Source organism: Pseudomonas sp. Leaf59 (assembly GCF_920984685.1).
Taxonomy (GTDB): Bacteria; Pseudomonadota; Gammaproteobacteria; order Pseudomonadales; family Pseudomonadaceae; genus Aquipseudomonas.
In genome coordinates, this window is the sequence record NZ_CAKLBR010000012.1 from 1 (window position 1) to 56,402 (window position 56,402).

Consider the following 56,402-nt stretch of genomic DNA (forward strand, 5'->3'; position numbering starts at 1 on the left):
ACTTGGTCTACGACCGACAATTTAAAAGCTAGCGTGTAATCGCGTTGGCTGCGCCTTTTTCCCGTATCCATTGAGTCCTCCTGAAGAAAGGTCAGAAGGTGTAAACCTTATTCAGGACGGGACAGCGTCCATAAAAAAGCCCCTGATGTCATATCAGGGGCTTTTTGTTGCAGGCGCGATCAGCCTTCTGCTTGTACTTCGTCAGCCTGCATGCCTTTCTGGCCTTGCACAGCAACGAAAGTTACTTTCTGGCCTTCTTTCAGGCTTTTGAAGCCGTTGCCCTGGATGGCGCGGAAGTGCACGAACAGATCCGGACCGCTTTCTGGCGTGATAAAACCAAACCCTTTTTCGTCATTGAACCACTTGACGGTACCGCTCTGACGTGTGGACATTTCTTCTTTCCTTTGACGCTAAAAATTAATGACAGCCCCTTTCACATGAAAGAGCACTGGGCTGGGTTGCAGGAAAGTAAGAGACGTCGAACGGGTTGTAGCAAACTACAGCAGCTACTGCCCAGGTCCAGGTTCCAAGCGACCCATGCAAACACAGTGGACAAACTCTACGCCAACTAACGCAGAAAAAACAAGCCCTGCCAAACCCCCAGTATTTACTAGGCCACGTGGCACTTTGATCAACAAACCAGCGCTACCTTATTCGATAGAGAAGTTCACTTGTTATAGGGGGTTGCCTATAAGAAAGTCTATCGACGATGCACTGTTTTATGGCGGTTGCGTGACAGTTTAGTGCGCATTAACGCAACCGCGTTACTTATAGAAACGGTCCATCAGCCACGGTAGTAACGTTGCGGCACAAATGGCATTTTACTTACACGTAATGGCACCTTTTTCCCACGCACCAATGCTGATACCTCGGTATCCAGCGCAGTGAAGGCGCTGTCCAGATAACCCATTGCCAACGGACCCCCCAGGCTCGGGCCAAAACCGCCGCTGCAGACGCTGCCGATAACGGTGCCCTGTGCGTCGACGATTTCTGCGCCTTCACGCACAGGTGTCCGTTCCTGGGGCAGCAGGCCTACGCGCTTGCGGTTTACGCCGGCCTGTTGCTGGCTGAAGATGTGTTCGGTGCCCGGGAAGCCGCCGGCGCGAGCGCCGTCGCTACGACGTGCCTTGGAGATCGCCCACAGCAGGCTCGCTTCAATCGGCGTGGTGTCGGTGTTCATGTCATGGCCGTACAGGCACAAGCCGGCTTCCAGGCGCAGGGAGTCGCGGGCGCCGAGGCCGATGGGCTGCACTTCGGTTTCGGCCAGCAGGCTGCGCGCGAGGCTTTCGGCATTGGCGGCGGGTACGGAGATTTCAAATCCATCTTCACCGGTGTAGCCCGAACGGCTCACGTAGCAATCAACCCCCAGCAGGCGAACGCTGGCGAACTGCATGAACGTCATGCGGGTGACTTCCGGCGCCAGGCGCGCCAGTACCTTTACCGCCTCCGGGCCCTGCAGGGCCAGCAGCGCGCGCGCTTCGAACAGCGGTTCGATGCTGCATTGATCACCGATGTGTTTGCGCAAGTGCGCCAGGTCCTGATCCTTGCAGGCGGCGTTGACCACCAGGAACAGTTCGTCGTTACCGAGGTTGGCCACCATGAGGTCGTCGAGAATGCCGCCCTGCTCGTTGGTGAACATCGCGTAGCGCTGCATGCCCACCGGCAGGTCGATAATGTCGACCGGCACCAGGGTTTCCAGGGCCTTGGCAGCATTGGCGCCGCTGAGGCGGATCTGGCCCATGTGGGACACGTCGAACAACCCGGCGTGCTCACGGGTGTGCAGGTGTTCCTTCATCACGCCCAGCGGGTATTGCACCGGCATGTCGTAGCCGGCGAAGGGCACCATGCGTGCGCCGAGTTCGAGGTGCAGGGCGTGCAAGGGCGTTTTCAATAGAGTGTCGGTGGACATGTTCAGCTCCTGAAAAAGTGCGAAGTGTGAGAGGGAGCAAACTCCCTCCCAGCTCAGGCGTAGCTTTCGATGGACGGGCAGGCGCAGACAAGGTTGCGATCGCCGAACACGTTGTCCACGCGCCCAACCGGCGGCCAATACTTGCCGTCGACCAGCGACGCAACCGGGTATACCGCCTGTTCACGGCTGTACGGGTGGCTCCACTCGCCAACCAGCTCCGCCGCGGTGTGCGGGGCGTTTTTCAGGGGGTTGTCATCCTTGTCCAGCGTGCCGTTTTCCACTGCGCGGATCTCTTCACGGATGGCAATCATGGCCTCGCAAAAGCGGTCCAGTTCTTCCCGTGATTCGCTTTCGGTCGGCTCGATCATCAACGTGCCCGCTACCGGGAACGACATGGTCGGCGCATGGAAGCCGAAGTCGATCAGGCGCTTGGCCACGTCATCCACGCTGATGCCACTGCTGTCCTTGAGCGGACGCAGGTCGAGGATGCATTCGTGGGCCACCAGGCCGTTGCTGCCGGTATAGAGCACCGGGTAGTGTTCTTCGAGGCGACGGGAAATGTAGTTGGCATTCAGGATCGCCAACTGCGAAGCGCGCTTGAGGCCTGCGCCGCCCATCATGCTGATGTACATCCAGGTGATCGGCAAAATGCTTGCACTGCCGAATGGCGCCGCGCACACCGCGCCTTCCTTGCGTGCCATGGCCGCGTGGCCCGGCAGAAACGGCGCCAGGTGCGACTTGACGCCAATCGGGCCAACGCCCGGGCCGCCGCCGCCGTGGGGGATGCAGAAGGTCTTGTGCAGGTTCAGGTGGGACACGTCGCCGCCGAACTTGCCCGGTGCGCAGAGGCCGACCATCGCGTTCATGTTGGCGCCGTCGATGTACACCTGGCCGCCGTTGTCGTGAATGATCCCGCAGATTTCGCGGATACCTTCTTCGAACACACCGTGGGTGGACGGGTAGGTGATCATCAGCGCGGCGAGGTGATCGCGGTGCTCAATGGCCTTGGCACGCAGGTCGTCGATATCGACGTTGCCGCGAGCGTCGCAGGCGGTAACCACCACGCGCATGCCGGCCATGTTGGCGGTAGCAGGGTTGGTGCCGTGGGCCGACGAGGGGATCAGGCAGATGTCGCGACGTTCATCGCCACGGCTCTGGTGATAGGCACGAATGGCCAGCAGGCCTGCGTATTCGCCCTGGGAACCGGCGTTCGGTTGCAGCGAAATCGCATCGTAGCCGGTGGCCGCGCAGAGCATGGCTTCCAGGTCGGTGGTCAGCTCCAGATAGCCGGCGCTTTGCTCGGCCGGGGCGAATGGGTGCAGGGCACCGAATTCGGCCCAGGTCACCGGGATCATTTCGCTGGCGGCGTTGAGCTTCATGGTGCACGAGCCCAGCGGGATCATGGTGCGGTCCAGCGCCAGGTCCTTGTCGGCCAGCTTGCGCAGGTAGCGCATCAGCTCGGTTTCGGAATGGTAACGGTTGAACACCGGGTGGCTGAGGATCGCTGAGGTGCGCAGCAGCGCGGCAGGCAGACGGCCTGTAATCTCGCTGTCGAAGGCCGGCACAGGTTTGCCATCGGCGAAGATCGACCACAGGGTTTCGATATCGGCCTGGGTGGTGGTTTCATCGACCGACAGGCCCACGCGCTCGGCATCCACCACGCGCAGGTTGATGCGCTGGGCGCGCGCCTTGTCGTGCAGGGCGGTGGTGTTGGCGCCGGTGTGGAGGCTGAGGGTATCGAAGAAGTGTTGCTGCTCCACCTTCAGGCCCAGAGCAGTGAGGCCTTTGGCGAGGATCGCAGTGAGGTGATGAATGCGCTGGGCGATTTGGGTCAGGCCCTTGGGCCCGTGGTACACGGCGTACATGCTGGCGATGTTGGCCAGCAGCACCTGGGCAGTGCAGATGTTGCTGGTGGCTTTCTCGCGGCGAATATGTTGCTCGCGGGTCTGCATGGCCAGGCGCAGGGCCGGCTTGCCGAAACGGTCGACGGAAACGCCGACCAGACGGCCCGGCATGTCGCGCTTGAACGCATCCTTGGTGGAGAAGTAAGCCGCGTGCGGGCCACCGAAGCCCAGCGGTACGCCAAAGCGTTGCGCGCTGCCGATGGCCACGTCGGCGCCGAACTCGCCCGGCGGGGTCAGCAGGGTCAGTGCCAGCAGGTCGGCGGCTACGGCCACCAGCGCATTGGCGGCGTGGAAGCGTTCGGTCAGCTCACGGTAGTCGAACACATCGCCGTTGCTGGCCGGGTATTGCAGCAGCGCGCCGAAAAAGGCACTCACGTCGTTCAGCTCGCGCTCATCGCCCACCACCACGTCGATGCCCAGTGGCTCGGCTCGGGTACGCAGTACGTCAAGGGTTTGCGGGTGGCTGTGGATCGACGCGAAGAAGGCATTGCTGCCCTTGTTCTTGCTCAGGCGTTTGCAGAACGTCATGGCCTCGGCGGCAGCGGTGGCTTCGTCGAGCAGGGAGGCGTTGGCGATCGGCAGGCCGGTGAGGTCGCTGATCAGGGTCTGGAAGTTCAGCAGCGCTTCCAGACGGCCCTGGGAAATTTCCGGCTGGTAAGGGGTGTAGGCGGTGTACCAGGCCGGGTTTTCCAGCAGGTTGCGCAGGATCGGCGACGGCGTATGGCAGTTGTAGTAGCCCTGGCCGATGTAGGTCTTGAACAGTTGGTTCTTGCCGGCGATGGCCTTGATCCTGGCCAGGGCCTCGGCTTCGCTCAGGCCGTCTTCCAGGCCGAGCACGCTGGTGCCCTTGATGCTTTCCGGGATCACGCTGGCGCTGAGGGCTTCGAGGGAGTCAAAACCCAGGCTGGCGAGCATGTGCTGCTCGTCCTGCGGGCGCGGGCCGATATGGCGGGCGATGAATTCGTTGGCAGTGCCGAGAGTGATGGTCATGGTGGGCTCCTCAAGCTTCAGCGTTGGCTTTGATCAGGCGATCGTACGCGTCCTGATCGAGCAATTTGGCGACCGCTTCGGCATCGGCCGGTTTGAAGCGGAAGAACCAACCTTCGCCCATCGGGTCTTCGTTGACCAGCTCCGGGCTGCCATCGAGCTTGTCGTTCACTTCCAGCACTTCGCCGTCCAGCGGCATGTACACGCCGCTGGCCGCTTTCACCGACTCTACGGTGGAGGCTTCAGCGCCTTTGGTGTAGGCCTGCAACTCCGGCAGTTGCACGAAAACCACATCACCCAGCGCGTTCTGCGCGAAAGCGGTGATACCCACGGTGACGCTGCCGTCGGCTTCGGCGCGCAGCCATTCGTGATCTTCAGTGAAACGCAACTCGCTCATGGAAACTCCTGGGGCCAGAATCGGAATGATGGGAGTTGGTTAGCAATATTGCGGCCAATATGAATAATTCCATATAAATCAATGAGTTGATAAATATGAATATAACGTTAGAGGCGTTGTGTGTAGCGATATCGTTACGGGTGGGGCTGTGAAAAAAAGCCTATGTGGATCAAAGCCTTGCAGGGCGCGTCAAAACAGCGGGTGTATCGATATCGTTCCGCTGTAGCGCTTTCAGTACACTGGATGTCGTTCCTGGACCAAAACTCAAGGCCGAAGTGCACTCCCACATTTTGATCGGTGCACAGCTTCAGGGTTTGTTGGGAATGCCGTACTTGCGCAGGCGATGGGCGATAGCCGTGTGGGAGGTCTGCAACCGGCTCGCCAGTTGGCGGGTCGAGGGGTAGCGGCTGTAAAGCTTGTCCAGCAGGTCGCGCTCGAAGTCTTCCACTGCCTGTTCCAGGCTCTCGACCTCGCCGTCGCTCTGGCGCGCCACGGACGTGCCGGCGATATCTAGGTCGCCAATGTCCACCAGGCTGCTTTCGCAGATGGCGGCGGCGCGAAAGATCACGTTCTGCAACTGGCGCACATTACCCGGCCAGCGGTTGTCCAGCAGGGCCGGGTAGGTGCCGGGTGCCAGGCGGCATACCGGGCGCTGGATCTGCGCGCAGGCCTGCTGCATGAAATAGCGCGCCAGCAGCAGAATGTCCTGGCCGCGCTCACGCAGCGGCGGCACTTCGACATTGAGCACATTGAGGCGGTAGAACAGGTCTTCGCGAAAGGTGCCCTCGCTGACCATTTTTTCCAGATCGCGGTGGGTGGCGCTGAGGATGCGCACATTGACCTTCACCTCGCGATCTCCGCCCACTCGACGAAAGCTGCCGTCGTTGAGAAAGCGCAGCAACTTGGCCTGCAGGTATGGCGACATTTCGCCGATCTCATCGAGAAACACCGTGCCCTGGTTCGCCAGCTCCATAAGCCCCGGCTTGCCACCGCGCTGGGCGCCGGTGAACGCGCCGGGGGCGTAGCCGAACAGCTCGCTTTCGGCGAGGTTCTCCGGCAGCGCCGCGCAGTTGAGCGCCAGGAACGGCGCACTGTGCCGCGCGCTGATCGCATGGCAGGCACGGGCCACCAGCTCCTTGCCGGTGCCGGTTTCACCCTGGATCAGCAGCGGTGCATCCAGCGCCGCCACCCGCTGCGCACGCGCTTTCAAGGTGCGGATCACCGCGGATTCCCCCAGCAGCGCATCAAACCCTTCGGCATGGTCATGGTGCAGCGCCGACAATTGCTCGCCGATGCGGTTGGGCTGGTAAAGGGTCAGCAGTGCGCCGGCATCGGTGATCGGCGTGGCGTCCAGCAACAGGGTCTGGCCGTTGACGCTGATCTCGCGCAAGGGCAGGCGAAAGCCGTGTTCGAGCAAGGCGTCGAGCAGCGCCGGGTCACTGAACAGCTCACTGATGCTTTCGCCGGCAGGTTCGCGTCCGTACAGCGCGATCAACGCCGGGTTGGCCAGCAGGATCTTGCCCGCGCTGTCCAGGGCCAGCACCGGGTCGGTCATGGCGGCCAGCAGCGCATCGAGTTGCAGGTGCCGGCGCTGGCCGGGGAGGATGTCGACCACCGTCACCGACTGCACGCCCTGCACGCTGAACAGCGCGTCGCGCAGCTCTTCCAGCACCGCAGCGCTGAGGGTCGGCGCGTCGATATACACGTTGGGCGGCACCATCTCCACCGCATCCAGGTTGAGATTGCGCCCACCGAGCAGCGCCAGGACTTCCTGGGTGATGCCGACGCGGTCGATAAAGCTGACGTGGATACGCATGGGGCGCTAGTCATTCTGGGGAGCGGGAGGCGGCAAGTATGCCTTGCAGATGACGGGGATCAAAATGTGGGAGCGAGCAAGCCCGCTCCCACAGGGGAGTGGCGGTGTTCCTACTCCAGGTGCTCGGGTTTGACCGGGTCACCGGACTTCACGTCCAGTTGATGGCGCACATCCTCGAACATCTGGTCGTATTGCTTGTGCATCGTGCCATTCAAGACCGCGGTTTTCGGCATGCCGTACCTGTAGGCGATGTGCATGGCGTGCCGGGCAAAATCGAAGGCCTGGTCCTTGGGCAGGAAGAACGCCTCGTTGAGGTCCTTGCCCTGTACCGAGCCGTGCAGCTTGAACAGCATGCCCGCGCCTTCCTTGGGGTCCTGGCTGACTTCGTAATCGATGTGCAGGTTGTAGCTGTAGTCGTCCTGGTTGAGCGCATGGCGCTCGACATGCAGGTGTCCAGGTTCAAAGGTGGCCATCGGCATCTCTCCTCTATGTCACAGATAGGTGAACCGCTCCCACAGCTCTGACCGCGTACAGCCGTTGAAATGCGATCCGACGGTGGGAGTCTCCGCTAAATTTGGACTCAACGCTGTCGCGCGGCAAACGGGAGACTCTGTGGCGAGCGGGCTTGCCCTAATGCTGTTCAGTTAAGCGCAGATTCCCTGTGGCGAGCAGGCTTGTCCTGCGTTGGGCTGCGCAGCAGCCCCAAAACCAGACGCTGAGCCGTATCAGGTACACCGCGTTTTGCTTGATTGGGGGCTGCTGCGCAGCCCAACGCGGGGCAAGCCCGCTCGCCACAAAGAGGGGGGTTGCCTGAAATAACGCATGCGCAATCGGTATTTGATAGGCGCAGATACAGGTTTACCACTGCGCCCGGTGCGAGCCCAATGCCTGCGCCGGCAAATCCCATTGCAACGGCGTGCCGCTGATGTTGAGCGGTGCCAGCAGCCGATGCGCCGGGCCCCAGGCGGTCTGCTCCACCACCAGGCCTTGATCGTCGGGCTCTTCGGCGCGCAATGCCGGTTGCTCCGGTACGTGTCCCGCCTCCAGCAAACACTTCGCCGTTCGCGCCAGGGACACGCGCGCCGAACCGCCACGCCCTGATCGCAGGCGCTCGCTCAAGGCCTGAAGGGCGCTGGCCGCCATCAGATAACCGGTCGCGTGATCCAATGCCTGCACCGGCAGCGGCACCGGTGTGTCGGCCTGTTTCCAGGCCATGCCCGCCTGGGCAATTCCGCAGCTCATCTGCACCAGGCTGTCGAACCCGCGACGATTGCGCCACGGGCCGCTCCAGCCGAAGGCATTGAGGCCGACGTCGATCAGTCCGGGGGCCAGCGCCTGCCACTCAGCCGCCGTGTAGCCCAGGTGTTCCAGGGCATCGGCGCGGTAGCCGTGGATCAGCATGTCGGCGTCCTTGAGCAAGCCCTCGAACACCTGGCGATCGTCGCTGCGCTTGAGGTCCAGACGGGCGCAGCGTTTGCCCAGGGTCATGTCCGGCACCACTCCCGGCTCGTTCCACGTCGGTGAGTCGATGCGCAACACGTCCGCGCCCAATCCTGCGAGAAAGCGGCTGGCCACGGGACCGGCCAATACGCGGGTCAGGTCCAGCACCTTGACGCCGGCCAGCGGCCGCGCAATGGATCCGAGCCAGGGCGTTTCGCGGGCAGCGGCAAAGGTCTCGCGCTGCACCAGTGGTTCGCTGTTCACCGCCAGCCCCTGGGGGTGACGTTGCCAGTCCTGCGCGGAACGCATCTGCGCGGCGCAACCGTTGGCCTGCACAATCGCCTCTTCCAGTTCGGCGGCATTCCAGCGGGCGACTTTCCCGGCCATGTCGGCACGGTCGGCCACCTTGCCGAGTACCCGTTCGGCCGCGGCGCGATGATGGGGCGCGTTGGTGTGCAGGCGAATCCAGCCATCGGCGCTGGCGTAGTCGCCGGCGACGGCGTCCCACAGCGGCGGCACCTGCCAGCCCTGCGGGCGGATCGAGGAGGCGAACCAGAAAGACGCTAGACGTCGATCGACACTCACTTCGGGCAGGCGCCCGGTCTGTTGTTCGATCAACCGGGCCACGGCCTGGCCGGCGGCGGCGATGCTGGCGCTGGCCAGGTCAGTGACGGCGAAGGCCGAGGGCAGGGCGCCGGCCCCGTTGAAGGTCGGCGCGGTGGCGGGCAGTGCGAGTGCGGCTTGGATGGTGTTGAGCAGGTCAGTCATCTAGGGCCCTCCGTAAGAGAAGGGCCACTATAGAAGATCATCACACCGCTGTGACAACCCCGGGCACCAAGGGCAGGTCGATGCTCGCTATAAACCCGCCGTCGGCATGGTTGGCCAGGATCAGGCTGCCGCCATGGCGCTCGGCGGCACGGCGCGCAATCGCCAGGCCCAGGCCATGGCCCTGGGCGGTCTGGCCGGGCGCGCGGTAGAACGGCTCGCCGAGCTGGCTCAGGTGCGCGGCCTCGACGCCCTGGCCATGGTCGCGCACGCTGATCAGGATGCGCTCGCCCTGAAGCTGCGCCTGCAACTCGATGGGTTGTCCGGGCGGGTTGAAGCGCTGGGCGTTGCGCAGCAGGTTATCCACCGCGCGCTCGATCATGGTCGGCCAGCCCTTGAGGTGCAGGTCGGCGGCGGCGGTGAGCTGCACCGTCTGTTCCGGCGCGCTGAGCTGGGCGTCTTTTTGCAGGGTCTTGAGCAGCAGGTTGAGGTCGATGTCCTCGACGCTGGCGTTGTCGGCATCCACCCGCGCCAGCACCAGGATCTCGCTGATCAGTGCTTCCAGGCGGTCGCATTCGCGGGTCAGGCGCGGCCAGAGTTTTTCCCGTTCTTCGCTGCCGGCGCGTTCGGCCAGGGCCAGGGCGATACGCAGGCGCGCCAGCGGCGAGCGCAGTTCATGGGACACATCGCGCAGCAGTTGGCGCTGGCTGCCGATCAGGCTTTGCAGGCGGGCGCCCATGCGGTTGAAGTCGGTGGCGAGTACGCCGAACTCATCGCGCCGGTTGGCCAGGCGCGCCAGGCTGTTTTGCTGATAGGTGGCCTGGCCCAGGTCATGCACCGCGCCGCGCAGGCGGCTTAGTGGGCGCGTGATGGACAGCGTCACGAACAGGCTGAACAGGGTCAGCACCACCAGGGCAATCGCCAGGGCGCTCAATGGCCATGCCAGGCTGCTGCGGTGCCATTGGTCGAGTTCCGGGTGCGGAATACGGTAGATGAACAGGTAGGTGTCGCCGGTTTTTTCGCTGGTGTACTCGGCAGTCAGGCGCCGCCAGGGCAGAGGACCGTCCTGCCCGTCGGTCTGGCGTGCTTCAAACGCAGCGGCCCGTTTTGGAAAGGTGCCACGCACCACCGCTTCGCCGCTTTCGTTGAGCACCTGCACGTCGATGTGGTATTGGCGCTTGCGCTGTTGCAGCAGTTCCTGCGCCGCATCCTCGCCCAGGGCCTCGTACAGCTGGGTCCACTCTTCGGCCAGGTTGCTGACGCCGGGATGGCGGCTGAGAATCCAGGCGTCCTGATTGAGCATATGCCCAAGCAGTAGCGACAACCCGGCAACCAACGCGATGGCCAGCCAGAAACTGGCCAGGATGCGCCAGAACAATGAACGCACAGGAAACCCTCAAACAGGAAAAGCCCAGCGGCGCAGGGCCGCTGGGCTGGGGGAGTAACACTAGGGCATTATTGCGCTTTTTGCGGCTGTTGCGCTTTCCAGGCTTTGAATTCTCGCCATTCGGCACGACGCTGGTCCTGCTTCTTGACGATCTCGTCGAACTGCTTCTGCTGCTCGGGCGTCAGCACGGCGCGAATGCTGCTTTGGGTTTTCTTGCGGCTGGCGTCCTTCTCATCCTGCATGGCTTTCTGGTCGGCAGCCGGCATTTTGTCGAGGTACTTTTTGACCAGCTCGCGACGGCCTTCCATCTGTTCGCGCATCAGGCGGCCGATCTGTTGATGCTGTTCAGGGGTCAGGTCCAGGTCGCGCAACGGACCACCCCGGCCACGTGGGCCATGATCAGCGCCAGGGCCTGGGCCACCCATCATGTGACCTTCAGGGCCGCCCATCGGGCCAGCGCCTGGGCCTGGACCTTCCGGCATGGCGGCCATGGCAACAGCGGGCAGGGCAGTGGCGAACATCAGAGCGATAAGGGTCTTGCGCATGGTGATTCTCCTGTCTCTATTCCGGTGAGTCCGGATGTGAGTAGAGTACGGCGATCAAGGTCAACCGCTGTCAGCACAGGGTAAAGCTTCGGTAAAGACGATTTGGCGGGCGCCTGACAAAGTTGCCACGGCGAATGGCGCTACAGATAGTTCTGTGGCGAGCAGGCTTGTCTGTGGCGAGCAGGCTTGTCCTGCGTCAGGCTGCGCAGCAGCCCCAAAACGCGAGGCACAGAGGTATTCGCTGACTCACAGAGACCGGCGCGGCATTTAGAGGCTGTAGTAGTAGCCACGGCTGCGCAGCGCCACGATCCGTGGCCGACCATCCGGGTGCGGGCCGATTTTTTTGCGCAGGTTGCTGACGTGCATGTCCAGGCTGCGATCGTACAGCGTCAGCTTGCGGCCCAGGGCGATCTGCGCCAGTTCCTGTTTGTCCAGCGGCTCGCCTGGCTGGCGCAGCAAGGCTTCGAGCAAGCGGCTTTCGGAGACGGTGAGGGCAAATTCCTGCTCGTCGATGCTGACCACGCCACGCACCGGGCTGAAGCACAGGTCGCCGAGTTCGAGCTGGGTGGACACGGCGGCCGGGTGACTGCGGCGCAGCACCGCGCGCAGGCGGGCGGTAAGTTCGCGGGGGTCGCAGGGCTTGGCCAGGTAATCGTCGGCGCCCAGTTCCAGGCCGAGAATGCGGTCCAGCGGTTCGCCGCGGGCCGAGAGCATCAGCACCGGCAGATCCGGGTGGTCGTTGCGCAGTTGCTTGAGCAGTTCCAGGCCACTGCCGTCGGGCAGCATCACGTCAAGCACCACGGCGGCGGGCGCGCTGTCGGCCAGGGCTTTACGGGCGCTCAAGCCATCGTGGCAGGCCCGCACCTGGAAACCTTCCTGGCCCAACCAACTGGTCAGCAGCTCGCAGAGCTCCTGGTCATCGTCTATCAGTAACAGCTCGCTCATGACTCACTCAATTTAGCCATTGTCGACGGCGACGGTGCCCACCGCTGGCGAAGATCCCGCACAGCAGGGCGATCAGGGCGACGGCGGCGCCAGTGACAAACCACTGCTGCTGCTCGGTCAGCCAGCGGCTCAAGGCCCTGCCCTGGGTTTCTTTAAGCTGCTGGGCCAGGCGTTGGTTCTCCTGGCGCAAACGGCTCAGTTGAGCGCTTTCACGGCTGGTGTCCGCGGTTTGCAGTTGCCTGCTCAGTTCTTCACGCAGCCGTTCACTTTCTTTCAAGCGTTGCTGCAACTCGTTCATCTGGCTGCCCGCACTCAGGGACAACGACGTGGAGCTGCCGTTGTTCGAGGTTTCTTCAGCGTGGGCCGTGGCCCCGGCCATGATGACTGCCAACAGACACAACTGAGGTAAGCGCATCGGAACTCCTGATTCCACACGAATATTCAGAATGTTGTCGGCAGGTTACCGGGAATAATGAACAATTAGGAGCGCGCCGAACCGATAAGGTTCGGCGCCGCCTGAATCAAGGCAGGACTTGCTTGAACGGTTTGACGGTGACGTTCGCATACACGCCCGCCGTGACATACGGATCGGCGTCGGCCCAGGCCCTGGCATCGGCCAGGGACGCGAATTCGGCGACGATCAGGCTGCCGGTGAAACCGGCGTCGCCCGGGTCATTGCTGTCCACCGCCGGGTGTGGGCCGGCCAGTACGATCCGGCCTTCGGCTTGCAGCACTTTCAGGCGCTCGACATGGGCCGGGCGCACGGACAGGCGTTTTTCCAGCGAGTGGGCAACGTCGGTGGCAATGATGGCGTAGAGCATGTCAGTCCTCGGTTTTCGGCGTGGTGGGGTCGGTGTCATGCAGGTGGCGCGACAGGTAGATACCCTGGGCGACTAGGAATAGCACGGTCATGCCCAGGCTGCCGAAGACTTTGAAGTCGACCCAGTAGTCCTGGAACGTGAAGGCGACGAACAGGTTGGCGGCGCCGCAGAACAGGAAAAACACGATCCAGGCTATGTTCAAGCGGGTCCACACGGGCTCCGGCAGCGTCAGTGCGTGACCCATGATCCGCTTGATCAGCAGGCGGTCACCGATGAAGTGGCTGCCGATAAACGCCAGCGCGAACAGCCAGTTCACCACCGGGGCTTTCCATTTAAGGAAGGTTTCGCTGTGAAAGGCCAGGGTCAGGCTGCCGAAGACGAGGCAGGCGATCAGGGTCAGCCATTGGCTTTTTTCGAGTTTGCGCTGGGAGATAAAGATGGCGCCGTAGACCACGACAGAGCTGATGATCAGCACGGCGGTGGCGCTGTAGATGCCGCCGAAGGTGAGTTCGTGGCCGGCCAGATCGATGACCCGAGGGTCGAGTTTGTAAACGATGAAAAACAGCAACAGCGGGATGAAGTCGATGAATTGTTTCACAGTAAGAGCCAGAAGCTGGATGTGGCGGCATAATAACAAACATCCTTGGTTGCGATAGCGCCAGCTGACTTGAGGTTACAGACCCCCGTGAATGTTGATTTGCACTGCCACAGCACGGCCTCCGACGGCGCCCTGGCGCCTGCGGTACTGGTTGCGCGTGCGTTTGAAAAAGGCGTGCGAGTCCTGGCATTGACCGACCACGATACCGTCGAAGGCCTCGACGAGGCCCGCGCGACAGCCCAGAGCCTGGGCATGCAACTGGTCAATGGCGTGGAGTTGTCGTGTACCTGGGGCGGCGCAACCATTCATGTGCTGGGCTATGGTTTTGACCAGAACGCGCCGGCGTTGGTCGCCGCCATCGCCCAGTTGCACGATGGTCGCTGGCTGCGGTCCGAAGAAATAAGCCGCAAGTTGAGCCTCAAAGGCATGCCCGGTGCGCTCGATGGCGCGCGCGCCATCCAGCAGGAGCTGGGCGACAGCGGCAATGCGCCGGCCCGGCCGCACTTCGCCGACTGGATGGTGCGCGAGGGTTTCGTGAAGGACCGCGCCGAAGCGTTCCGCAAATGGCTGGGCGCCGGCAAACTGGGCGATGTGAAGCAACATTGGCCGACCCTGGAAGACACCGTGCAGACCCTGCGTGCTGCCGGGGCCTGGGTCAGCCTGGCGCATCCCTGGCATTACGATTTCACCCGCAGCAAGCGTCGCAAGCTGATTGGCGACTATATGGGGGCCGGCGGCCACGCGATTGAAGTGGTCAACGGGCATCAACCCGCCGATCAGGTGGGCAGCCTGGCGATCCTTGCCCGCGAATTTGGTCTGCTGGTCAGTGCCGGCAGTGATTTCCATGGCCCAGGCGGCTGGTCCGAGATCGGCGAGTACCGCGCCATCCCGGAAGATTTGCCGCTGTTGTGGGGGCGATTCAAGCATGACCCCATTATTGCCACCGTCTGAACAGGTAGAGCACGTGAGTCAATTCTTCCAGATTCATCCGGAAAACCCCCAGGCGCGCCTGATCAAACAGGCGGTCGAGATCATCCGCGCCGGCGGTGTGGTGATCTATCCCACGGATTCGTCCTACGCTATCGGTTGTCAGATCGGCGACAAGAGTGCGGTCGAGCGTGTAAGACGCCTGCGTGACCTGGACAAGAACCACAACTTTGCGCTGATCTGCAGCGACCTGTCCCAACTGGGCCTGTTCGCCAAGGTCGACACCGGCACCTTCCGCCTGCTCAAGGCCCATCTACCCGGGCCCTACACCTTTATTCTCAACGCCACCCGCGAAGTACCGCGCCTGTTGCTGCACCCGAAGAAACGCACCATCGGCCTGCGCGTGCCCGAGCACCCGATTGCCCTGGCGCTGCTGGCCGAGTTGGGCGAGCCGCTGATGAGCGTGTCGTTGATCATGCCCGGCGACACCGAACCGCTGGAAGACCCCTACGAAATGCGTCAGCTCCTGGAAAAACAGGTGGATCTGATCATCGACGGCGGCTTCGGCGGCGGCAAGGCGTCCACCGTGATCAACCTGGCTGAAGGCGAGCCGCAAGTGGTGCGGGTCGGTTGCGGCGACCCGACGCCCTTCATGGTCGAGGCCTGAATGTCGGCCGTGGAAACCGCCGATCCCCAGGCGGGCGCCCAGCAGGAACTGCCATTTGCCATGGTCTACGGCCAGGCCGTGATGGAAATGCCGCTGGACCTGTACATCCCGCCGGACGCCCTGGAAGTGTTCCTTGACGCTTTCGAAGGCCCGCTGGACTTGCTGCTGTACCTGATCCGCAAGCAGAACATCAACATCCTCGACATCCCGGTGGCGGAAATTACCCGCCAGTACATGGGCTATGTCGAGTTGATGCAATCGGTTCGCCTGGAGCTGGCCGCCGAGTACCTGGTGATGGCCGCCATGCTTGCCGAGATCAAGTCGCGCATGCTGCTGCCACGTTCCGAAACCGTCGAGGCCGAGGAAGACGATCCGCGCGCCGAGCTGATCCGCCGCCTGCAGGAATACGAACGCTTCAAGGCCGCCGCCGAAGGCATCGATGGCCTCAGCCGCGTGGGCCGTGACGTGGTGGTACCCAAGCTGGACGCGCCCGAGGCCCGCGCGCGCAAGCTGCTGCCGGACGTGAGCCTGGAGGAATTGCTGATGTCCATGGCCGAAGTGCTGCGCCGTGGCGACATGTTTGAAAGCCACCAGGTCAGCCGCGAGGCACTGTCGACCCGCGAGCGCATGAGCGACGTGCTCGAGCGCCTCAAGGGCGGCGGGTTTGTGCCGTTTGTCGAGCTGTTCACCGCCGAGGAGGGGCGCTTGGGTGTAGTGGTTACGTTCATGGCGATCCTCGAGCTGGTCAAGGAATCCCTGGTCGAGCTGGTGCAGAATGAGCCTTTTGCGGCTATCCACGTGCGGGCGCGAGCCGAATAAAGAGCTGAATCGATGAATCTGACTGAACCCCGTGAACTGGCGCCGCTGCTGGAAGCCTTCCTCCTGGCCTCGGGCAAGCCGCAATCTCTTGAGCGCCTGTTCGAACTCTTTGAAGAGGCCGAACGTCCCGAGCCGCCAGTGTTCAAGAAGGCATTGGAAATCCTGCGCAAGTCCTGCGAAGGCCGCGCCTTTGAACTGCGCGAAGTGGCGTCGGGTTATCGACTGCAGATCCGTGAGAAATTTTCCCCGTGGGTCGGCCGCCTGTGGGAAGAGCGCCCGCAGCGCTATTCACGGGCGATGCTGGAAACCATGGCGCTGATCGCCTATCGCCAGCCGATCACCCGAGGCGAGATCGAGGATGTGCGTGGCGTGGCGGTGAACAGCCATATCGTCAAAACATTGCTGGAGCGCGAATGGATCCGCATCGTCGGCTACCGCGACGTGCCCGGCAAACCGGCGATGTTCGCCACCACCAAGGTGTTCCTCGACCATTTCAACCTGAAGAACCTCGACGACTTGCCGCCCCTCGCCGAGTTGCGCGAAATGGAAGCCGAGCCGGTGCTCGATTTCGACGACGCGCCGGTCCCGGCGAGCCTGCAGGAACTGGCCGATGCCACGGCGGAGCCCGAAGAGCCCAAAGACGAAACCAGTTTCCATACCTTGCTGCTGGAGCTGGATGATATGGAGCAGGGCATCAAGACCGACTTCGATGACCTGTTGCGGGAGGGTGCCGTTGAGCCTGAATCTCCGCCGAGCACTGAGTCTCAAGCCCAGGCAGAACCCGAAGAAGACATTCTCGGCGTCGCGGCCGCTCGGGAAAAGCTTCTGGCCGCCGTTGCGGCGCTGGAACCCCCTCGTTTGAGTGACGAAGAGGCCGAAGCTCAGGCTTTGGCTGAAGCGATTGAAAACGAGCGGCGCTCTTTCGAGCCCTGATTTTCCCGCCTTCTTACCTGTTAGTTCTGACAGTTGTTCCACCCAGGTGTCCGGCGTTTACTTGCCGAACGCCATTGCGCTTGTGCCTTTTCATTCTGCGGTGGTGGAAGTCCCTCTCTGCTGATAAGGATGATCCATTATGAAAAGCACTCGTCGATACCGCTTGGCTTCATTGGGCGCGATAGCGGTAATGGGCCTGGGTACCTTGATTTCTGCTCAGGCGATTGCGGCGCCTTATAACCCGCTCAGTGGTGATATCAGCGTCAATATCATTGCCGGGGCCGCGCCCACCGGCGCTGTTGGTTTAAGTACCGGGCCAACCGGCGTGGAGCGCCCCGTGTATTTCCGCCCGGGTTCGTCTGATGCGTTATTCATCGGGGCCAGCAACACGCTGCCGGCCGGGTGCAAACCCACTGATTTCAAGGACGACGACGGCACGACTATTCCTGTCCTGGTCAAACTCGACTGTAATGGAAAGCCCTGGCAAGCCAAGCTTTCGAAGAACGGCAAAATATTCAGTGTCAAAGCTCTGCCGTGATCTAGGGTAAGGTGACTTCTGTGATAGGCGCTGGCGCAAGAATGCCGCCAGCGCTCACGGAGGATCGCCCATGAGTTCCACCAAAGACCCCTGCATCAGCATCTGCAAATTCAGCGACGACATCTGCGTCGGCTGTGGCCGCAGCAAGCGCGAAATCCGTGCCTGGAAGAAACTCGACAAGGTCGACAAGCGCACCGTGCTGGCCGAAGCCGAGCTGCGTCTGCTTGCGCTGGGCGCCACCGGTCGGCGGAAAAGCAAATGACCGTGCTCTTATCGACTACTCTGTGATGCGCAACGCGCGCCATACGCGTATGATTCTCGACCCTTTGCCGACGCAGTCGCGCAAAGCCCCGCTTTCAACACTCTTCAGGCCAGGCCTGAATCGACCCACCGGGAGGTGCTTAAGATGAACGACAAAGACCAGAACGACAGCCAGGAAATCGGCCCAGCAGGCGAAAAACTGCAAAAGGTGCTGGCGCGTATCGGCGTGGGCTCGCGCCGCGACGTCGAAGCCTGGATCACCCAGAAGCGCATCAAGGTCAACGGCGTCGAGGCCACCCTCGGCCAGCGCGTCGACTTGCACGATGCAATCACCATTGATGGCAAGGTCATCAAGCGTGAAGAGGCCGCCGAATCCGTGCGCCGTGTGATCATGTACAACAAGCCCGACGGCGAGATCTGCACCCGTGACGACCCGGAAGGCCGTCCGACCGTGTTCGACAAGATGCCCAAGCCCAAGGAAGGCCGCTGGATCAACATCGGCCGCCTGGACATCAACACCACCGGCTTGCTGATGTTCACCACCGACGGCGAACTGGCCAACCGCCTGATGCACCCGTCCTACGAGATGGACCGCGAATACGCGGTGCGTGTACGCGGCGAAGTCGACGACGAGATGATCGAACGCCTCAAGGCGGGCGTGGTGCTCGAAGACGGCCCGGCCAAATTCACCGACATCAAGCAGGCCCCCGGTGGTGAAGGTTTCAACCACTGGTACCACTGCGTGGTGATGGAAGGCCGCAACCGTGAAGTGCGTCGCCTGTGGGAATCCCAGGGCCTGGTGGTCAGCCGCCTGAAGCGTGTGCGTTTTGGCCCGGTGTTCCTCAACTCCGACCTGCCGATGGGCCGCTGGCGCGAAATGAGCCAGTACGAGGTCGACATTCTCAGCGCCGAAGTTGGCCTGACACCGGTCGCCATGCCGCAGATGAACGCCAAGAGCAAAGACAAGCTTGAGCGTATGCAGCGCAAATCGTCGCGCCCAGTGCCCCGCACCGAGCGTGTGGCCCGCACCCTGCGCCCGGCGCTGGATGCACCGGCCGCAGGCGGGCGTATCTCCCGTCAGCCGCACATCGAAGGTGAGCGTCGTCCTGTCGCGCCGTCGCGCCAGGAAGGCGAGCGTGCACCGCGCGCCCCGCGTCCTGCGCGTGGCGAAGCGCCGAGTGGCGGTCGCAGCAACCGTGGTGAAGCGGACCGTCCGGCCGACAACGCCAGCACCAAGCGCCCGGCCAAGCCGGCGGCGAACAAGCGGCCCGGCCCGAAATTGGTCGCCGACGAGCCATCGGGCAAGCGCCGTGGCGCCCCTGCGGGTTCGGGACAGCGTCCCGGGTTCGGTCGCAAGAAGCCGCAGTGATGTAAGTGCTGCATAAAAAAACGCCAACCTTCGGGTTGGCGTTTTTTTTCGATCTGAATTTGCGATGTTCTGCTAAAACGCAAACGTGCCATCAAACACCGGCTTGTCATCCAGCGCCAACACGCCGCTGGCAAAGATCAGGTCCAGGTGGTGGCTGCCTTTCTGTCCGCCGCCCAATCCCAGGTGCAACCCGCAGTGGCGCTCCTCGAAGCCTGCATTGCGTGCATACAAATCCTTGACCCCTTCGTTGGTGCCGATCCCCAGTTCCTCGACGCGACGATTGGACGGGTTGGCATTCAGGTATTTGTTGAAGTCATCGGCCAGCCCCGGCACCTCGCTGGCCACGCTGCAGATGGTCGAGTTCTCGATCCACAGCTCCAACGGAGACTCCAGCACGCCGTACTTGCGCGCAAACGGGATGGTGCTCAGAAAGGTGCCGACAAAGCGCACCTGGCCATTGATGGCTTCGCTGTGGGTGGCGATCTCGCCGGGGGCGAGGTCGTGGTTGCCGACCCCGTTGATATTGGTCCACTTCTTGATGCTGCTCATCGGCGCCTCAATGCGTGAACCGTGCTTGTCGGTGAAGCTCAGCACGTTGGCCTGGCTCATCCGCCGGATCAGCGTGGCGTTGAGGTCGGCAATGCGCTGTGGCGCGACGCTGAAGGTGTCGTAGAAGTAGTCGCCATAGTCCTTGAACAGCAGGGATTTCTTCCAGTGCTCCGCCATCACGCCCTGCAAGGCGCGGATGAAATCCGGGCCTTCGGCACGTGGGTTGGGCAGGGTCGAGGAATCATAGAGAAACAGGTACAGGTCGCAGGCTTCGATGGACTGGGCCAGGGCGTCACTGGCGGCCAGGTCCAGGCGCTGCACCTGGAAGTTGAAACGGGCGTTGCTGCCGTGGGTGATGGCCTGGGCGATGGCGTCATAGCGCTCGGTATGGCCCAGCAGCACGGTAGGGCGGCTCAGGCCTTCAAGGGCCGGGTGATGAGCGAGGTAGTAGAGAAAGTGTTCGACGGCGCGGGCCTTGTCCATGACGTGTGTCCTTCTGTGCCTTGGGTAAGGGGGCAGGTGCCGTGCACAGCACCTGCCGATTGCCTGCCGGGTGTTAGAACGGCCACATCGCGGTGCCGAACGGCACAACGGCGTCGGCTTGCATCATTTCCACGGCGGCCTCATGGGTCGGCGCTTCAAACCAATCGTCAAGTTGCAGTTCGGTTTCCAGGTCTTTTTCCAGTGCTTGCATGGTGTATCTCCTAGAGGACGTTGTTTGAGAACGCTTGCCAACGGGCTTCGCTGGCAAGTGGGATGAACCTAGGAGAGAGTGTTTCAAAATGCAAAATATTTATTGACACGGTTTCATTTGGATTTTTTCTTCGGTTTTTTTCGAAAAAAGGTTTATGCAGAAAAAACAGGCCGTTGGCTGAACCGATTCTTCAGGAGTTTCCAACCGACAATTTTTCGTAAACTGCCAAAAAACCTCGCTGTAACGCAGGCTTTCCGGGTTGTAACGATAGATTTACGGTTATGACCGGTCGTGCAGCCGTGTGCCTGGGCTGTAAGGATTGGCTGACAGATTGTCGCGCGCACCGTCCTGGGGCGTGCCGAAGCGGGCGAGCGGTGTACAATGCCCCGCGTTTTACTGTGACCGCCTCGCGTATACCACGCACAAGGCCAAGAACCGGGGGTTTACCCACCCCGATCACTCCGTCCGGCCACGAGCCTGGCGGGTTCGATTTCGTCACAGATAAAAACAAACAGGTGACGCATGACCGTTAGAACGACGCTGTACTCCTGGTGCCTGCGCTGGGGTTTGAGCGGCGCTGCTTGAGTCGGTAATTCAAGGCAGCAACCTGCATTCAACATCATCAAACCTTGCGTGAGAGCCTATTCATGAGTGAACCCCATTCCCCGTCAGGCGAGCTGAAACGCGGCCTGAAAAATCGCCACATCCAGTTGATCGCCCTCGGTGGCGCCATCGGCACCGGGCTGTTCCTGGGCTCGGCCGGCGTGCTCAAGTCTGCCGGCCCGTCGATGATCCTGGGCTATGCCATCTGCGGCTTCATCGCCTTCATGATCATGCGCCAGCTCGGCGAGATGATCGTCGAAGAGCCGGTCGCCGGCTCCTTCAGCCACTTTGCCCACACCTATTGGGGCGGTTTCGCCGGGTTCCTGTCGGGCTGGAACTGCTGGATCCTCTACATTCTGGTGGGCATGTCGGAACTGACGGCCGTTGGCAAATACGTGCACTACTGGTGGCCAGAGATTCCGACCTGGGTCTCGGCGGCGGCGTTCTTCGTGCTGATCAACCTGATCAACCTGGCCAACGTCAAAGTCTTCGGAGAGGCCGAGTTCTGGTTCGCGATCATCAAGGTGGTGGCGATTGTCGGCATGATCGCCCTGGGCAGCTACCTGCTGGTCAGCGGCAGCGGCGGCCCGCAAGCCTCGGTGAGCAACCTGTGGGAGCACGGCGGTTTCTTCCCCCATGGCGTGGGCGGGTTGGTAATGGCCATGGCGATCATCATGTTCTCCTTCGGTGGCCTGGAAATGCTCGGCTTTACCGCCGCCGAAGCCGACCAGCCACGCACCGTGATCCCCAAGGCGATCAATCAGGTGATTTACCGCATTCTGATTTTCTACATCGGTGCGCTGGTGGTGCTGTTGTCGCTGACACCCTGGGACAGCCTGCTGGCAACCCTCAACGCGTCCGGCGATCCCTACAGCGGCAGCCCGTTCGTGCAGGTGTTCTCGATGCTCGGCAGCAACACGGCGGCGCATATCCTCAACTTCGTGGTGCTGACCGCCGCATTGTCGGTGTACAACAGCGGCACTTACTGCAACAGCCGCATGCTGCTGGGCATGGCCGAACAGGGCGACGCCCCCGAAGCCCTGGCGAAGATCGACACGCGCGGCGTGCCGGTGCGCGCGATTCTCGCCTCGGCGGCGGTTACCCTGGTGGCGGTGCTGATGAATTACTTCATCCCGCAACACGCCCTGGAGTTATTGATGTCGCTGGTGGTGGCCACGTTGGTGATCAACTGGGCGATGATCAGCTATTCCCACTTGAAATTCCGCCAGCATATGAACCGCACCGGCCAGGTGCCGCTGTTCAAGGCGCTGTGGTATCCGTATGGCAATTACATCTGCCTGGCGTTTGTGGTGTTTATCCTGGTGATCATGCTGATGATTCCGGGGATTCAGGTGTCGGTGTATGCGATTCCGGTGTGGGTGGCCTTCATGGGCCTGTGCTATGGCATCAAGAACAAGCGGGCGGCGGCGACCGCAGCACTGAAGTCGTGATCGTATAAACCCTTGAATCTGGAGTCGGGCTTGTCATGCTGGTGATTTCCAACACCGTCCACCTCGCCGACGCCGAGATCGAGCTGACTGCCATTCGCGCCCAGGGCGCGGGTGGGCAGAACGTCAACAAGGTGTCGAGTGCGGTGCACCTGCGCTTTGATATTCCAGGGTCGTCGTTGCCGGAGTTCTACAAGGAGCGCCTGCTGGCGCTGCGCGACAGTCGGATTACCAGTGACGGCGTGCTGGTGCTCAAGGCCCAGCAATACCGGACCCAGGAACAGAACCGTGCCGATGCGCTGGAGCGTCTCGTGGAGTTGATCCAGAGCGCCACCAAGGTCGAGAAGAAGCGCCGGCCCACCAAGCCCACACTGGGTTCGAAAAAGCGTCGGCTGGAGTCCAAGACCAAGCGTGGCAGCATCAAGGCCGGGCGCGGCAAGGTCGATTTCTAGGCGTTGCGCGCTTCGCGGGCCTTGGGTGCCTGGCGGTAAAGGTACAGGCACAGCAGCATGCCACCCAGGGCGGCTAGCGCGGCGAACAGGAAGATCGAGGCAAAACCGAAGCCTGCCGCCACGGCTCCTGCCAGCGGGCCGGTAATGCCCAGCGACAAGTCGATAAACAGCGAGTAGGCCCCCACCGCAGCGCCACGGCTGGAGGCTGGCACCAGGTTCACCGCTTCCACGCCCAGCGCCGGAAACACCAGGGAAAACCCGAAGCCGCTCAACGCCGCGCCGGCCAGTGCCAGGTGTGCGTCCGGCGCCAGCCATAACAGCAGCAGGCCGAGAATTTCCACCGACAGGCACGCAATCGCCACGCGAAAACCGCCGATGCGGTTGATCAGGTTGCCGAACAACAGCCGCGCGCCGATAAAGCTGGCACCGAACAGGCTCAGGGCCCACACCGCGTTATCCCAATGCTGGGTGGTGTAGTACAAGGTGATAAAGGTGGCGATGGTGCCAAAGCCGATCGAGCCCAGCGCCAGTGCGCAGCCGTGGGGAAACACCCGGCCCAGTACATTCATGAACGGCAGGCGCACACCGGCCACAATCGGCACCGCTTCCTTGCGCCAGCCCAGCGCCACGCCCATCACCCCCAGCAAAATGATGCTGACGCCCATGCTCCACAGCCCGAGCTGGCTGACCAGCACTACACCCAACGGCGCGCCGATGGCCAATGCGCCATAGCTGGCGATGCCGTTCCACGAGATGACTTTGGCGGTGTTGGCAGCACCCACGCGGCCGATGCCCCAGCCGATGGCGCCCGAGCCGACCAGGCTCTCGGCGCTGCCCAGCACCAGCCGGCCGATGAACAGGCTGGCCAGGCTGAGCGCCGGAAAGCTCGCAAGCCATGCCGCAAGCAGCATGAACACACCGCTCAGGCCACAACCGGCCATGCCGATCAGCACCGCGCGCTTGCAGCCCAGAGTATCGATCATGCGCCCGGCATAAGGGCGGCTCAGCAGGGTGGCCAGGTATTGCACACTGATCACCAGCCCGGCGATGACCGCGCCATAGCCCAGCTCGCTATGAACGTAGCCCGGCAGTACGGCCAGGGGGATGCCGATGTTCAGGTAGCCGATAAAGGTGAACAGCACGATGGAAACAACTTGCAGCGTGACCGCCATGGGGCGCTGGGTATCTGGCATGGGAGAGAGTCCACTGTCGCAGCAGGTAAAGATAGGCTGCTAATGATACCGATGCTTCAGCCTGCGCAGGGCGGCGAAAGGAAAAAATCCGCAATCAGGGCTGGGCAGGGGCGAGCAGTTGCGTGGTGACCAGGGCGGCGAGGGCGTTTTCCTGGGTGCCGAAACGCTTGAGCAATAGCGCTTGCTTGTCTTCGCTGAGACGGTTCCACACTTCGACCATCTGCAAGGCAGTGTCGAGTACGGCGGCGTCGGGGGGAGTAGTGGGGGATTGATCGGTCATGGCGGGTATCTCATGGTTCAGGCAGTGTGGAAAGCGCTCACATTGCGCTTTCCACACGGTCTGGTACGGCGTCAGTCCTGGCTTTCGCTGGCCACTGGTTGTGCTTGTTTGGCTTCAGGCTGCTTCTCGCTGGCCTGTTGCGGGGTTGGCTGCTCAGTTTCGTGCAGGCTTGGGAAGGGGAGATTAGGTATCTCGTGCATCGTCGTCGCTCCTTGCAAAGTCTGTTTGTTCAATCGCAGGTGATTGCGCGCGCTCAAAAAGCCTTGGCAGGATACAGCACTGTAAATGACAAACAGACTATTAAATCGCTAGAAGGGCACCTTGCCCAGAATCATGTCGCGGTACATCACAAAGTCACCCAGCAAGCTGTAGAACGGATGCTGGAAGGTTGCCGGACGGTTCTTTTCAAAGAAAAAGTGGCCAATCCAGGCAAAGCTGTAGCCGGCAATCGGCAAGGCGATCAACAGCGCCAATGAGCCTCTGCCGATGGCATACGCCAGAATCCCGATCACCAGCGTGGTGCCGATAAAGTGCAGGCGGCGGCAGGTGCTATTGCCATGTTCACTCAGGTAATACGGGTAAAACTCAGCAAAGCTGTTGAATTTCCTGACGTTTTCCAAGATTGGCGGCCCTTTGATTGTTGTGCCGCCCAACAGATGTTCGGCGGGGAGCTTAATTGAGTCTAGAGTGATCAGTGGCAACAGCCAGTGACAATAGATGCCACTTTAGTATCCTTGGCTTCCTGGCTGCCGTTCAAGCCAGCCTAATTAAGAAGACGCCATGAGCGAACGAACAACTTCTGCAAGCTGGGCGATGGGGATAGTCAAGGCACTGGAAATGGACGGCCTGGACTGCCGTAGCCTGTTCAGGCAACTGGGTCTGGACTATGCCGCGCTGAGCGACCCCGACGCGCGTTTCCCGCAGGATTCGATGACGCGACTGTGGCAACGTGCGGTGGAGCTGTCGGGCAATCCGGCGATTGGCCTGAACATGGGCAAGGTGGTGCGCCCGGCGTCGTTTCATGTGGTGGGGTATGCGCTGATGTCCAGCAACACCCTGGCCGAAGGCTTCATGCGCCTGGTGCGTTACCAGCGCATCATTGCCGAAAGCGCCGACTTGAGTTTCAGACTCTTGCCCGAAGGCTATGCGCTGATTCTGACCGTGCATGGCGACCACCTCCCTCCCACCCGGCAAAGCGCCGAAGCGTCACTGGCCAGTGCGTTGGCGCTGTGCGGCTGGTTGACCGGGCGCACTCTGCAACCGCGCAAGGTGCTGCTGCAGGGCGCTCAGCCGGCGGATCTTGCGCCCTACAGGCAAGCGTTCCACGCCCCGCTGGAATTCGATGCGGCCTATGACGCGCTGATCTTTGAGCGCGCCGACATGGACGCGCCGCTGCCCACGGCCAACGAAGCCATGGCGCTGCTGCACGACCGCTTTGCCGGTGAGTACCTGGCGCGGTTCTCCGAAAGCCGCGTGACCCACAAGGCGCGTCAGGTGCTGTGTCGCCTGCTGCCCCAGGGCGAACCCAAGCGTGAAGTGGTGGCCCAGACCCTGCACCTGTCACAGCGCACCTTGCAGCGGCGTCTGCAGGAGGAGGGCACCAGTTTCCAGGCGCTGCTCGACGACACTCGCCGCGAACTGGCCGAGCAGTACCTGGCGCAGCCGAGCATGACCCTGCTGGAGATCGCCTACCTGCTGGGCTTTGCCGACCCGAGCAACTTCTTCCGCGCGTTTCGCCGCTGGTTCGATGCCACCCCCGGCGAGTACCGGGCGCGGCTGCTGCAGGCGTCGACGGTCAGTGACGCCAGAACGCCGGAATGCATAGAACAAACACCGTAATGATTTCCAGCCGGCCCAGCAGCATCCCCAGCGACAGGATCCACTTGGCCGCATCCGGCAGGCTGGAAAAGTTGCCGGCCGGCCCGATGGTTTCGCCAAGGCCCGGGCCTACACCGGACACGGTACTGGCAGCGCCGGTCAGCGCGGTCATCCAGTCCAGGCCCAGCAACGACAAGGCCAGGGCGATGGCGCAGATGGTGATGGCGAAGAAAAACGAAAAGGTCAGGATCGACCGCACGATCTCTTCGTCGAGGCGGTGGCCGTTGTACTTTTGTTTAATCACCGCGCGCGGGTGAATCAACTGGTTCAAGTTGGCCTTGAGCAGGATATAGGCGACCTGGAAGCGGAAAATCTTGATCCCGCCGGCGGTCGAGCCCGAGCAGCCACCGATAAAGCCCAGGTAGAAAAACAGCATCAGTGAGAAGTTGCCCCACAGGCTGTAGTCGCCCAGGGCAAAGCCCGTGGTGGTCACCACTGAGGTGACGTTCAACGCCACATGGCGCAGCGCCTCCAGCCAATGCAGGTTGGTGGTCCACCAGTACCAGGTGCCGAGCACCAGCCAGGTCACCACCAGCAAACCGAGCAGGCCCTGTACCTGCTGATCCTTGATCAGTGCCCGGCGGTTACCGCGCAAAGTGGCCACATACAGGGTGAACGGCAAGCTGCCGAGGATCATCACTACCACCGCCACCCAGTGCACGGCCGGTTGTTTCCAGTGCGCAAGGGACTCGTCGGAGGTGGAAAAGCCACCGGTGGAAATCGCCGACATCGCGTGGTTGATCGCATCGAACAAACCCATCCCTGCCCACCAGAACGCCAGGCTGCCGAGGATGGTAATGCCCACATACGCCGCCACGATCAGACGCGCCACCATGTGCGAGCGCGGCATGACCTTTTCCGAGCGGTCCGAGGACTCGGTCTGGAACAGGCGCATGCCACCAATGCGCAACAGCGGCAGAATCGCCACCGCCATGCCGATAAAGCCGATTCCGCCGAGCCAGTGCAGCAGCGAGCGCCATATCAGGATGCCTGGCGACATGCTATCCAGCCCGCTCAATACCGTGGAACCGGTGGCGGTGATGCCGGACATGCTTTCGAAAAACGAGTCGGTGTAGCTGATGTGCTGGGTCAGCAGAAACGGCAGCGCGGCGAATATGCACACCACCACCCAGCTTGTCACCGTAAGAAGGTACATGTCCCGGGGGCGCAGGTGCACATGCTCGGGGCGGCCCGGAATCACCAGGGCCAGGCCGGCGATAAAGGTGATCAGGCTGGCCCACAGGAACGAGGGCAGGTCGCCGGTGCGGTCGAAGATCACCAGGGTGGCCATGGGCACGACCATGGCGATCGCGAGGGTGATCAGGAAGATGCCGATGATGAAACCGATGATGCGTAGTGTCGGCAACGCCATGAAGTCTGCTCGGATGGTCGCGGGAGGCGCCATTCTACCTGGGGTGCAGGGCATGTAAACCGACACATGTATAAAGCACGGGTGGCTGTGCGCGTGTTCAGCATGAAGGCTTCTTAAGTGTTTCGAGAGATCGTCCATGCCGTATGAAGCCCTAACCGACACGCCGTTTATACGGCGCTTGAATGCCAATGACAGCCCGTCGCAAATGGCGCTGGTAAAACAGCTGTCCTCGCTCAACGCTCGGATCATGCAGGACCTGGCCCCTCAACCCCGCTTCGAAGACTTTGTACAGCATCGCTTCGAACAGCATTTCAATCTCACCCCTGCTGCGCAGGTGCACAGTGTGTTTGTGCAAAGCCAGGCACCCCGGCCGGAATCGCCAACATCCGAGCCAACCACACTGGAAGAAACACTGGACCTCAAAGCTCCCCTGCCCACGGTGCTGGACGCCGTGGTACAGCGCATCGTGACGGGCCAGGCATCGACCCATGCCAGCGGTGATCCCGCGTTTTTGCGCGCGTCCGAGGACGGTGGCGAACCGCAGCCCATCCCCGAGTTGACCGGCAAGGCCTTCGATGAATTCGTCGACAACCTGGCTGCGAGCCTGGCTTCCCACTACACAACCTTCATGCAGCGCTATTGGAACGAGCAGCGCGCGACCGATGCGCGCAGCCGCCGGCAGCGAGTCGTTGACAGCCGAATCGAGCAACTGCGCAACGAAGTGGCCCTGCTGAAAAATGACGGCTTGCTCACCACGGCGGACGAGGCATTGTTCGAGACGGTGGCACGCCTTCCCGATGCGCTGGCGCGCCGCGCGCTCAAGGCCTATAAACCGTGCGTGTATGGTTTGGCGCTCAAGGGCAAGGATGCCGTTAATCCGGCGCTCCACGGCGCGTTTATCCTGACCGCCCGCGACCCGCGGGATGCCGAGGTCGGCTGGGAAACAGACACGTCGGCGCCGCCGCAGGTGCGTCCTGTCGACCCTTCCAGCAACCTTGGCCTTGTGCTGTTGTGCAGCCCGGGCAACGGACTGGAAGCGTTCGATTCCCTGGCCAGTCTTGATCGCGAACTGCACCAACGCCTGAACCATCCTGTGCAATTCACTCAGCTGTCGGCCTTGATGACTCAAGAACACCAGCCCCATGCTCTGGCGCTGCACCACGAGGCGAAAACGAGCGGTCAATTTGAGTACGTCGAGTGGCTTGACTCGCCCTTCAGCCATTCACTTGAAGATCAATGCCTCAAGCTTCATGAAGACTTCGCCACGGCCGTGGCCCGCTACCAGACGCACACTGCGCAGACCGAGAGCGCACGGTTGGCCGAGAGCCTGGATCGCGTCACTGATCTTGTGCGCGCTCTGGATACGGAACGGGTGCTGGTGGCCCGCATTCAAAAGCGTGCGCAGGCTCAGCTCAACATTTTTCTTGACGGGGCGACCGACGCCGACAAGCAAGCCTGGCGAACGGCGATGCTGTCTTATTGCGATGGACTCAAAGGCCTGCCTGAGTCCGAGGGGCTGCCGTCGCTCGCCCAATTCAGTGACAAAACTGTCATGCGCGCCTACAGCAGGGCGCAGCTGAGCGCGTTGATTGAAGCGCAATGGGGTGTGCAGGCGGATCCGGATGAGATTCAGGTCCACACGCGCGCGCCTGAGGTGCCGCTGGCCCCATTCGTACCAGGCGCGCCCGCGCCTGCACCGAGGGAGTCAGGTGCGCCGCTTTATACGTATCGCCAACGCAGTCTCAGCGAACTGGCGCTTGAAAATGTTGGTGGCCTGGATTTCAACTTCACCCACTTTTCCCATCTGACCGACAAAAAAAAGCAGGCCTACACCGCCCTGAGCGTCGATCAGGTCAAGGATCTGGTGCGCACGGCCAATATTGGTAACCGCTATGACGTCTTTTTAAAGGATCGGCTGATCACCTCGCCCGAGGCCATTGCCCGCAAAAGCCATTTCGCCCGATACCTGGCGTTGCAGGTACGGATGGATGCCATCGAGGCAAAAATCGCCGGAGATTTTCTTCCGGATCATGCCGGTCGCGGCTTCAACTGGGTGCAGGTGGTGCTGGATGAGCCTGTAGACAGCGACCGGCGCCAGACCGTCGAAGCCCATCGAATCATGGTGCAAAGTTTGATGCTGCGTGGCGCGCGGGTACGTGGCGTGTGGTTGTTTCGCACGACGTCCTCGGCGGTCGCCTCCACCGTCGTTTACACGCCGCAAGCGCCAGGCGGACGGATGTTTCATGAGTATCACGACGAACGATTGTTGAAGGACTTCGTCTTCAGCAGCTCCTGGCGTGATTATCTGGTGAGCCGCGTGGAGCTGGCACAGCGCCCAAGGATCCGCGGCATCCTGCGCGGACGCGGCTCCGCGACGATGGTGCATATGCCCAGGATTGCCGACAATCTGTTCGAGGAGGCCTACGAGGCGCAGGCCAGCTTCGCGATCAATGATGCCGCTGCGCAATCGACTACCACCGGCGAAACCGACCTGTCCACCGCGATATCGGTGGGCACGGCAGCGTTCGATCTCATTACCCTGGTGTTACCGATCAAAATAATGGTGCCCATCGGCCTGGCTCGAAGCCTTTTCTCGGTGTTCAGGGCGGTGGACGCCGCCACGCTGGGAGACCGTGCCGAGTCGGCCCATCACCTGGTGCGTGCGCTGGGCGAGTTTACCGGCGCCTTGATCGACGGCGCTGTGGCCGGGTTGACCGGCGCGCGCGCCTCCGTACCTGGGGAGAGTGAGTTGAACCCGCTGATGGCCCTGAAGAAAAATCCTGCCGATGTACAGGCACTTGCCGGCTGGGAAGGCAAGGGCATCTATTACAAGGCGGTTGGCACCGAGGGTAACCGCCTGTATTTTCTCAATGAGCACAACCGCTGGTTTTCGATCCTCGACGAGGGCGGCGAAAAGGCCTGGCGCCTCAGGGATGTGCGTAAACCTCACCGTTATCACCATGACCCGATCCGCCAGGGCGCCAATGGCCGCTGGGAAGTGGGGTCGCATCCCGGCCGAGGATTGCGTGGAGGCCTTTCACCGATTGAGGCGTTAAGGACGCTCTACCCGAACCTCTCCGAGAGCCAGGCTCGCCTTGTGTTCGAGTCGTTCAATTTCCCGCGCGGGCGTGAACTGGAGCTTCAATTGAGCGCGGTTCACCACCTTGGGGCGGGCACTTTACATGACACCTTCTATCAATATCTGAGAGTGACGCCCCAGCGATTTTCGCTGCGTGTGCGTGGCGGCGAAATCCCAGGGCTGCCGCTCACGTCCATTGAGCCTGTACCAGGCCCCAGCCAGGTCCGGCGAGCCAGGCCGGCGTATGAACGAATTGCCGATTGGGGACGGTTCATAGACGCTGACGAAATGCTGTTAAAAGATGCCGACTACGGGGTCTATCAGCGGGTGGGCGGGGATCCGGCGCTCAGGGGCACCGAATACCTCAAAATCGACGAACGCTACTTTCCCATCCTGCCTGACGGCGTAGCCAGGCCGGCGCAGGCCGCCACTGTTCTTATGCACGATCCCGACATTGCGATTCGCACTTATGATCAATTTGAAACGATGCTCAGGACGGATCCCAACAGCCAGCCACGTGCAGCGACCTTCGCGAGGGCAGACGGTCGCTGGATCAACGATATTGCCCTGCCGTTCCAGAAAACCCTCGCCGCCTATGTAGGCGATGCCTGGCCCATGCTGTCCGTTTCCAGCCAGGGTGACGTGGCCCGCAGCCTGTTCAACAACGTCAACAGGCATAACCTTAGCTTTCTAGGGGTTGCGACCCTGCAGAGAGTCCTGAGGCATTGGCGTCGGGAGCGCACGCTGATTGAGGCAAAGCTGGCTGACCCGCTGCTTATGCTGCCCGTAACCCAGCGTTCGGTGAGCGGCGATTGGTCATTGCATCGTCAGCCAGGGCGGTACACACAACTCACCTTTCGTACGGATCAGGTTCGCGGCCTGCTCCAGGATGCGGTTACCCATGGCAGTCAGGAAGCGCTCAAGGCATTGATGGCCGACGTGCTTGCCCGCAACCGTTATCAGCTCATACCCGGCTACGATCAGGTGGGTGAGCTGCTGTTCAAGAACCCGGCGCATGAAACGGTGTATTGGATGCAGGTGCGCAGCGCGTTTGGCCATGCAGTGGGCAGCCGTGCGAGCCAGGCGGCGCCGAGAGCTTCGCTGATGACTGCGCAGGCCCGCAGCGCTCCCTTGGTGCCGCTGATCGGCGGCATTCAGTTGAGCTTCGAGGGACGCGCCCCGCTCATCTACGTGATTCGGATCTGACACAACAGGCCCGCACGCAAAAAAAATGCCCCGAACCAGTCGGGGCATTTTCAGTGTGGTGCAACCATCACGCGTCTTGTTTAGAACTCGTGATCAGCACTGTCCGGGTTCAGGTCGCTGATACCCAGCTTGCCGGCAGCGGCTTCGATCGAACCGGTCTGCTTGACCAGCGCCGCAATGGCGTCACGTACGATCTGGTTGCCCGCATCGTTACCGGCGGCGATCAACTGGTCGTAGTGCTCGCCTTTGCCGGCGTGGTCAACCATGACTTGGATCTTGGCTTCGGTTGCGGCCAGGTCGGCCTTCAGTGCAGTGTCGGCAGCCGGGTCAGCCTTAGCCACCAGGGATGACAGGCTCGGGCCGGTCATCTGGGTGCCGTCGACACGGGTGTATTCGCCCAGGTAGACATTGCGGATGCCCTTGGCGTCGTAGAAGTGCGAGTTGTGGGTGTTGTCGCTGAAGCAATCCTGTTCGTCTTCCGGCGAGTTGGCCTCCAGGGACACCTTCATGCGCTCACCGGCCAACTCGCCCAACGACAGACTGCCCATGCCGAACAGCATTTTGCGCAGGCCGTCGGTGGCAGGTTCGCTCTCCAGGGTGGCGCGGTAGTTGTCTTCGACGTTGGGCTTCCAGTTGCCGACCATTTCTTCGAGGTCGCTGACCAGCAGCTGGGTCACCGAACGCAGGTAGGTGCGACGGCGCTCGTTGTGGCCGCCGGTGGCACCGTCGCCGGTCAGGTAGTCCGACGCCGGGCGGTTGCCAGCGCCTGGGCCGGTGCCGTTGAGGTCCTGGCCCCACAGCAGGAATTCGATGGCGTGGTAGCCGGTGGCGACGTTGGCTTCCGAACCGCCCAGCTCATTGAGGCTGGCGAGCTTTTCCGGGGTGATGTCTTTGACGTCGACCTTGTCTTCGCCGACCTGGATTTCGTTGTTGGCGATGATGTTGGCGGTGGCGCCCGGGTTGCCCAGGGCGTGCTCGTAGGATTTGTCGGTGTAGTCGATCAGGCCTTCGTCCAGGGGCCAGGCGTTCACCTGGCCTTCCCAGTCGTCGATGATGGTGTTGCCGAAGCGGAACACTTCACTCTGCAGGTACGGCACGCGGGCGGCGACCCAGGCGGTGCGCGCGGCTTTCAGGGTTTGCTCGTTCGGATTGGCAAGGAACGTGTCGACGGCGGTCTGCAGGGTTTTTGCCGTGGACTCGGCATCGCTGTATACCGCAAACACCATGTCAGCGTAATGCGCGACCACAGCCTTGGCGGCCGCTTCGTCGACGTTGCCTGCCGCTGTGGCAGCCGCTGGAGCGGTGGTGCTGGCAGCCGGGGTCGGCGCCTGGGGTGCTGCGGCCTTGTCTTTACCTTCGCCGCAACCGGCAAGAGAAATGGCAATAGCCAGCAGACTGGCGGTGGCCAGGGGCATACGAATCATGGCGAACATCCTGCTTCGAGTGTTGATAGGGCACGCGGGGGCGCGCAAAAACTGCGACATAATGCGAAAGATTTGCATTTTGTGTAAAGGGTTATACGAGGGAAACATCAAGTATCGATTTCTTAACCTAAGGAATCACCACCCGATTGCGCTCCAATTGCTTCAGGTAAGCCGCCAGTTCCCGCGCCGGCAGCGGTTTGCTGTAGTGATAACCCTGACCTTCGTGGCAACCCTCGGCGATGATGTAGGCCTCTTGCTCGGCAGTTTCCACACCCTCGGCGATCACCTGCATGCCCAGGCTTTTGCCCAGTTGGATTATGGCGCGCACGATGGTGGCGTCGTCATCGTCGTCCAGCAGGTCCTGAACGAAACTCTTGTCGATCTTGATCTTGTCCAGCGGCAGGCTCTTGAGGTAACTCAGGGATGAGTAGCCGGTGCCGAAGTCGTCGATGGCAATCAGCGCGCCGGAGCGGCGCAGGCTCAGCAGGTGCTGGGCGGCGGTGCTGATGTCTTCCATCAGGCCGGTCTCGGTGACTTCCAGTTCCAGGCTGCCGGGCGGCAAGCGATAGACCTGCATCAGGTTGTTGACCACGCGCGGCAATTCGCTGTGGTGCAACTGCACAGTGGACAGATTGACCGCCATGCGCAGCTCGGTGAGACCTGCGTCATGCCATTCGCGCAATTGCCGACAGGCCTGGTCCAGCACCCACTCGCCGATCGGAATAATGGTGCCGTTCTGCTCCGCCAGCGGGATAAACAAATCGGGCGGTACCAGGCCGTGCTCCGGATGCTGCCAGCGGATCAACGCTTCCACACCGACCACGCGGTGGTCGCGGTAGCTGATCTGCGGCTGGTACACCAGGTAAAACTGCTCGCGGCCCAGGGCGTCGCGCAGGTCTTTCTCCAGCTCGCGGCGGCGGCGCATTTCACTGTCGACACTGGCGATATAGAACTGGTAACGGTTGCGCGAGCGGGTCTTGGCCAGCGTCATGGTCTGTTCGGCTCTTTGCAGCAGCTTCTCGGTGCTGTCGCCGTCTTCCGGGAACAGCGTGATGCCGATGGTGGCACGCAGGCGGATGTGATCGTGTTCGAGGGCGAACTCTGCTTCGAGGTCATCGAGAATGCTTTGCGCCAGTTCGGCGGCTTCATAAGGCTGCTCGATGTCAGCCTGCACCAGCGCAAACTGGTCACCGCCCAGGCGCGCGAGGGTGCCGAGCCGTCCGCTGTGGGCGCGCAGGCGGTCGGCCAGGGCCAGCAGTAATCGGTCACCGGCCTGGTAGGTGTACTGTTCGTTTACACTTTTGAAGTCGTCCAGCCCTACGCAAAGCACGGCCACGCAGCGTTGTCGGCGGCCGGCGTCAATCAGGATCCTGTCCAGTTGCTCCTGCAGCTTCTGGCGGTTGGGCAGGCCCGTTAGAAAGTCGTATTGGGCCATGCGCAGCAGGCTGCTTTCGGCTTCGTGGCGCAAATGGGTGTTGCGTTCGATGGATTCGAGCAACTGGTTGGCGGTATTGATCCACAGCCCCAGCTCGTTACGTTCATGGCCCTTGAGCTGAGGGATCTTGTGTTCGCTGGGCCGGTCGGGATTGATCGATGTCAGGTGTTCGATGATCCGCGACAGCGGCCGGGTCAGCATCCAGTGATACACCAGGTACAGCACCAGCCCCATGGCCAGCGCACGCAGCACGCCGGAAATAAAGATGATCACCGAGCTGACCAGAAAACCCTCGCCATAGGTGGCGGTGTCGAGGGTGATGCTCAGGTCTCCGTAATACTCGCTGTAAGGGCCTTTGCCGACCAGTGACGTGGTGAATGAGCGTTCCTGACCCAGAATCAGGTCGGTCAACCAGCGGCTGGCGGATTGCTCCAGTGGGCGGCTTTTTTCCGCGAGCATGGTCTCGTTGGGGTGGCCGATGGAGGCCGTGCGCACCGCTTCGTCCTGAAACAGTCCTTCGATCACCTGCATACCCATTTCGCGGTCCAGGCTGTAGACGGCCTGGGTGGACGGGTCGCGAAACATGTCGAGGATGCGCTGGGCATCGCCGGCGACGGCCTGGCGCGTCTTGTAGGCATCGAAAACGATCTGCGCCACGCTCAGCGCCACGCCCACGATCAACGCCGACAGCAGCACAACCCGTAGCAACTTCACCGACAAGCTGTTTTTGAGTTCCAGCTTCAAAGGGGCATTCCTTGTCTCATGCGGGTGGCCTTCAATATGCCATGAGTATTGGCAATCCACGCATGGCAGTCAAAGGAACATTCGGACGGGGCAACCGGAAGAGGCTGAAGGAGGGGAGGCAGGGAAGAGGGCGGATGACATCCGCCGCTCTCTGATACGGCGCTTGGGCGTGAGACCCGCGCGCGCAGGTCAGCTTTATTACGAGTTGTACGTAATCTGCATGGAGTTGGCTTTGTGTGTGTCTTCGCCGATTTTGCCCTGCTCCTGATCTTGACCTTGCTGTTGCTGATCCATCATCTTGCTCATCATGTCCATGCCTTTTTCCAGCATCGGCATGATCGCTGACATAGCCGACATACCCATCGATATAGGATCCATTACGAACTCTCCTGCATGAAATGAGAGAGTTATTTCTCTCACTGTCTGCGTGGCAAATTGTTGCCGCCGAGTTCCATGCATCCCGCATCCTGCTCAGTATTGTCGCCCACAAAAAAGCCCGGCAATTGCCGGGCTCTTTATCCTGCAAGCGTTACTCAGGCAGTGAAGGTCTTGCCTTCGAACTGCTCGGCCACGAACTTCCAGTTGACCAGGTTCCAGAACGCTTCCACGTACTTTGGACGCACGTTGCGGTAGTCGATGTAGTAGGCGTGTTCCCACACGTCGCAGGTCAGCAGCGGGGTGTCGCCGCTGGTCAGCGGGTTGCCGGCGCCAATGGTGCTGGCCAGGGCCAGGGAACCGTCAGCCTTTTTCACCAGCCAGCCCCAACCGGAACCGAAGGTGCCGACGGACGTCTTGGTGAACTCTTCCTTGAATTTGTCGAAGGAACCGAAGGCTGCGTTGATGGCTTCAGCCAGTGCGCCGGTCGGTTGGCCGCCGGCGTTTGGCGCCAGGCAGTTCCAGTAGAACGTGTGGTTCCAGACCTGAGCGGCGTTGTTGAAGATGCCGCCCGAAGAAGAGGTGACGATTTCTTCCAGGGTCTTGCCTTCGAACTCGGTGCCAGGCACCAGGTTGTTCAGGTTCACGACATAGGTGTTGTGGTGCTTGTCGTGGTGGTACTCCAGGGTTTCCTTGGAGATATGCGGCTGCAGGGCATCGTGTGCGTAGGGCAGCGGCGGCAATTCGAAAGCCATGATGATTCTCCTAATCAGGTCAGTTGCGGTGAGCGCAAGGCCGATCACGGGCGGCCAAACAAGCGCCGGGGAGTTTGTACTCTTTGCGGCGCAGGGGCAGGATCATAGCACCGGGGGTGCGGCAAAACCACGCAACAACTGTGTGGGATAGAGGTTCCAGAGCCTTTCGAAATAACTTCAGGGCATGCTTATTAATGAGTAGGCCACGCTGAACATCATCACGGCCACCAAGAGGTCCAACAGCCGCCAGGTTGCCGGGCGCGCCAGCCACGGCGCCAGCCACGCGGCGCCGAGCGCCAGGGTGGCGAACCACAGGAATGAAGCGCTCGCGGCCCCGGCCACGAACGCCGCGGGTGCCGCCTGTTGCGCGCCCAGTGAGCCGATCAGCAGCACCGTATCGAGGTAGACGTGGGGGTTGAGCAACGTCACCGCCAACGCGCTGAGCATCACCGCGCGCAGTGAGCGCGCGTTGAAGCCTACGTCCTGGTCCAGGCTCTGTTTCGAAAACGCGCGACGCAAGGCGAGGGCGCCGTACCACAACAGGAATGCTGCGCCGCCCCAGCGTGCAATCGCCAGCAGCAGCGGGTTCTGCGCCAGCACCGTGGCCAGGCCGAACACCCCGGCTGCGACCAGGAGCGCGTCGCACACGATGCACAGCGCCGCTACCGGCAGGTGATGTTCACGGCGCAGGCTTTGCGCCAGCACGAAAGCGTTCTGCGTGCCGATGGCCATGATCAGGCCGAGGGCGATCAACAGCCCGTTCACATAACTTTGCCACATAGGGTTTACTCCGCGTCCGCCGCCAACTGCCGCAGCACCTGCAAGGCGCGTTGCGCATCGGCGCGGCCGACGAACAGGTGGTCGTGGTAATAACCGGCGATCACGTTGCAACTGATCCCGGCCTGGCCCAAGGCGCCGGCGAAGGCGGCGGTCAACCCCACCGCTTCGAGTGCCGAGTGCACGTTCAGGGTGATCCACGCGGCCACATAGTCGAAGGCCAGCCCGGCCTGTTCGGCTTGCTGGCGCTCCACGATCAAGGTCAAGCCTTGCTGTTCGCGAAAGCTGCCGATTACCTCGCAACCGGCAGGAATGCGGTTATCGGGGAGGGTGCAGAACACGTAGTCGCCGTCATTCAGATGAGGGCTCATGCTGCGCAGCAGGGTCGCCAGGGTGGTTTCGCCAGCCATGTGAAGGTCCTTGTTAAAGAGAGGCAATGCTGGCTATTTTCATCGGATGGGCTGTATAAGAAAAACCAATATTGCTGATCGCTCATTAGAGAAACTGATGTTCGACTATAAATTGCTGTCCGCCCTCGCAGCGGTGGTGGAGCAGGCCGGCTTCGAGCGTGCCGCGCAGGTACTGGGGCTGTCGCAGTCGGCCATTTCCCAGCGCATCAAGCTGCTCGAAGCGCGTGTCGGCCAGCCGGTGCTGGTGCGGGCCACGCCGCCTACGCCCACCGAGATTGGTCGACGGCTGCTCAACCATGTGCAGCAGGTGCGGCTGCTGGAGCGCGACCTGCAGGGCCAGGTGCCCGCCCTGGACGAGGAGGGCATGCCCGAGCGCCTGCGTATCGCGCTGAATGCCGACAGCCTGGCCACCTGGTGGGCCGAGGCTGTCAGCGACTTTTGCGCCGAGCAGCATCTGTTGCTCGACCTGGTGGTGGAAGACCAGACCGTCGGTCTCAAACGCATGCGCGCCGGTGAAGTGGCGGCCTGCATCTGCGCGAGTGAACGCCCGGTGGCCGGTGCGCGCAGCCTGCTGCTCGGCGCCATGCGCTACCGCGCGCTGGCCAGCCCGGCCTTTATCGCGCGGCACTTTCCCGCCGGGGTAAAGGCCGAGCAACTGGTGCGCACACCGGCACTGGTGTTTGGTCCGGATGATTTCCTGCAACACCGTTACCTGGCTTCCCTCGGCGTGGATGGCGGTTTTGAGCACCATTTATGCCCATCCTCTGAAGGGTTTATCCGTCTCACCGAAGCCGGCCTGGGCTGGGGCCTGGTGCCGGAACTGCAGGTGCGCGACTCGTTGCAGCGTGGCCTGTTGGTCGAGTTATTGCCTGATAAGCCCATTGATGTGCCGTTGTACTGGCATCATTGGCGCAGCGGCGGGCAACTGTTGGGCCTGTTGACCGAGCATCTGGCCCGGTCATGCGGGCAATGGCTGGTGCCGTTGGAGGGATGACGGGCGTCAAGGTAGCAGCGATGAAAAACGAAAGAACACGGAGTAATACATGAAGATTCTGGTCACCGGCGCAAGCGGCTTCATCGGCGGTCGCTTTGCGCGCTTCGCCCTGGAGCAGGGTCTGGACGTGCGGGTCAACGGGCGGCGCGCCGAAAGCGTGGAGCACCTCGTACGGCGCGGCGCCGAGTTTATCCAGGGTGATCTGAGTGATGCCGAACTGGTGCGCCATCTGTGCCGGGACGTCGAAGCGGTGGTGCATTGCGCCGGCGCCGTCGGGTTGTGGGGCAAGTACCAGGACTTTCATCAAGGCAATGTGCTGGTGACCGAAAATGTCGTCGAAGCCTGCCTCAAGCAGCGGGTCGGGCGCCTGGTGCACCTGTCTTCGCCATCGATCTACTTTGACGGGCGCGACCACCTGGGCCTGACCGAAGAGCAGGTGCCCAAGCGCTTCAAGCATCCGTACGCCGCCACCAAGTACCTGGCCGAGCAAAAAGTCTTCGGCGCCCAGGAATTCGGGCTCCAGGTGCTGGCCCTGCGTCCGCGATTCGTCACCGGCGCGGGCGACATGAGCATCTTCCCGCGTTTGCTGAAGATGCAGCGCAAGAACCGCCTGGCGATCGTCGGCGATGGCCTGAACAAGGTCGACTTCACCAGTATCCACAACCTCAATGAAGCCTTGCTCAGCGGTTTGCTTGCCACCGGTTCCGCGCTGGGCAAGGCCTACAACATCAGCAACGGCACGCCGGTGCCGGTATGGGATGTGGTCAACTACGTGATGCGCCAGATGGAAATGCCCCAGGTGACCCGTTATCGGTCCTACGGTTTGTCCTACAGCGTGGCGGCGCTCAACGAAGCCTTCTGCGCGATGTGGCCCGGGCGCCCGGAGCCTGCGTTGTCGCGCCTGGGCATGCAGGTAATGAACAAAGATTTCACGTTGGACATCAGTCGGGCGAGGCATTATCTCGACTATGAGCCCAAGGTCAGTCTATGGACCGCCCTCGACGAGTTCTGCAGTTGGTGGAAGGCCCAGGATCCGGGGCTTAAATAAGCTCACAACCAGCAACATATCGGGAACCGAATTTACGGTTCCGGGTCGATCAGTGCGGCGGGCGCGCGGTTTATACTCGCGTCGCTCGGCTTGCCAGCCATCTCACCGATTCAGGGTTGATTCATGCGTAACGATGCCAACGACGATTTCGACAATGTTCCCAGCCTGCGGGCCGATACCGGGGACGATGATGATTTCGTGCCGACGCCCGCCACGTCCGTACGCTCGCGGCCCGCGCCCGTGGTCAAGGTCAGGAGCGCCAGCACCGGGCCGTTGTGGGCGCTGGTCGGCGCGCTGCTGATCGCGTTTGCCGGCCTTGCCTGGTGGAGTTTCCAGCAGATCTCCCTGATGGGCCAGCAGTTGGTTGCCACCCAGGAAAGTTTCGCGCGCATCAGCGAGGAAGCGGCGGGGCGCCTGCAGGATATTTCCGGCAAGGTGGTGGCCAGCGAAGCCAACGTCAACACCGGCAGCGAAGCGCTCAAACAGCAGATCAAGCAGTTGGAAACCCAACTGCTGGAGCAGGGCAAGCAACAGGTCGGCGTGGCCGGCCAGGCTACCGAGCTGGACAAGCGCCTGGCGCAGATGACTGCCAGCACCACTGAGCTGGCCAGCGCCAATGCCGCATTGCAGGGCCAGGTGCAGGCGCTGACGGATGCCGTGGCGACGCTCAAGGCGGCGCAGGGGGATGCCGGCAAGCGCGATGCCGAGCTCCGGGAGCTGGCGGCTGATGTAGCTGCGTTGAAAAAGCAGGGCAACCCGACGGCCGCCATTGCCCGCCTTGAGCAGGACATGGTTGTGCTCAAAAGCGCGCAGGAAAACCAGCCCGCCAACGTCGATGCGCCGACCAACAAAGAGTTCGACGTATTCCGTATCCAGACCACGCGCAATATCACCACCCTGCAGAGCCAGGTACAGACCCTGAGTCAGCAGCTCAACGCGCCGCGAGGCGGTCAGTGACCTGATGGGTCAGCGGTGAATCGCCCAGCGAGCTGGAGCCTCTGTGGTGAGCGGGCCTGTTGTGGCAAGCAGGCCTATTGTGATGAGCAGGCCTGTTGTGGTGAGCGGGCTTGCCCTAATGCCGTTCAGTTAAGCGCAGATTCCCTGTGGCGAGCAGGCTTGTCCTGCGTTGGGCGGCGCAGCAGCCCCAAAGCCAGGCGCTGAGCCGTATCAGGTACACCGCATTTTGCTCGATGGGGGCGCTTCGCACCCCAACGCGGGGCAAGCCCGCTCGCCACAATAATCCCACACATTTTCCTTAACTGAACGGCATTAGGGCTTGCCCCGCGTTGGGCTGCGTAGCAGCCCCCAAATCAAAAAAACGTGATGTACATATCCGTTTCTGCGGTAACGACGACTTGGGGTTCCGCTCTTACAGCGAGTCACTTTTTGAAGAGCGCAAAAAGTAACCAAAAACGCTTCGCCCCAACACTCGGCACCTCGCCCAGGTTCGGCCAGCGTGTTTGACGGGGCGCCTCAGATCAAGATCAAAGGCGCGGCGGCCTGAGAGCCGACCGATAGGGGGAGTGTGAACGGCGATCAAATGTGGGAGTTGCGGTGCGACGATTCGACTTGCCTGAAACTTCAGGCTTAAAATCAAAAAATTATTTGTGGTTGATCAGCGCAGGCTTGCTCCCTCCCTGGATTGCGGTCAAATTCAAGAGTGTCACCAGTCTGTGACATTTACCTTCCGCTTCGTTACTTGCCCCTTTTGCGCCCTTGTTTAGACTCCGGTCATCCCACAAAAAATAATAAGGGCCACCCATGACCACGCAACCACTGCCTGCCAGCAGTTGGCTGAACGCTCCTGCCCATCACGCCTGGCTTGCCGCCGAAGGCCAGCGCCTGCTGTCATTCGCCAAGGCCTCACGCCTGCCTGACGGTTTTGGCAACCTCGACGACAAAGGTCAACTGCCGGCCGACGCTCGCGCTGAAACCATGAACACTGCCCGCATGACCCACAGCTTCGCCATGGCCCATGCCATGGGGTTACCCGGCTATGCCGAACGGGTGGCACACGGTGTCGCAGCCTTGAGCGGCCCGTTGCGCGACGGCGAGCACGGTGGCTGGTTCGCCGCGGCCAATGCCTGCGATGGCAATACCGGCAAGGCCGCCTACCTGCATGCGTTCGTTGCCCTGGCGGCCAGCTCGGCCACGGTGGTCGGTGCACCCGGCGCGCAGAACCTGCTCAACGACGCGATCCACATCATCGATCAGTTCTTCTGGAGCGAAGAGGAGGGCGTGATGCTCGAGTCCTTCGCCCGAGACTGGAGCGGCGTCGAGGCTTATCGGGGCGCCAACAGCAACATGCACGCCACCGAAGCCTTCCTCGCCCTGGCTGATGTCACCGGCGACACCCGCTGGCTGGACCGCGCGTTGCGTATCGTCGAACGGCTGATCCACACCTTTGCGGCCGGCAAGCAGTTCATGGTGATCGAGCATTTTGACGCGCACTGGAAACCGCTGCCTGCGTATAACGAAGACAACCCCGCCGACGGCTTTCGTCCCTACGGCATCACGCCTGGCCATGGGTTCGAGTGGGCACGGCTGCTGTTGCACCTCGAGGCCGCGCGCCTGCAAGCCGGGTTGGCCACGCCTGACTGGCTGCTGAGCGACGCCAAAGGCCTGTTCGCCAGCGCCTGCGAATACGCGTGGGCCGTGGATGGGGCGCCGGGCATTGTCTACACGCTGGACTGGAACCATCGCCCGGTGGTGCGCGAGCGCCTGCACTGGACCCATGCCGAAGCCAGCGCCGCTGCCCAGGCCTTGCTCAAGCGTACCGGTGAGCTGCATTACGAAATTTGGTATAGACGCCTCTGGGAGTTCTGCGAAACTCAGTTCATCGACCGCGTCCACGGCAGCTGGCACCACGAACTCAGCCCGCATAACCAGCCCGGCAGCAGGATCTGGGGCGGTAAACCGGACCTGTACCATGCCTGGCAGGCGGTGGTGCTGCCTGCACTGCCGTTGTGGCCGAGCATGACGACCGCTTTGGGCGCCGGGCGCTATGTCACCAAGTGGTGACATTTGTGCATCCCTTTGTTACCTGCACTTGAAAAATCCATGTTTAAACTCCGTGCAGCGCAAGCTCTAGACTTGCATGCATAACAACAAGAAAAGGTATTGTGATGAACGCGATTAATCGCCTCGCTCTAGCTGTTTCCGTTGCCTCTTTGTTTCCCCTCAGTGTATTTGCCGCCGACTCCAAAGGTACGGTTGAAGTCGTGCATTGGTGGACCTCGGGCGGTGAAAAGGCGGCTGTGGATGTCTTGAAGGCCCAAGTCGAGAAAGACGGCTTTACCTGGAAAGACGGTGCCGTCGCAGGTGGCGGTGGCGCCACTGCCATGACCGTGCTGAAAAGCCGCGCGGTGGCCGGCAACCCACCAGGCGTTGCCCAGATCAAAGGTCCCGACATTCAGGAATGGGCGTCCACTGGCTTGCTCGACACCGACGTCCTCAAGGACGTGGCCAAGGAAGAGAAGTGGGATTCCCTGCTCGATAAAAAAGTCTCCGATACCGTGAAGTACGACGGTGACTACGTGGCCGTTCCGGTGAACATTCACCGCGTGAACTGGCTGTGGATCAACCCGGAAGTCTTCAAGAAAGCCGGCATCACCAAAAACCCGACCACCCTCGAAGAATTCTACGCAGCCGGCGACAAGCTCAAAGCTGCGGGCTTCATTCCGCTCGCCCATGGTGGCCAGCCTTGGCAGGACAGCACCGTATTCGAAGCCGTGGTCCTGTCGGTGATGGGCCCGGAAGGCTATAAGAAAGCTCTGGTTGACCTCGATAACGCGGCGCTGACCGGTCCGGAAATGATCAAGTCGCTCACCGAGTTGAAGAAAGTCGCGACCTATATGGACGTCGACGGCAAAGGCCAGGACTGGAACCTCGAAGCAGGCAAGGTCATCAACGGCAAGGCCGGCATGCAGATCATGGGTGACTGGGCCAAGTCCGAATGGACCGCCGCCAAGAAAGTCGCCGGCAAGGACTATGAGTGCGTAGCCTTCCCGGGCACCGACAAGGCCTTCACCTACAACATCGACTCCCTGGCCGTGTTCAAGCAGAAAGACAAAGGCACTGCGGCCGGTCAGCAGGACATCGCCAAAGTCGTGCTGGGTGAAAACTTCCAGAAAGTGTTCAGCATCAACAAGGGTTCAATCCCTGTGCGCACCGACATGCTCACTCAAATGGACAAGCTGGGCTTCGACGCCTGTGCCCAGACCGCTGCCAAGGACTTCCTGGCAGACGCCAAGTCCGGCGGCCTGCAGCCAAGCATGGCGCACAACATGGCCACCACCCTGGCGGTGCAAGGTGCGTTCTTTGACGTCGTGACCAACTACATCAACGACCCGAAAGCCGACCCGGCCGACACGGCCAAGAAGCTTGGTGCTGCGATCAAGTCGGCCAAGTAACGCTTAGCTGCTGGTCCTTGTGAGGGGAAACCCCCTGACCCCTCACAAGGCTTGTTTGTGTAGTCCCTTTTTCCTGTACTGGATTTTCCCATGAGTTCTGTTGCTGTGTTCAGCAAGGCCTCGCCGTTCGATGCACTGCAGCGCTGGCTACCCAAACTGGTGCTGGCGCCGAGCATGTTCATCGTTCTGGTGGGCTTCTATGGCTACATCCTGTGGACGTTTGTACTGTCGTTCACGACCTCTACGTTCCTGCCCAACTACAAGTGGGCGGGTCTTGCGCAGTACGAGCGGTTGTTCGACAACGATCGCTGGTGGGTCGCAAGCAAGAACCTGGCGCTGTTTGGCGGCATGTTCATCGGTATCACCCTGGTAATCGGCGTGACCCTGGCGATCTTCCTCGACCAGAAAATCCGCCGCGAAGGGTTCATCCGCACTATTTATCTGTACCCGATGGCGCTCTCGATGATCGTCACCGGTACCGCCTGGAAATGGCTGCTCAACCCCGGCATGGGCCTGGACAAACTGCTGCGTGACTGGGGCTGGGAAGGCTTCCGTCTGGACTGGCTGATCGACCCGGACCGCGTCGTCTATTGCCTGGTGATCGCCGCCGTATGGCAAGCCTCGGGCTTTATCATGGCGATGTTCCTCGCCGGGCTGCGGGGTGTCGACCAATCGATCGTGCGCGCCGCGCAGATCGACGGCGCCAGCCTGCCGCGCATCTACTGGAGCGTGGTGCTGCCCAGCCTGCGTCCGGTGTTTTTCAGTGCCGTGATGATCCTCGCGCACATCGCGATCAAGAGCTTCGACCTGGTCGCGGCCATGACCGCCGGTGGCCCGGGCTATTCGTCCGACCTGCCCGCGATGTTCATGTATTCGTTCACCTTCAGCCGTGGCCAGATGGGCATGGGCTCGGCCAGTGCGATCCTGATGCTCGGTGCGATCCTCGCGATCATCGTGCCTTACCTCTACTCCGAGCTGAGGACCAAGCGTAATGACTAGTCTCGCTAACAAACCGGCGATCAGCCTGAGCCGCATCGCGATCTACGCGGTGCTGATCCTCGCCGTATTGCTGTACCTGGTGCCGCTGGTGGTGATGCTGCTGACCAGCTTCAAGACCCCGGAAGACATCAGCACCGGCAACCTGCTGAGCTGGCCCACCGTGGTCACCGGCATCGGCTGGGTCAAGGCCTGGGCCACGGTGGATGGCTACTTCTGGAACTCACTGAAAATCACGGTTCCGGCCGTTCTGATCTCCACGGCGATTGGTGCATTGAACGGTTATGTGCTGTCGTTCTGGCGTTTTCGGGGTTCGCAACTGTTTTTCGGCTTGCTGCTGTTCGGCTGCTTCCTGCCGTTCCAGACTGTGCTGCTGCCGGCCTCGTTCACCCTCGGCAAGATGGGCCTGGCCAGCACCACCACGGGCCTGGTGTTCGTGCATGTGGTCTACGGCTTGGCGTTCACCACGCTGTTCTTCCGTAACTACTACGTGAGCATTCCGGACGCGCTGATCAAGGCGGCCCGCCTGGACGGTGCAGGGTTCTTCACCATCTTCCGTCAGATCATTCTGCCGATGTCGACGCCGATCATCATGGTCTGCCTGATCTGGCAGTTCACCCAGATCTGGAACGATTTCCTGTTCGGCGTGGTGTTTTCCAGCGGCGACTCCCAGCCCATCACGGTGGCGCTGAACAACCTGGTCAACACCAGCACCGGGGCCAAGGAATATAACGTGGATATGGCGGCGGCGATGATCGCCGGGCTGCCGACCCTGCTGGTCTATGTGATCGCAGGCAAGTATTTCGTGCGCGGCCTCACGGCCGGCGCGGTCAAGGGGTAATCATGGCTACGCTTGAACTTCGCAATGTAAACAAGACCTATGGCGCCGGCCTGCCCGACACCTTGAAGAACATCGAACTGTCGATCAAGGAAGGTGAATTCCTGATTCTGGTCGGCCCTTCCGGGTGCGGAAAGTCCACCCTGATGAACTGCATCGCCGGCCTGGAGACCATTACTGGCGGCGCGATCATGATCGGTGATCAGGACGTCAGCGGCATGAGCCCCAAGGACCGTGACATCGCCATGGTGTTTCAGTCCTACGCGCTGTACCCGACCATGAGCGTGCGCGAGAACATCGAGTTCGGCCTCAAGATCCGCAAGATGCCTCAGGCCGATATCGACGCCGAAGTGGCGCGCGTGGCCAAGCTGCTGCAGATTGAACACCTGCTCAACCGCAAGCCGGGCCAGCTCTCCGGCGGCCAGCAACAACGTGTGGCCATGGGCCGTGCGTTGGCGCGTCGGCCGAAGATCTACCTGTTCGATGAACCGCTGTCCAACCTCGATGCCAAGCTGCGCGTCGAGATGCGCACCGAAATGAAGCTGATGCACCAGCGCCTGAAAACCACCACCGTCTACGTCACCCACGACCAGATCGAAGCGATGACCCTGGGCGACAAGGTGGCGGTGATGAAGGACGGCATCATTCAGCAGTTCGGCACGCCCAAAGAGATCTACAACAACCCGGCCAACCAGTTCGTGGCGAGTTTCATCGGTTCGCCGCCGATGAACTTCGTGCCGCTGCGCCTGCAGCGCAAGGACGGTCGTCTGGTGGCGCTGCTCGACAGCGGCCAGGCCCGTTGCGAGCTGGCGCTGAACATGAGCGATGCCGGCCTTGAAGACCGCGACGTAATCCTGGGCCTGCGCCCGGAGCAGATCATGCTGGCGGCGGGCGAGGGCAACAGCGCTTCGAGCATTCGCGCTGAAGTCCAGGTGACCGAGCCGACCGGCCCGGACACTCTGGTGTTCGTGCAGCTCAATGACACCAAGGTCTGCTGCCGCCTGGCACCGGACGTGGCACCGCAGGTGGGCGAGACCCTGACCCTGCAGTTCGATCCGGCCAAGGTATTGCTGTTCGATGCCAAAACCGGCGAGCGCCTGGGCACGTCAGCTGCATTGCCTTCATCGGGACAAGCCGATAATGTGGCCCAGTTCAAAAGCCGTTGAATCAGTTAACTGGTTGTTTTAGCTGAAAAAAATGTAAACCGCGTTAGATAAAAACAGTTTAATAACAATAAAGACGAGGATGTAGGGATGAAAAAGCAACACAACAACACTCGACTGCTCTGCCAACTGTCCGCAGCAGCAGCCCTGGTATTGTCCGCCAATGCGATGGCGGCCGATGCATTCAGTGCCGATTCCAAGTGGATGACCGGCGATTGGGGTGGCGAGCGTACCAAGCTGATCGAGCAAGGTATCGACATCAAGGCCGACTACGTGGGCGAGATGGGCTACAACGCCCACGGCGGTTTTAACGATGACAAGACCGGTCGCTACTCCGACCAGTTCGGTCTGGGCGTGGCACTGGACCTGCAAAAGCTGTGGGGCTGGGATAACACCCAGGCCAAGATCCAGCTGACCAACCGTAATGGCCAGAACATCTCCAACGACCGCATTGGCGACCCGCGTGCCGGCACGCTGAGTTCGTCCATGGAAGTCTACGGCCGTGGCCACATGGTGCGTCTGACCCAGTTCTGGATCCAGCACCAGATGTTCGACAACAAGCTGGACGTGAAACTCGGTTACTTCGGCGAAGGCGAAGATTTCAACACCTTCCCGTGCGACTTCCAGAACCTGTCGTTCTGCGGCTCGCAAGTGGGTAACTACGTGAACACCTGGTACAACTGGCCAGTCAGCCAGGCGGCCATCCGCGTGAAGTACAACATCACGCCTGAGCTGTATGCGCAGATCGGCGCCTACAACCAGAACCCGTCGCAGCTGGAGCACGGCAACGGCTTCAAACTCAGCGGCAGCGGCACCAAGGGCACCGTGATTCCGGTGGAATTGGTCTGGTCGCCGAAGGTCAACAACCTGCCGGGCGAATACCGTGTGGGCTACTACAAGAGCGCGGCCGATGCAGCCGACGTTCGTGAAGACGTGAACGGCAACGACGCGGGCACCACCGGCGCGGCCTTCCGTACCCACAGCAGCAAAAAGGGCTACTGGTTCGTTGCGCAACAGCAACTCACCACCCACAACGGCGACGCCTCCCGTGGTCTGAACATCGCGGCCAACGCCACGTTCCACGACAAGGAAACCAACCTGGTCGACAACTATCAGTCGATCATGCTGGTGTACAAGGGCCCATTCGATGCGCGTCCAAAAGACGACATCGGTATCGGCGCTGCGCGTCTGCACGTCAACGACGATGTGCGCAAGAACGCTGAACTGGTCAACGCCTCCAATGGTTTCACCGACTACGACCAGGCAGGCTTCGCGCCACTGCGTTCTACCGAGTACAACTACGAAATCAACTACGGCTTCCACGTTACCAACTGGCTGACCGTGCGTCCCAACCTGCAATACGTCACCCACCCAGGTGGCGTGGATAAAGTCGACAACGCGGTAGTCGCCGGCCTGAAAATTCAGTCGGTGTTCTAACCCTGCTGCGATAAGCTCCTCTCTCTGTGCGCATTTTGCGGGTAGCCATGGCTATCCGCTTTTTTTTGCGCAGCACTGTGAAATTCAGGACCGTGGCACATGCATGAGCATCCGCTGCAACGCTTTTTCAAATCCCTGCGCGAACGTCCGGTGTTCGCCTGGGAGCGCTTTCAGATGCGCGATGTGTTGGTGATCGACCATCCGCTGTGCCAGGCAGTGTTCAGTCGTCAGGGCGCGCAATTGCTGCATTTTCAACCTGCCGGGCAAAAGCCCTGGCTGTGGTGCGCGGCCAAGTGGCCGCAGGTCGGCGCCATCCGTGGCGGCGTGCCGGTGTGCTGGCCGTGGTATGGCCGGCATCCGAGTGAAAACGCGTGGCCGTCCCATGGCTGGGCGCGGCTGATCGACTGGAAACTGCTCGACAGCAGCACCGCAGAAGATGGCGTGCGCCTGCATTGGCAATTGCAGCTGTGCGACTGGCAGGTCGACCTGCACGCCCACTTGGGCGATACCCTGGAGCTGCGCCTGAGCACCGAGCATCAGGACGAGCTGCCATGCCAGCTGAGCCACGCGTTGCACGCTTACTGGCGTATTGGTCACGTTGATGAGGTAGCGCTGTCTGGCCTGGATGGCGCGCAAGGGTATGACCAGCTCAATCGCCAGGTTTGCCAGCAGGAAGGCGAGCTGCGGGTGGACGGCGGCTGTCAGAGGGTGTTCCAGCACGAAGGTGAATTGCAGCTCAAGGATCACGCCTGGCAGCGCGAGCTGTGCATCGACACGGGGGAGAGCGCCGACACCGTGGTGTGGCATCCCGGCAGCCGGCCGCTGCTGGGCGTCAGTTTTAACGAGGCGTCAGGGTTTGTGTGCGTGGAGTCGGCGATGGCGGCGGCCTGCCTGGCGCCGGGGGAGCGGGCGCATTTGAGTTTGCAGGCCAGGGCAGGGGTCTAGTGGTGTGGCTGATGGCCTCATCGGGAGCAAGCCCCCTCCCACAGTTGATTTGTGAACCCATTCAAAAGTGGGAGGGGGCTTGCCCCCGATGAGGCCAGTAACGCCAACACAGATGCTGACTTAGTTGAACTCATCCCCCACCGGATACCGGCTGTCATTCAAGCTCTCTTTGATCTTGCGCAGATGCGGCTGGAAATCCACCCCGCGCCTTAACGTCATGCCGGTCGCCAGCACATCCAGTACCGTCAACTGGATGATCCGCGAAGTCATCGGCATGTAGATGTCCGTGTCTTCCGGCAACGGGATGTTCAGGCTCACCGTACTGGCCTTGGCCAGCGGCGAGTTCTCGGCGGTCACCCCCAGCACCGAGGCGCCGTTTCCGCGGGCGATGCGCGCCACTTCCACCAGCTCACGGGTACGCCCGGTGTAGGAAATAATCACGAACAGCTCGCCGGTATGCGCCACCGACGCGATCATGCGTTGCATCAGCACGTCGGCGTGGGCAGTGACCGCAAGGTTGAAGCGGAAAAACTTGTGCAGCGCATCCATGGCCACCGGTGCCGAAGCGCCCAGGCCAAAGAAGTGGATCTGCCGCGCCTGAATCAGCAAATCCACCGCCTTGCTGATCAGGGCCGGGTCCAGGGCCTGGCAGGCGCTGTCCAGGGAGGCAATGGCGCTGCCAAAGATCTTCTGCGTGTAGGCCTCGGGGTTATCATCGGCTTCCACCGCGCGGCTGACATAGGCCGCGCCGCTGGCCAGACTTTGCGCCAGCTGCAATTTAAGTTCAGGGTAACCACTGACGCCGAACGAACGGCAGAAGCGGTTGACCGTCGGTTCACTGACCGAAGCGGCCTGGGCAAGGGCGGCGATGGAGAAGCGGGTCGCCTGCTGCGGGTTGAGCAGGATGACCTCGGCGACTTTTTTCTCGGCCTTGTTCAATTCTTCGAGGCGGTTCCGGATCTGTTCCAGAAGATTTCGCACGCGGTCCATTCAGTCTTTCCTTCGGGCGACGATGCAAATAAAAAGGCGGTAACCAATCGATGAGTGGCTTTTCGCGGTGGCCTATCCTACTGAGGGTAGCTGAACACCACCACTCGGAATGCGTAATTCGGGAAAATGTTATGGTTATTACTACATTTTTCCTTGAGTGATACCTTGAAAAAAGGTATTTGTAGCTTAACTTGATAAAAGAACAAACATCATGCCCTCGATAACCGTAGAACCCTGCACCTTTGCCCTGTTTGGCGCCTTGGGTGATCTGGCGCTTCGCAAGTTATTTCCTGCCCTCTATCACCTCGATGGCGCCGATCTGCTGCACGACGACACGCGCATCCTGGCCCTGGCCCGTGAAGCCGGTTCCGAGCAGCAGCACTTGGCCCATATCGAAACAGAACTGCGCAAGTACGTCGGCAAGGCGCTGGATGAGAACGTGGCCCAGCGTTTCCTGGCGCGCCTGACCTACCTGCATGTCGACTTCATGAAGGCCGACGACTACGTCGCCCTCGCCGAAAAAGTTGGCAGCGAGCAACGCCTGATCGCCTACTTCGCCACCCCCGCGGCGGTGTATGGCGCGATCTGCGAGAACCTGTCCAAGGTCGGCCTGGCGGACAACACCCGCGTGGTGCTGGAAAAACCCATCGGCTCGGACCTGGAATCCTCGCGCAAGGTCAACGATGCCGTGGCGCAGTTTTTCCCGGAGAACCGCACCTACCGCATCGACCACTACCTGGGCAAAGAGACCGTACAGAACCTGATCGCCCTGCGGTTTGCCAACAGCCTGTTTGAAACCCAGTGGAACCAGAACTACATCTCCCACGTGGAAATCACCGTGGCCGAGCAGGTCGGCATCGAAGGGCGCTGGGGCTATTTCGACAAGGCCGGCCAGCTGCGCGACATGATCCAGAATCACCTGCTGCAGCTGCTGTGCCTGATCGCCATGGACCCGCCGGCCGACCTGTCCGCCGACAGCATCCGCGACGAGAAGGTCAAGGTGCTCAAGGCCCTGGCGCCGATCAGCCCGGAAGGCCTGACCACCCAGGTGGTGCGCGGCCAGTACATCGCCGGCTACAGCGCCGGCAAGCCGGTGCCGGGTTACCTGGAAGAAGAAAATTCCAACACCCAGAGCGACACCGAAACCTTCGTCGCGCTGCGTGCCGATATCCGCAACTGGCGCTGGGCCGGGGTGCCGTTCTACCTGCGCACCGGCAAGCGCATGCCGCAAAAACTGTCGCAGATCGTCATTCACTTCAAGGAACCGTCCCACTATATATTCGCCCCCGAGCAGCGCCTGCAGATCAGCAACAAGCTGATCATCCGCCTGCAGCCGGACGAAGGCATTTCATTGCGCGTGATGACCAAGGAGCAGGGCCTGGACAAGGGCATGCAACTGCGCAGCGGCCCGCTGCAACTGAATTTTTCCGATACCTATCGCAGCGCACGGATTCCCGATGCCTACGAGCGGTTGCTACTGGAAGTGATGAACGGCAATCAGAACCTGTTTGTCCGTAAAGATGAAATCGAAGCCGCGTGGACGTGGTGTGACCAGTTGATCGCCGGGTGGAAAAAATCCGGCGATGCGCCCAAGCCGTACGCGGCGGGTTCCTGGGGGCCGATGAGCTCGATTGCACTGATCACGCGGGATGGGAGGTCGTGGTATGGCGATATCTGAATTGAAACTGCCTCATGGCGTAACGGCCCATGAGTACCGCACGCCTGCGCTGCTGGCGGACGGCCTGGCCAATGATGTGGCCGAACAACTGCGCACGGCCATCAGCGCCCGTGGCGAGGCCACCCTGGTGGTGTCCGGCGGCCGCAGCCCGGTGGCGTTTTTCCAGCAGTTGGCCAAGCAGGGCCTGGACTGGTCCAGGGTCACCATCACCCTGGCGGACGAGCGCTGGGTGCCGGTGGAGCATGCCGACAGCAATGCCGGCCTGCTCAAGCAGCACTTGCTGCAGGGCCCGGCCGCCAAAGCGAAGTTCCTGAGCCTTTACAGCGCTGCGGCCAACCTTGAAGACGCGGCCGAGCAGGCCGATCACCTGCTGGCCGAATTACCTGGCATTGATGTGCTGGTGCTGGGCATGGGCGATGACGGCCATACCGCCTCGCTGTTCCCCGACAGCCCGAACCTTGGCGATGCGCTGGCGCCGGACGGTACCCGCCGTTGCTGGCCAATGCTGGCGCCGACCGTGCCCCATCAGCGCCTGACCATGAGTCGCGCGCTGCTGGCCACGGCCAGGTACACCGTGCTGTCGATTTCCGGCAGCGCCAAATTGACCACCTTGAGCGCCGCGCTGGCCAGTGACGACGTTGCTGCCATGCCGATTCGCGCGTTTTTGCAACCTACCTTAGAGATTTACTGGTGCCCATGAGCCAAGGATCAGCCGCTATGAAAAGCCCTCAACCGACCGTTTCCATGGCGGACAAAGTTGCCCTGATCGACAGCCTCTGCGCCAGGGCGCGGATCCTGCCGGTGATCACCATCGCCCGCGAACAGGACATCCTGCCGCTGGCCGATGCGCTGGCAGCCGGTGGTTTGACCGCGCTGGAAGTGACCCTGCGTTCCGAGTTCGGCCTCAAGGCCATTCAGGTGCTGCGCGAGCAGCGCCCTGAACTGTGCACCGGTGCCGGCACTGTGCTTGACCGTCAGATGCTCGACGCCGCCGAGGTGGCCGGTTCGCAATTCATCGTCACCCCCGGCATTACACGCGACCTGCTGGAAGCCTCGGTGCACAGCCCGATCCCGCTGCTGCCGGGCATCAGCAATGCGTCCGGCATCATGGAAGGCTATGCCCTGGGTTATCGCCGTTTCAAGCTGTTCCCGGCTGAAGTCAGCGGCGGCGTGGCGGCAATCAAGGCGCTGGGCGGCCCGTTTGGCGAAGTGAAGTTCTGCCCTACCGGCGGCGTGGGCCCGGCCAATATCAAGAGCTACATGGCGTTGAAGAACGTGATGTGCGTGGGCGGTAGCTGGATGCTTGACCCGGAGTGGATCAGGAACGGCGACTGGGCACGTATTCAGGAAGTCACTGCGCAAGCGCTGGCCCTGCTGGACTGATCGGATTTAAAGAATCGTTGTTGCTGTGCTTAACGGCATTTTTGCGGCGCACTTGGTCGGTGTGCCGCTTTTTTTTGCCTGTAAAAAACCTCAAAGTCACACATGCCTGATGTGGACGAGGGCTAGTGTGGGAGGGAGCAAGTCCCTCCCACCTGTCAGTCGATGGCCAGTTGAGTGATTGCGTTGATCAGGACATTGATGTCCTCAGCACAGGTCACCACCCCTGGCGTCACCCGAATACACGTGCCAAATGCCGGCCCCGTGCGGGTCGTGGTAAACAGGCCGTGCTCCTTGAGCAGACGGTCCACCATCACCTGTTGGTCCCGCCCACTGAACTTGAATGCGGTAATCGCGCAATACAGTCTGGGGTCATCCGGCGTGAGTACTTCAATCCCGGGCAGCGACCGCACCTGACTCACCCACATGTCCCTCAGGTAATTGAGCCGCGCACCCTTGGCCGCCGCGCCACCCAGGCTGCGATGTTCTTCCAGCACCCATGGCAACGTCATCAACGCAGGGAAGTTTGGTGTGCTATAGGGCGTGCGTGCGCGCACGTCGGTGGCGGGGTAGTGGCACTCGCCCATGTCCGGGTCGATATCGGCCAGGCGCTCGGGGGCGATGTAGAGGAAACCCAGGGTCAGCGGCGCGCCGATCCACTTGTGCAGGTTGAAGCCGGCAAAGCTGATACCCAGTTCGGCGAGATTGAAGTCGATCTGGCCCAGCGCGTGGGCGCCGTCGAGTATCACATCCACGCCGTGTGCTTGCGCGGCCCTGGCGATGGTTTCGACCGGCATCACCAGGCCGGTACGGTGGGTGACATGGGTCAGTGCCATCAGCTTCAGGCGCGGATACTGCACAAATGCCTCGCGATAGGTGTGCACCAGGCTGTCGAAACTGGCCGGATGAAGGTGGGCGATTTCGATCACCTCCACACCTCGATAGCCCGCCAGCCAGCGCATCGCCCCCTTGACCGTGTCGTACTCCAGATCGCTGATCAGCACCTGATCGCCCGGTTGCAGGCGGTTGTAATTGCGGATCAGCGACTGCAGGGCTTCGGTGGCGTTGCGGGTGAACGCTATCGCCTGCGGATCGGCGTTGATCAAGCCGGCCAGTTGGCAGCGGATGGCGTCATTGTCACCGCGCTCGAAGCGCTGGCGCACATGCAGCGAATTACTGCGGTTGATGAACGCTACGTGTTCCAGATACTGCGCCTGCACTGCGCGGCTCATGCGCCCGAAGTAGCCGTTCTCCAGGTTGATCGGGCCTGGCTCCTGCTCATAGCACTGGGCGATAGTGCGCCAGTGCTGCTCGTTGTTTGCATTCCCTGGCATGGCGAAACTCCTAATGGCGAGGGGCGGGCTTGCCGTGTTTGGTGCGCAGTGGTTCCAGCAGTTCGGCCAGGCCGTTGCTGTCGATTTCCTGCATCAAGGCCAGCAGGCCGCCCAGCTCGCCATGGGGGAAACCTTCGCGGGCGAACCAATTGAGATAGGGGCCGGGGAGGTCGGCGATGATCCGGCCCTTGTATTTGCCGAAGGGCATCTGGCGGGTGATCAGCAGTTCGAGTTTCTCTGGATTCATGGCGATCTAGGGCGGTTAAGAAGATGACAGTGAAAATACAGGCATTCTGCATGAAGGCCAAAGGACAGATCATGCAAATAACATCGGCGCAGATGGTTCAATAATTCATAACTATTTGATTTTAAATAGGAATATATTTTTCAGAAAGCTGGCACGGACACTGCAATTACCCTTGCATCCTTTTAAACCTGCCATAAGGAATTGAAAAATGACTGACATCAATAAAGAATCCATCTCCGTACTGAACGACCTGATCGAGACCAGCATTGACGGTCAGAAAGGTTTTAAAGAGTGCGCTGAAGACATCAAGCACCCGGAGCTGAAGGCTCTGTTTGCCAAGCGTTCGGTTGATTGCGCTAGCGCTGCCACAGACCTGAAAACCGCCGTGCGTGCTCTGGGTGGCGATCCGGAAGATTCCGGCAGCGTTGCCGGCGCCTTGCACCGTGGTTGGGTCGACGTGAAGTCGATGGTCACCGGTAAGGACGAAGAAGCCGTACTGAACGAAGCCGAGCGCGGTGAAGACCACGCACTGAAGGCTTACAAAGAAGCGATCGAGAAAATCAACAAGCACAACCTGCTGGGCATTCGTGACCTGGTAGAGCGTCAGTACCACGGCGTGCAACGCAACCACGACCAAGTGAAAGCCCTGCGTAACCAGGCTCGCGCTCAGTCGTAAGCACTGCGCTGTAACCCAATGCGGGAGGGGCTTGCCCCCTCCCGCATTTTTTTGCGTTGGATTTGAGTTCGGACTCAGCCAATGCTGATCGGTGGCAACTGGGTCAGCGTCAATTCAAGCTGCTTGCGTGGCGCGATGATCTCCGCTTCGCCATCCACCACCAGTTCGTCGCGCTGGTTGAACACGCGGGTGGCGATGCGCACGCGAAATTTTGGCAGCTTTTCCAGAATTTCCAGGCGCACCGTCAGCGTGTCGCCGATCTTTACCGGCTTCTGAAAGCTCATCTGCTGGCCCACATAGATAGTGCCCGGCCCAGGCAACTCGCAGGCCACGGCGGCACTGATCAGCGCGCCGCTGAACATGCCGTGGGCAATACGCTCCTTGAACATCGTGGTCTTGGCGTATTCGGCGTCCAGGTGCACCGGGTTGTGGTCGCCGGACATGGCGGCGAACAGTTGGATATCGCGCTCTTCGACGGTCTTGCTGTAGCTGGCGGTCTGGCCGACTTCGAGGGCTTCGTAGGGGGTGTTGGTTACCTGGGTCATTTAAAAGTGCATCCTGT

At 61.3% G+C, this 56,402-nt stretch carries 54 protein-coding genes; 25 read left to right on the forward strand and 29 right to left on the reverse strand.

All coding sequences use genetic code 11. From position 1 onward, the window contains the following. Positions 1-179: 179 nt before the first annotated feature. From LUB09_RS14265 to LUB09_RS14325, 13 genes are all read right to left on the reverse strand, one after another. Positions 180-392 (reverse strand): cold-shock protein, encoded by a 213-nt coding sequence (locus LUB09_RS14265; RefSeq protein ID WP_003237709.1) that lies wholly within the window; start codon positions 390-392, stop codon positions 180-182. A 392-nt stretch (positions 393-784) separates the two neighbouring features. Further along, complete coding sequence (gene gcvT, locus LUB09_RS14270; RefSeq protein ID WP_231422872.1) at positions 785-1,909, reverse strand: glycine cleavage system aminomethyltransferase GcvT; 1,125 nt, start codon at positions 1,907-1,909, stop codon at positions 785-787. A gap of 53 nt (positions 1,910-1,962) precedes the next feature. After that, on the reverse strand, positions 1,963-4,803 hold the full coding sequence (gene gcvP, locus LUB09_RS14275; protein ID WP_231422873.1) for an aminomethyl-transferring glycine dehydrogenase: 2,841 nt from the start codon (positions 4,801-4,803) through the stop codon (positions 1,963-1,965). 10 nt (positions 4,804-4,813) lie between these two features. Then, on the reverse strand, positions 4,814-5,197 hold the full coding sequence (gene gcvH / locus LUB09_RS14280) for a glycine cleavage system protein GcvH (RefSeq protein WP_231422874.1): 384 nt from the start codon (positions 5,195-5,197) through the stop codon (positions 4,814-4,816). 307 nt (positions 5,198-5,504) lie between these two features. Further along, positions 5,505-7,013, reverse strand: a complete 1,509-nt coding sequence (locus LUB09_RS14285) for a sigma-54-dependent transcriptional regulator (protein WP_209984218.1) — start codon at positions 7,011-7,013, stop codon at positions 5,505-5,507. Positions 7,014-7,123: 110 nt separating this feature from the next. Next, a complete protein-coding gene (locus LUB09_RS14290) occupies positions 7,124-7,486 on the reverse strand; it encodes a DUF5064 family protein (protein ID WP_209984215.1) in 363 nt (120 codons plus the stop codon). Between the two features lie 385 nt (positions 7,487-7,871). Continuing rightward, a complete protein-coding gene (locus tag LUB09_RS14295) occupies positions 7,872-9,221 on the reverse strand; it encodes a CoA transferase (protein ID WP_231422875.1) in 1,350 nt (449 codons plus the stop codon). Between the two features lie 40 nt (positions 9,222-9,261). Beyond that, positions 9,262-10,605, reverse strand: coding sequence for a sensor histidine kinase (locus LUB09_RS14300; RefSeq protein ID WP_231422876.1), 1,344 nt, complete (start codon positions 10,603-10,605; stop codon positions 9,262-9,264). A gap of 68 nt (positions 10,606-10,673) precedes the next feature. Further along, positions 10,674-11,150 carry a Spy/CpxP family protein refolding chaperone gene (locus LUB09_RS14305; RefSeq protein ID WP_231422877.1) on the reverse strand — a complete coding sequence of 159 codons (477 nt, stop codon included), beginning with the start codon at positions 11,148-11,150 and terminating at the stop codon, positions 10,674-10,676. 267 nt (positions 11,151-11,417) lie between these two features. Then, positions 11,418-12,095, reverse strand: coding sequence for a response regulator transcription factor (locus tag LUB09_RS14310; RefSeq protein ID WP_209984204.1), 678 nt, complete (start codon positions 12,093-12,095; stop codon positions 11,418-11,420). A 7-nt stretch (positions 12,096-12,102) separates the two neighbouring features. Beyond that, a complete protein-coding gene (locus tag LUB09_RS14315; RefSeq protein WP_209984201.1) occupies positions 12,103-12,510 on the reverse strand; it encodes a translation initiation factor 2 in 408 nt (135 codons plus the stop codon). 106 nt (positions 12,511-12,616) lie between these two features. Then, positions 12,617-12,916, reverse strand: a complete 300-nt coding sequence (locus tag LUB09_RS14320) for a YciI family protein (protein WP_209984198.1) — start codon at positions 12,914-12,916, stop codon at positions 12,617-12,619. 1 nt (position 12,917) lies between these two features. After that, a complete protein-coding gene (locus LUB09_RS14325) occupies positions 12,918-13,514 on the reverse strand; it encodes a septation protein A (RefSeq protein ID WP_057007151.1) in 597 nt (198 codons plus the stop codon). Positions 13,515-13,601: 87 nt separating this feature from the next. Here LUB09_RS14325 and LUB09_RS14330 point away from each other — a divergent pair, with 87 nt between their 5' ends. From LUB09_RS14330 to rluB, 7 genes are all read left to right on the forward strand, one after another. After that, complete coding sequence (locus LUB09_RS14330; protein WP_209984196.1) at positions 13,602-14,465, forward strand: PHP domain-containing protein; 864 nt, start codon at positions 13,602-13,604, stop codon at positions 14,463-14,465. 13 nt (positions 14,466-14,478) lie between these two features. Continuing rightward, entirely contained in the window at positions 14,479-15,108 is a 630-nt protein-coding gene (locus LUB09_RS14335) for an L-threonylcarbamoyladenylate synthase (protein WP_231422878.1), read from the forward strand. Between the two features lie 120 nt (positions 15,109-15,228). Next, positions 15,229-15,927, forward strand: a complete 699-nt coding sequence (locus LUB09_RS14340; RefSeq protein WP_178925357.1) for a segregation and condensation protein A — start codon at positions 15,229-15,231, stop codon at positions 15,925-15,927. A gap of 12 nt (positions 15,928-15,939) precedes the next feature. Next, entirely contained in the window at positions 15,940-16,860 is a 921-nt protein-coding gene (scpB, locus tag LUB09_RS14345; RefSeq protein ID WP_231422879.1) for an SMC-Scp complex subunit ScpB, read from the forward strand. 139 nt (positions 16,861-16,999) lie between these two features. Further along, on the forward strand, positions 17,000-17,398 hold the full coding sequence (locus LUB09_RS14350) for a hypothetical protein (protein WP_231422880.1): 399 nt from the start codon (positions 17,000-17,002) through the stop codon (positions 17,396-17,398). Positions 17,399-17,468: 70 nt separating this feature from the next. Then, positions 17,469-17,660 carry a DUF1289 domain-containing protein gene (locus LUB09_RS14355; RefSeq protein WP_005790815.1) on the forward strand — a complete coding sequence of 64 codons (192 nt, stop codon included), beginning with the start codon at positions 17,469-17,471 and terminating at the stop codon, positions 17,658-17,660. A gap of 144 nt (positions 17,661-17,804) precedes the next feature. After that, on the forward strand, positions 17,805-19,028 hold the full coding sequence (rluB, locus tag LUB09_RS14360; protein ID WP_209984190.1) for a 23S rRNA pseudouridine(2605) synthase RluB: 1,224 nt from the start codon (positions 17,805-17,807) through the stop codon (positions 19,026-19,028). 72 nt (positions 19,029-19,100) lie between these two features. On the opposite strand, the gene LUB09_RS14365 is transcribed toward rluB, so the two are convergent. Both LUB09_RS14365 and LUB09_RS14370 read right to left on the reverse strand, forming a co-directional pair. Beyond that, complete coding sequence (locus LUB09_RS14365; RefSeq protein WP_057007144.1) at positions 19,101-20,060, reverse strand: hypothetical protein; 960 nt, start codon at positions 20,058-20,060, stop codon at positions 19,101-19,103. Between the two features lie 73 nt (positions 20,061-20,133). Beyond that, positions 20,134-20,271, reverse strand: a complete 138-nt coding sequence (locus tag LUB09_RS14370; protein WP_003237751.1) for a hypothetical protein — start codon at positions 20,269-20,271, stop codon at positions 20,134-20,136. A 647-nt stretch (positions 20,272-20,918) separates the two neighbouring features. Between LUB09_RS14370 and LUB09_RS14375 the strand changes: the two genes are divergently transcribed. After that, the gene (locus LUB09_RS14375; RefSeq protein WP_231422881.1) at positions 20,919-22,325 is read left to right on the forward strand and encodes an amino acid permease; all 1,407 of its coding nucleotides are present in this window, start codon (positions 20,919-20,921) and stop codon (positions 22,323-22,325) included. 35 nt (positions 22,326-22,360) lie between these two features. Beyond that, positions 22,361-22,774 (forward strand): alternative ribosome rescue aminoacyl-tRNA hydrolase ArfB, encoded by a 414-nt coding sequence (gene arfB / locus LUB09_RS14380; protein WP_209984180.1) that lies wholly within the window; start codon positions 22,361-22,363, stop codon positions 22,772-22,774. Here arfB and LUB09_RS14385 read toward each other — a convergent pair. The 3 genes from LUB09_RS14385 to LUB09_RS14395 all read right to left on the reverse strand — a co-directional run bounded on the left by LUB09_RS14385 (position 22,771) and on the right by LUB09_RS14395 (position 24,867). After that, the gene (locus LUB09_RS14385; RefSeq protein ID WP_231422882.1) at positions 22,771-23,967 is read right to left on the reverse strand and encodes an MFS transporter; all 1,197 of its coding nucleotides are present in this window, start codon (positions 23,965-23,967) and stop codon (positions 22,771-22,773) included. The genes arfB and LUB09_RS14385 overlap by 4 nt on opposite strands. 94 nt (positions 23,968-24,061) lie before the next feature. Further along, on the reverse strand, positions 24,062-24,247 hold the full coding sequence (locus LUB09_RS14390; protein ID WP_209984174.1) for a hypothetical protein: 186 nt from the start codon (positions 24,245-24,247) through the stop codon (positions 24,062-24,064). A 308-nt stretch (positions 24,248-24,555) separates the two neighbouring features. Beyond that, positions 24,556-24,867: a DUF962 domain-containing protein gene (locus tag LUB09_RS14395; RefSeq protein WP_209984171.1), complete on the reverse strand. Its 312-nt coding sequence runs from the start codon at positions 24,865-24,867 to the stop codon at positions 24,556-24,558. A gap of 160 nt (positions 24,868-25,027) precedes the next feature. Here LUB09_RS14395 and LUB09_RS14400 point away from each other — a divergent pair, with 160 nt between their 5' ends. Then, the gene (locus LUB09_RS14400; protein ID WP_231422883.1) at positions 25,028-26,086 is read left to right on the forward strand and encodes an AraC family transcriptional regulator; all 1,059 of its coding nucleotides are present in this window, start codon (positions 25,028-25,030) and stop codon (positions 26,084-26,086) included. On the opposite strand, the gene LUB09_RS14405 is transcribed toward LUB09_RS14400, so the two are convergent. Next, positions 26,043-27,497 (reverse strand): TrkH family potassium uptake protein, encoded by a 1,455-nt coding sequence (locus LUB09_RS14405; RefSeq protein WP_231422884.1) that lies wholly within the window; start codon positions 27,495-27,497, stop codon positions 26,043-26,045. The genes LUB09_RS14400 and LUB09_RS14405 overlap by 44 nt on opposite strands. Positions 27,498-27,633: 136 nt before the next feature. On the opposite strand from LUB09_RS14405, the gene LUB09_RS14410 reads away from it, so the two are divergent. Beyond that, the gene (locus LUB09_RS14410; protein ID WP_231422885.1) at positions 27,634-31,782 is read left to right on the forward strand and encodes a DUF6543 domain-containing protein; all 4,149 of its coding nucleotides are present in this window, start codon (positions 27,634-27,636) and stop codon (positions 31,780-31,782) included. Between the two features lie 80 nt (positions 31,783-31,862). Here the strand turns inward: LUB09_RS14410 and LUB09_RS14415 are convergent, their stop codons facing one another. The 6 genes from LUB09_RS14415 to LUB09_RS14440 form a co-directional block, all read right to left on the reverse strand. Then, positions 31,863-33,206 (reverse strand): imelysin family protein, encoded by a 1,344-nt coding sequence (locus tag LUB09_RS14415; protein ID WP_209984158.1) that lies wholly within the window; start codon positions 33,204-33,206, stop codon positions 31,863-31,865. Between the two features lie 127 nt (positions 33,207-33,333). Further along, positions 33,334-35,385: a putative bifunctional diguanylate cyclase/phosphodiesterase gene (locus tag LUB09_RS14420; RefSeq protein ID WP_209984156.1), complete on the reverse strand. Its 2,052-nt coding sequence runs from the start codon at positions 35,383-35,385 to the stop codon at positions 33,334-33,336. A gap of 198 nt (positions 35,386-35,583) precedes the next feature. Further along, entirely contained in the window at positions 35,584-35,763 is a 180-nt protein-coding gene (locus LUB09_RS14425) for a hypothetical protein (protein ID WP_209984153.1), read from the reverse strand. 155 nt (positions 35,764-35,918) lie between these two features. Further along, a complete protein-coding gene (locus LUB09_RS14430; RefSeq protein WP_003237774.1) occupies positions 35,919-36,515 on the reverse strand; it encodes a superoxide dismutase in 597 nt (198 codons plus the stop codon). Positions 36,516-36,692: 177 nt separating this feature from the next. Beyond that, positions 36,693-37,295, reverse strand: a complete 603-nt coding sequence (locus LUB09_RS14435) for a LysE/ArgO family amino acid transporter (RefSeq protein WP_231422886.1) — start codon at positions 37,293-37,295, stop codon at positions 36,693-36,695. 5 nt (positions 37,296-37,300) lie between these two features. After that, positions 37,301-37,702 (reverse strand): ACT domain-containing protein, encoded by a 402-nt coding sequence (locus tag LUB09_RS14440; RefSeq protein WP_231422887.1) that lies wholly within the window; start codon positions 37,700-37,702, stop codon positions 37,301-37,303. A gap of 97 nt (positions 37,703-37,799) precedes the next feature. Here LUB09_RS14440 and LUB09_RS14445 point away from each other — a divergent pair, with 97 nt between their 5' ends. The 10 genes from LUB09_RS14445 (at position 37,800) to LUB09_RS14490 (ending at position 49,535) form a co-directional block, all read left to right on the forward strand. Continuing rightward, on the forward strand, positions 37,800-38,696 hold the full coding sequence (locus LUB09_RS14445) for a LysR family transcriptional regulator ArgP (protein WP_231422888.1): 897 nt from the start codon (positions 37,800-37,802) through the stop codon (positions 38,694-38,696). A gap of 49 nt (positions 38,697-38,745) precedes the next feature. Then, positions 38,746-39,744: an NAD-dependent epimerase/dehydratase family protein gene (locus LUB09_RS14450; RefSeq protein WP_209984138.1), complete on the forward strand. Its 999-nt coding sequence runs from the start codon at positions 38,746-38,748 to the stop codon at positions 39,742-39,744. A gap of 123 nt (positions 39,745-39,867) precedes the next feature. After that, entirely contained in the window at positions 39,868-40,701 is an 834-nt protein-coding gene (locus tag LUB09_RS14455) for an ATPase (RefSeq protein ID WP_209984136.1), read from the forward strand. Between the two features lie 804 nt (positions 40,702-41,505). Next, entirely contained in the window at positions 41,506-42,765 is a 1,260-nt protein-coding gene (locus tag LUB09_RS14460) for a D-mannose isomerase (RefSeq protein ID WP_209984134.1), read from the forward strand. A 104-nt stretch (positions 42,766-42,869) separates the two neighbouring features. Next, entirely contained in the window at positions 42,870-44,156 is a 1,287-nt protein-coding gene (locus LUB09_RS14465) for an ABC transporter substrate-binding protein (protein ID WP_209984132.1), read from the forward strand. Between the two features lie 90 nt (positions 44,157-44,246). Then, a complete protein-coding gene (locus LUB09_RS14470) occupies positions 44,247-45,155 on the forward strand; it encodes a carbohydrate ABC transporter permease (RefSeq protein ID WP_209984129.1) in 909 nt (302 codons plus the stop codon). Further along, the gene (locus tag LUB09_RS14475) at positions 45,148-45,993 is read left to right on the forward strand and encodes a carbohydrate ABC transporter permease (RefSeq protein WP_057007126.1); all 846 of its coding nucleotides are present in this window, start codon (positions 45,148-45,150) and stop codon (positions 45,991-45,993) included. Before LUB09_RS14470 ends, LUB09_RS14475 begins: the two co-directional genes overlap by 8 nt. A 2-nt stretch (positions 45,994-45,995) precedes the next feature. Beyond that, positions 45,996-47,156 carry an ABC transporter ATP-binding protein gene (locus tag LUB09_RS14480; protein ID WP_209984126.1) on the forward strand — a complete coding sequence of 387 codons (1,161 nt, stop codon included), beginning with the start codon at positions 45,996-45,998 and terminating at the stop codon, positions 47,154-47,156. Positions 47,157-47,243: 87 nt separating this feature from the next. Then, on the forward strand, positions 47,244-48,590 hold the full coding sequence (locus LUB09_RS14485) for a carbohydrate porin (RefSeq protein WP_003237795.1): 1,347 nt from the start codon (positions 47,244-47,246) through the stop codon (positions 48,588-48,590). 99 nt (positions 48,591-48,689) lie between these two features. Further along, positions 48,690-49,535, forward strand: coding sequence for a D-hexose-6-phosphate mutarotase (locus LUB09_RS14490; protein ID WP_209984124.1), 846 nt, complete (start codon positions 48,690-48,692; stop codon positions 49,533-49,535). A 120-nt stretch (positions 49,536-49,655) separates the two neighbouring features. Here the strand turns inward: LUB09_RS14490 and LUB09_RS14495 are convergent, their stop codons facing one another. Then, positions 49,656-50,516: a MurR/RpiR family transcriptional regulator gene (locus LUB09_RS14495; RefSeq protein WP_172832156.1), complete on the reverse strand. Its 861-nt coding sequence runs from the start codon at positions 50,514-50,516 to the stop codon at positions 49,656-49,658. A 220-nt stretch (positions 50,517-50,736) separates the two neighbouring features. Here LUB09_RS14495 and zwf point away from each other — a divergent pair, with 220 nt between their 5' ends. From zwf to LUB09_RS14510, 3 genes are read left to right on the forward strand one after another with little or no spacing between them, the layout of a single operon-like run. Continuing rightward, positions 50,737-52,203 (forward strand): glucose-6-phosphate dehydrogenase, encoded by a 1,467-nt coding sequence (zwf, locus tag LUB09_RS14500; protein WP_209984120.1) that lies wholly within the window; start codon positions 50,737-50,739, stop codon positions 52,201-52,203. Further along, positions 52,190-52,903: a 6-phosphogluconolactonase gene (gene pgl, locus LUB09_RS14505; RefSeq protein ID WP_231422889.1), complete on the forward strand. Its 714-nt coding sequence runs from the start codon at positions 52,190-52,192 to the stop codon at positions 52,901-52,903. The genes zwf and pgl overlap by 14 nt, the downstream gene beginning before the upstream one ends. 17 nt (positions 52,904-52,920) lie before the next feature. Beyond that, positions 52,921-53,586, forward strand: coding sequence for a bifunctional 4-hydroxy-2-oxoglutarate aldolase/2-dehydro-3-deoxy-phosphogluconate aldolase (locus tag LUB09_RS14510; protein ID WP_057007119.1), 666 nt, complete (start codon positions 52,921-52,923; stop codon positions 53,584-53,586). Between the two features lie 155 nt (positions 53,587-53,741). On the opposite strand, the gene LUB09_RS14515 is transcribed toward LUB09_RS14510, so the two are convergent. Together LUB09_RS14515 and LUB09_RS14520 are read right to left on the reverse strand one after the other, a co-directional pair. Continuing rightward, positions 53,742-54,917 carry an aminotransferase class V-fold PLP-dependent enzyme gene (locus LUB09_RS14515; RefSeq protein ID WP_231422890.1) on the reverse strand — a complete coding sequence of 392 codons (1,176 nt, stop codon included), beginning with the start codon at positions 54,915-54,917 and terminating at the stop codon, positions 53,742-53,744. Between the two features lie 10 nt (positions 54,918-54,927). Next, on the reverse strand, positions 54,928-55,164 hold the full coding sequence (locus LUB09_RS14520; RefSeq protein WP_231422891.1) for a DUF3820 family protein: 237 nt from the start codon (positions 55,162-55,164) through the stop codon (positions 54,928-54,930). Between the two features lie 208 nt (positions 55,165-55,372). On the opposite strand from LUB09_RS14520, the gene LUB09_RS14525 reads away from it, so the two are divergent. Further along, a complete protein-coding gene (locus LUB09_RS14525) occupies positions 55,373-55,840 on the forward strand; it encodes a ferritin-like domain-containing protein (RefSeq protein WP_231422892.1) in 468 nt (155 codons plus the stop codon). A 74-nt stretch (positions 55,841-55,914) separates the two neighbouring features. Here LUB09_RS14525 and LUB09_RS14530 read toward each other — a convergent pair whose 3' ends face one another. Continuing rightward, positions 55,915-56,385 (reverse strand): MaoC family dehydratase, encoded by a 471-nt coding sequence (locus tag LUB09_RS14530; protein WP_057007116.1) that lies wholly within the window; start codon positions 56,383-56,385, stop codon positions 55,915-55,917. Positions 56,386-56,402: the final 17 nt, after the last annotated feature.

What these genes read in the sequence shown, in the direction of transcription:
- LUB09_RS14265 (WP_003237709.1), bottom strand. Translation starts at nt 392, where the DNA reads ATGTCCACACGTCAGAGCGGTACCGTCAAGTGGTTCAATGACGAAAAA.
- gcvT (WP_231422872.1), bottom strand. Translation starts at nt 1,909, where the DNA reads ATGTCCACCGACACTCTATTGAAAACGCCCTTGCACGCCCTGCACCTC.
- gcvP (WP_231422873.1), bottom strand. Translation starts at nt 4,803, where the DNA reads ATGACCATCACTCTCGGCACTGCCAACGAATTCATCGCCCGCCATATC.
- gcvH (WP_231422874.1), bottom strand. Translation starts at nt 5,197, where the DNA reads ATGAGCGAGTTGCGTTTCACTGAAGATCACGAATGGCTGCGCGCCGAA.
- LUB09_RS14285 (WP_209984218.1), bottom strand. Translation starts at nt 7,013, where the DNA reads ATGCGTATCCACGTCAGCTTTATCGACCGCGTCGGCATCACCCAGGAA.
- LUB09_RS14290 (WP_209984215.1), bottom strand. Translation starts at nt 7,486, where the DNA reads ATGGCCACCTTTGAACCTGGACACCTGCATGTCGAGCGCCATGCGCTC.
- LUB09_RS14295 (WP_231422875.1), bottom strand. Translation starts at nt 9,221, where the DNA reads ATGACTGACCTGCTCAACACCATCCAAGCCGCACTCGCACTGCCCGCC.
- LUB09_RS14305 (WP_231422877.1), bottom strand. Translation starts at nt 11,150, where the DNA reads ATGCGCAAGACCCTTATCGCTCTGATGTTCGCCACTGCCCTGCCCGCT.
- LUB09_RS14310 (WP_209984204.1), bottom strand. Translation starts at nt 12,095, where the DNA reads ATGAGCGAGCTGTTACTGATAGACGATGACCAGGAGCTCTGCGAGCTG.
- LUB09_RS14315 (WP_209984201.1), bottom strand. Translation starts at nt 12,510, where the DNA reads ATGCGCTTACCTCAGTTGTGTCTGTTGGCAGTCATCATGGCCGGGGCC.
- LUB09_RS14320 (WP_209984198.1), bottom strand. Translation starts at nt 12,916, where the DNA reads ATGCTCTACGCCATCATTGCCACCGACGTTGCCCACTCGCTGGAAAAA.
- scpB (WP_231422879.1), top strand. Translation starts at nt 15,940, where the DNA reads ATGAATCTGACTGAACCCCGTGAACTGGCGCCGCTGCTGGAAGCCTTC.
- LUB09_RS14350 (WP_231422880.1), top strand. Translation starts at nt 17,000, where the DNA reads ATGAAAAGCACTCGTCGATACCGCTTGGCTTCATTGGGCGCGATAGCG.
- LUB09_RS14355 (WP_005790815.1), top strand. Translation starts at nt 17,469, where the DNA reads ATGAGTTCCACCAAAGACCCCTGCATCAGCATCTGCAAATTCAGCGAC.
- rluB (WP_209984190.1), top strand. Translation starts at nt 17,805, where the DNA reads ATGAACGACAAAGACCAGAACGACAGCCAGGAAATCGGCCCAGCAGGC.
- LUB09_RS14365 (WP_057007144.1), bottom strand. Translation starts at nt 20,060, where the DNA reads ATGGACAAGGCCCGCGCCGTCGAACACTTTCTCTACTACCTCGCTCAT.
- LUB09_RS14370 (WP_003237751.1), bottom strand. Translation starts at nt 20,271, where the DNA reads ATGCAAGCACTGGAAAAAGACCTGGAAACCGAACTGCAACTTGACGAT.
- LUB09_RS14375 (WP_231422881.1), top strand. Translation starts at nt 20,919, where the DNA reads ATGAGTGAACCCCATTCCCCGTCAGGCGAGCTGAAACGCGGCCTGAAA.
- arfB (WP_209984180.1), top strand. Translation starts at nt 22,361, where the DNA reads ATGCTGGTGATTTCCAACACCGTCCACCTCGCCGACGCCGAGATCGAG.
- LUB09_RS14385 (WP_231422882.1), bottom strand. Translation starts at nt 23,967, where the DNA reads ATGCCAGATACCCAGCGCCCCATGGCGGTCACGCTGCAAGTTGTTTCC.
- LUB09_RS14390 (WP_209984174.1), bottom strand. Translation starts at nt 24,247, where the DNA reads ATGACCGATCAATCCCCCACTACTCCCCCCGACGCCGCCGTACTCGAC.
- LUB09_RS14400 (WP_231422883.1), top strand. Translation starts at nt 25,028, where the DNA reads ATGAGCGAACGAACAACTTCTGCAAGCTGGGCGATGGGGATAGTCAAG.
- LUB09_RS14405 (WP_231422884.1), bottom strand. Translation starts at nt 27,497, where the DNA reads ATGGCGTTGCCGACACTACGCATCATCGGTTTCATCATCGGCATCTTC.
- LUB09_RS14410 (WP_231422885.1), top strand. Translation starts at nt 27,634, where the DNA reads ATGCCGTATGAAGCCCTAACCGACACGCCGTTTATACGGCGCTTGAAT.
- LUB09_RS14415 (WP_209984158.1), bottom strand. Translation starts at nt 33,206, where the DNA reads ATGATTCGTATGCCCCTGGCCACCGCCAGTCTGCTGGCTATTGCCATT.
- LUB09_RS14425 (WP_209984153.1), bottom strand. Translation starts at nt 35,763, where the DNA reads ATGGATCCTATATCGATGGGTATGTCGGCTATGTCAGCGATCATGCCG.
- LUB09_RS14430 (WP_003237774.1), bottom strand. Translation starts at nt 36,515, where the DNA reads ATGGCTTTCGAATTGCCGCCGCTGCCCTACGCACACGATGCCCTGCAG.
- LUB09_RS14435 (WP_231422886.1), bottom strand. Translation starts at nt 37,295, where the DNA reads ATGTGGCAAAGTTATGTGAACGGGCTGTTGATCGCCCTCGGCCTGATC.
- LUB09_RS14440 (WP_231422887.1), bottom strand. Translation starts at nt 37,702, where the DNA reads ATGGCTGGCGAAACCACCCTGGCGACCCTGCTGCGCAGCATGAGCCCT.
- LUB09_RS14445 (WP_231422888.1), top strand. Translation starts at nt 37,800, where the DNA reads ATGTTCGACTATAAATTGCTGTCCGCCCTCGCAGCGGTGGTGGAGCAG.
- LUB09_RS14450 (WP_209984138.1), top strand. Translation starts at nt 38,746, where the DNA reads ATGAAGATTCTGGTCACCGGCGCAAGCGGCTTCATCGGCGGTCGCTTT.
- LUB09_RS14455 (WP_209984136.1), top strand. Translation starts at nt 39,868, where the DNA reads ATGCGTAACGATGCCAACGACGATTTCGACAATGTTCCCAGCCTGCGG.
- LUB09_RS14460 (WP_209984134.1), top strand. Translation starts at nt 41,506, where the DNA reads ATGACCACGCAACCACTGCCTGCCAGCAGTTGGCTGAACGCTCCTGCC.
- LUB09_RS14465 (WP_209984132.1), top strand. Translation starts at nt 42,870, where the DNA reads ATGAACGCGATTAATCGCCTCGCTCTAGCTGTTTCCGTTGCCTCTTTG.
- LUB09_RS14470 (WP_209984129.1), top strand. Translation starts at nt 44,247, where the DNA reads ATGAGTTCTGTTGCTGTGTTCAGCAAGGCCTCGCCGTTCGATGCACTG.
- LUB09_RS14475 (WP_057007126.1), top strand. Translation starts at nt 45,148, where the DNA reads ATGACTAGTCTCGCTAACAAACCGGCGATCAGCCTGAGCCGCATCGCG.
- LUB09_RS14480 (WP_209984126.1), top strand. Translation starts at nt 45,996, where the DNA reads ATGGCTACGCTTGAACTTCGCAATGTAAACAAGACCTATGGCGCCGGC.
- LUB09_RS14485 (WP_003237795.1), top strand. Translation starts at nt 47,244, where the DNA reads ATGAAAAAGCAACACAACAACACTCGACTGCTCTGCCAACTGTCCGCA.
- LUB09_RS14490 (WP_209984124.1), top strand. Translation starts at nt 48,690, where the DNA reads ATGCATGAGCATCCGCTGCAACGCTTTTTCAAATCCCTGCGCGAACGT.
- zwf (WP_209984120.1), top strand. Translation starts at nt 50,737, where the DNA reads ATGCCCTCGATAACCGTAGAACCCTGCACCTTTGCCCTGTTTGGCGCC.
- pgl (WP_231422889.1), top strand. Translation starts at nt 52,190, where the DNA reads ATGGCGATATCTGAATTGAAACTGCCTCATGGCGTAACGGCCCATGAG.
- LUB09_RS14510 (WP_057007119.1), top strand. Translation starts at nt 52,921, where the DNA reads ATGAAAAGCCCTCAACCGACCGTTTCCATGGCGGACAAAGTTGCCCTG.
- LUB09_RS14515 (WP_231422890.1), bottom strand. Translation starts at nt 54,917, where the DNA reads ATGCCAGGGAATGCAAACAACGAGCAGCACTGGCGCACTATCGCCCAG.
- LUB09_RS14520 (WP_231422891.1), bottom strand. Translation starts at nt 55,164, where the DNA reads ATGAATCCAGAGAAACTCGAACTGCTGATCACCCGCCAGATGCCCTTC.
- LUB09_RS14525 (WP_231422892.1), top strand. Translation starts at nt 55,373, where the DNA reads ATGACTGACATCAATAAAGAATCCATCTCCGTACTGAACGACCTGATC.
- LUB09_RS14530 (WP_057007116.1), bottom strand. Translation starts at nt 56,385, where the DNA reads ATGACCCAGGTAACCAACACCCCCTACGAAGCCCTCGAAGTCGGCCAG.